Origin of the sequence: Ensifer sp. LC163, from assembly GCF_001695855.1 — a bacterium.
In the GTDB taxonomy this organism is placed as follows: Bacteria; Pseudomonadota; Alphaproteobacteria; order Rhizobiales; family Rhizobiaceae; genus Ensifer.
In genome coordinates this window covers 57,672-113,258 of sequence record NZ_MBSS01000004.1, presented here as the reverse complement: position 1 = coordinate 113,258, position 55,587 = coordinate 57,672, and the positions used below count along the sequence as shown (strand labels likewise).

General features: G+C 62.8%; 54 protein-coding genes and 1 pseudogene (2 of these 55 running past the window's edge). 27 read left to right on the top strand and 28 right to left on the bottom strand.

The genetic code is table 11. The annotated features are described in order from the left end of the window. On the bottom strand, nucleotides 1-296 hold the start of the coding sequence (locus BC360_RS04765; RefSeq protein WP_065794467.1) for a TraB/GumN family protein. Its footprint begins 784 nt before the window's first position; the window shows 296 of its 1,080 coding nt (coding positions 1-296); it begins with the start codon at nucleotides 294-296; its stop codon lies beyond the left edge, outside the window. A gap of 97 nt (nucleotides 297-393) precedes the next feature. After that, nucleotides 394-1,329 (bottom strand): tyrosine recombinase XerC, encoded by a 936-nt coding sequence (locus tag BC360_RS04760; protein ID WP_065794466.1) that lies wholly within the window; start codon nucleotides 1,327-1,329, stop codon nucleotides 394-396. 134 nt (nucleotides 1,330-1,463) lie between these two features. Between BC360_RS04760 and BC360_RS04755 the strand changes: the two genes are divergently transcribed. Then, nucleotides 1,464-2,387 carry a GNAT family N-acetyltransferase gene (locus tag BC360_RS04755; RefSeq protein WP_065780732.1) on the top strand — a complete coding sequence of 308 codons (924 nt, stop codon included), beginning with the start codon at nucleotides 1,464-1,466 and terminating at the stop codon, nucleotides 2,385-2,387. Nucleotides 2,388-2,426: 39 nt separating this feature from the next. Continuing rightward, entirely contained in the window at nucleotides 2,427-3,563 is a 1,137-nt protein-coding gene (locus BC360_RS04750) for an AAA family ATPase (protein WP_065794465.1), read from the top strand. Nucleotides 3,564-3,612: 49 nt separating this feature from the next. On the opposite strand, the gene fsa is transcribed toward BC360_RS04750, so the two are convergent. Next, nucleotides 3,613-4,266 (bottom strand): fructose-6-phosphate aldolase, encoded by a 654-nt coding sequence (gene fsa, locus BC360_RS04745; RefSeq protein WP_025425070.1) that lies wholly within the window; start codon nucleotides 4,264-4,266, stop codon nucleotides 3,613-3,615. A gap of 178 nt (nucleotides 4,267-4,444) precedes the next feature. Between fsa and BC360_RS04740 the strand changes: the two genes are divergently transcribed. The 8 genes from BC360_RS04740 (at nucleotide 4,445) to BC360_RS04705 (ending at nucleotide 14,230) form a co-directional block, all read left to right on the top strand. Beyond that, nucleotides 4,445-6,649: a primosomal protein N' gene (locus BC360_RS04740; RefSeq protein WP_065794464.1), complete on the top strand. Its 2,205-nt coding sequence runs from the start codon at nucleotides 4,445-4,447 to the stop codon at nucleotides 6,647-6,649. Nucleotides 6,650-6,796: 147 nt separating this feature from the next. Further along, nucleotides 6,797-7,183 carry a DUF4345 domain-containing protein gene (locus BC360_RS04735; RefSeq protein ID WP_065794463.1) on the top strand — a complete coding sequence of 129 codons (387 nt, stop codon included), beginning with the start codon at nucleotides 6,797-6,799 and terminating at the stop codon, nucleotides 7,181-7,183. 257 nt (nucleotides 7,184-7,440) lie between these two features. Beyond that, nucleotides 7,441-8,007, top strand: coding sequence for a F0F1 ATP synthase subunit delta (locus BC360_RS04730; protein WP_065780744.1), 567 nt, complete (start codon nucleotides 7,441-7,443; stop codon nucleotides 8,005-8,007). After that, nucleotides 8,007-9,536 carry a F0F1 ATP synthase subunit alpha gene (atpA, locus tag BC360_RS04725; protein ID WP_065794462.1) on the top strand — a complete coding sequence of 510 codons (1,530 nt, stop codon included), beginning with the start codon at nucleotides 8,007-8,009 and terminating at the stop codon, nucleotides 9,534-9,536. The genes BC360_RS04730 and atpA overlap by 1 nt, the downstream gene beginning before the upstream one ends. Before the next feature lie 27 nt (nucleotides 9,537-9,563). Then, nucleotides 9,564-10,445: a F0F1 ATP synthase subunit gamma gene (locus BC360_RS04720; RefSeq protein ID WP_065794461.1), complete on the top strand. Its 882-nt coding sequence runs from the start codon at nucleotides 9,564-9,566 to the stop codon at nucleotides 10,443-10,445. Between the two features lie 24 nt (nucleotides 10,446-10,469). Beyond that, the gene (atpD, locus tag BC360_RS04715; protein ID WP_065780748.1) at nucleotides 10,470-11,984 is read left to right on the top strand and encodes a F0F1 ATP synthase subunit beta; all 1,515 of its coding nucleotides are present in this window, start codon (nucleotides 10,470-10,472) and stop codon (nucleotides 11,982-11,984) included. 125 nt (nucleotides 11,985-12,109) lie between these two features. Beyond that, nucleotides 12,110-12,514: a F0F1 ATP synthase subunit epsilon gene (locus BC360_RS04710; RefSeq protein WP_065780824.1), complete on the top strand. Its 405-nt coding sequence runs from the start codon at nucleotides 12,110-12,112 to the stop codon at nucleotides 12,512-12,514. A 288-nt stretch (nucleotides 12,515-12,802) separates the two neighbouring features. Further along, a complete protein-coding gene (locus tag BC360_RS04705; protein WP_065794460.1) occupies nucleotides 12,803-14,230 on the top strand; it encodes a mannose-1-phosphate guanylyltransferase/mannose-6-phosphate isomerase in 1,428 nt (475 codons plus the stop codon). 149 nt (nucleotides 14,231-14,379) lie between these two features. Here BC360_RS04705 and BC360_RS04700 read toward each other — a convergent pair whose 3' ends face one another. Then, entirely contained in the window at nucleotides 14,380-15,483 is a 1,104-nt protein-coding gene (locus BC360_RS04700; protein WP_065780754.1) for a saccharopine dehydrogenase family protein, read from the bottom strand. Nucleotides 15,484-15,609: 126 nt separating this feature from the next. Here BC360_RS04700 and BC360_RS04695 point away from each other — a divergent pair, with 126 nt between their 5' ends. Further along, nucleotides 15,610-16,041, top strand: coding sequence for an Lrp/AsnC family transcriptional regulator (locus BC360_RS04695; protein ID WP_065780755.1), 432 nt, complete (start codon nucleotides 15,610-15,612; stop codon nucleotides 16,039-16,041). Nucleotides 16,042-16,149: 108 nt separating this feature from the next. Here BC360_RS04695 and BC360_RS04690 read toward each other — a convergent pair whose 3' ends face one another. The 7 genes from BC360_RS04690 to BC360_RS04665 form a co-directional block, all read right to left on the bottom strand. Then, nucleotides 16,150-17,094 carry a DUF6030 family protein gene (locus BC360_RS04690; protein WP_065794459.1) on the bottom strand — a complete coding sequence of 315 codons (945 nt, stop codon included), beginning with the start codon at nucleotides 17,092-17,094 and terminating at the stop codon, nucleotides 16,150-16,152. Then, on the bottom strand, nucleotides 17,091-17,243 hold the full coding sequence (locus BC360_RS32500) for a hypothetical protein (RefSeq protein WP_202618632.1): 153 nt from the start codon (nucleotides 17,241-17,243) through the stop codon (nucleotides 17,091-17,093). The genes BC360_RS04690 and BC360_RS32500 overlap by 4 nt, the downstream gene beginning before the upstream one ends. Beyond that, entirely contained in the window at nucleotides 17,243-17,458 is a 216-nt protein-coding gene (locus BC360_RS32495; protein ID WP_065780757.1) for a LysR family transcriptional regulator, read from the bottom strand. Before BC360_RS32495 ends, BC360_RS32500 begins: the two co-directional genes overlap by 1 nt. 373 nt (nucleotides 17,459-17,831) lie before the next feature. Beyond that, nucleotides 17,832-18,683, bottom strand: a complete 852-nt coding sequence (locus BC360_RS04680; RefSeq protein WP_065794458.1) for a metal ABC transporter permease — start codon at nucleotides 18,681-18,683, stop codon at nucleotides 17,832-17,834. Further along, a complete protein-coding gene (locus BC360_RS04675) occupies nucleotides 18,680-19,540 on the bottom strand; it encodes a metal ABC transporter permease (RefSeq protein WP_065794457.1) in 861 nt (286 codons plus the stop codon). Before BC360_RS04675 ends, BC360_RS04680 begins: the two co-directional genes overlap by 4 nt. Then, a complete protein-coding gene (locus BC360_RS04670) occupies nucleotides 19,537-20,472 on the bottom strand; it encodes a manganese/iron ABC transporter ATP-binding protein (RefSeq protein WP_065794456.1) in 936 nt (311 codons plus the stop codon). The genes BC360_RS04675 and BC360_RS04670 overlap by 4 nt, the downstream gene beginning before the upstream one ends. Next, nucleotides 20,469-21,374: a metal ABC transporter substrate-binding protein gene (locus tag BC360_RS04665; RefSeq protein WP_065794455.1), complete on the bottom strand. Its 906-nt coding sequence runs from the start codon at nucleotides 21,372-21,374 to the stop codon at nucleotides 20,469-20,471. Before BC360_RS04665 ends, BC360_RS04670 begins: the two co-directional genes overlap by 4 nt. Nucleotides 21,375-21,495: 121 nt before the next feature. On the opposite strand from BC360_RS04665, the gene BC360_RS04660 reads away from it, so the two are divergent. After that, on the top strand, nucleotides 21,496-21,924 hold the full coding sequence (locus tag BC360_RS04660; RefSeq protein ID WP_053249270.1) for a Fur family transcriptional regulator: 429 nt from the start codon (nucleotides 21,496-21,498) through the stop codon (nucleotides 21,922-21,924). A 71-nt stretch (nucleotides 21,925-21,995) separates the two neighbouring features. On the opposite strand, the gene BC360_RS04655 is transcribed toward BC360_RS04660, so the two are convergent. Next, complete coding sequence (locus BC360_RS04655) at nucleotides 21,996-22,907, bottom strand: DMT family transporter (protein WP_065794454.1); 912 nt, start codon at nucleotides 22,905-22,907, stop codon at nucleotides 21,996-21,998. Nucleotides 22,908-23,067: 160 nt separating this feature from the next. Then, complete coding sequence (locus BC360_RS04650) at nucleotides 23,068-24,552, bottom strand: nucleobase:cation symporter-2 family protein (protein ID WP_065794453.1); 1,485 nt, start codon at nucleotides 24,550-24,552, stop codon at nucleotides 23,068-23,070. A gap of 377 nt (nucleotides 24,553-24,929) precedes the next feature. Between BC360_RS04650 and BC360_RS04645 the strand changes: the two genes are divergently transcribed. After that, nucleotides 24,930-25,391 (top strand): hypothetical protein, encoded by a 462-nt coding sequence (locus tag BC360_RS04645; protein ID WP_208858154.1) that lies wholly within the window; start codon nucleotides 24,930-24,932, stop codon nucleotides 25,389-25,391. 54 nt (nucleotides 25,392-25,445) lie between these two features. Here the strand turns inward: BC360_RS04645 and BC360_RS04640 are convergent, their stop codons facing one another. Then, on the bottom strand, nucleotides 25,446-26,357 hold the full coding sequence (locus BC360_RS04640; protein ID WP_065794451.1) for a LysR substrate-binding domain-containing protein: 912 nt from the start codon (nucleotides 26,355-26,357) through the stop codon (nucleotides 25,446-25,448). 160 nt (nucleotides 26,358-26,517) lie between these two features. Here BC360_RS04640 and BC360_RS04635 point away from each other — a divergent pair, with 160 nt between their 5' ends. Both BC360_RS04635 and BC360_RS04630 read left to right on the top strand, forming a co-directional pair. After that, nucleotides 26,518-26,883 (top strand): antibiotic biosynthesis monooxygenase, encoded by a 366-nt coding sequence (locus tag BC360_RS04635; RefSeq protein WP_065794450.1) that lies wholly within the window; start codon nucleotides 26,518-26,520, stop codon nucleotides 26,881-26,883. A 110-nt stretch (nucleotides 26,884-26,993) separates the two neighbouring features. Beyond that, complete coding sequence (locus BC360_RS04630) at nucleotides 26,994-28,214, top strand: MFS transporter (RefSeq protein WP_244512670.1); 1,221 nt, start codon at nucleotides 26,994-26,996, stop codon at nucleotides 28,212-28,214. A 104-nt stretch (nucleotides 28,215-28,318) separates the two neighbouring features. On the opposite strand, the gene BC360_RS04625 is transcribed toward BC360_RS04630, so the two are convergent. The 8 genes from BC360_RS04625 to BC360_RS04590 all read right to left on the bottom strand — a co-directional run bounded on the left by BC360_RS04625 (nucleotide 28,319) and on the right by BC360_RS04590 (nucleotide 36,755). Continuing rightward, complete coding sequence (locus tag BC360_RS04625) at nucleotides 28,319-30,040, bottom strand: ABC transporter substrate-binding protein (RefSeq protein ID WP_065780768.1); 1,722 nt, start codon at nucleotides 30,038-30,040, stop codon at nucleotides 28,319-28,321. Between the two features lie 79 nt (nucleotides 30,041-30,119). Then, nucleotides 30,120-30,401 carry a DUF2160 domain-containing protein gene (locus BC360_RS04620; protein WP_065780769.1) on the bottom strand — a complete coding sequence of 94 codons (282 nt, stop codon included), beginning with the start codon at nucleotides 30,399-30,401 and terminating at the stop codon, nucleotides 30,120-30,122. A gap of 12 nt (nucleotides 30,402-30,413) precedes the next feature. Continuing rightward, nucleotides 30,414-31,238 (bottom strand): carbohydrate ABC transporter permease, encoded by an 825-nt coding sequence (locus BC360_RS04615; protein ID WP_065794449.1) that lies wholly within the window; start codon nucleotides 31,236-31,238, stop codon nucleotides 30,414-30,416. A gap of 21 nt (nucleotides 31,239-31,259) precedes the next feature. Continuing rightward, a complete protein-coding gene (locus BC360_RS04610; protein ID WP_065794448.1) occupies nucleotides 31,260-32,126 on the bottom strand; it encodes a carbohydrate ABC transporter permease in 867 nt (288 codons plus the stop codon). 2 nt (nucleotides 32,127-32,128) lie between these two features. Further along, nucleotides 32,129-33,199: an ABC transporter ATP-binding protein gene (locus BC360_RS04605; protein WP_065780771.1), complete on the bottom strand. Its 1,071-nt coding sequence runs from the start codon at nucleotides 33,197-33,199 to the stop codon at nucleotides 32,129-32,131. A gap of 21 nt (nucleotides 33,200-33,220) precedes the next feature. Further along, a complete protein-coding gene (locus BC360_RS04600; protein WP_065780772.1) occupies nucleotides 33,221-34,291 on the bottom strand; it encodes an ABC transporter ATP-binding protein in 1,071 nt (356 codons plus the stop codon). Nucleotides 34,292-34,342: 51 nt separating this feature from the next. Further along, nucleotides 34,343-35,860: a glycerol-3-phosphate dehydrogenase gene (glpD, locus tag BC360_RS04595; RefSeq protein ID WP_065794447.1), complete on the bottom strand. Its 1,518-nt coding sequence runs from the start codon at nucleotides 35,858-35,860 to the stop codon at nucleotides 34,343-34,345. A gap of 130 nt (nucleotides 35,861-35,990) precedes the next feature. Then, entirely contained in the window at nucleotides 35,991-36,755 is a 765-nt protein-coding gene (locus tag BC360_RS04590; protein WP_065780774.1) for a DeoR/GlpR family DNA-binding transcription regulator, read from the bottom strand. A gap of 174 nt (nucleotides 36,756-36,929) precedes the next feature. Here BC360_RS04590 and BC360_RS04585 point away from each other — a divergent pair, with 174 nt between their 5' ends. From BC360_RS04585 to BC360_RS04555, 7 genes are all read left to right on the top strand, one after another. After that, nucleotides 36,930-37,697, top strand: a complete 768-nt coding sequence (locus BC360_RS04585; protein WP_065780775.1) for an SDR family NAD(P)-dependent oxidoreductase — start codon at nucleotides 36,930-36,932, stop codon at nucleotides 37,695-37,697. 10 nt (nucleotides 37,698-37,707) lie between these two features. After that, entirely contained in the window at nucleotides 37,708-38,604 is an 897-nt protein-coding gene (locus tag BC360_RS04580; RefSeq protein WP_065780776.1) for a LysR family transcriptional regulator, read from the top strand. 169 nt (nucleotides 38,605-38,773) lie between these two features. Continuing rightward, complete coding sequence (locus BC360_RS04575) at nucleotides 38,774-39,253, top strand: formate dehydrogenase subunit gamma (protein WP_065780777.1); 480 nt, start codon at nucleotides 38,774-38,776, stop codon at nucleotides 39,251-39,253. 5 nt (nucleotides 39,254-39,258) lie between these two features. Continuing rightward, nucleotides 39,259-40,815, top strand: coding sequence for a formate dehydrogenase beta subunit (locus BC360_RS04570; RefSeq protein ID WP_065794499.1), 1,557 nt, complete (start codon nucleotides 39,259-39,261; stop codon nucleotides 40,813-40,815). A gap of 11 nt (nucleotides 40,816-40,826) precedes the next feature. Beyond that, nucleotides 40,827-43,706, top strand: coding sequence for a formate dehydrogenase subunit alpha (gene fdhF / locus BC360_RS04565; protein ID WP_065780778.1), 2,880 nt, complete (start codon nucleotides 40,827-40,829; stop codon nucleotides 43,704-43,706). Between the two features lie 5 nt (nucleotides 43,707-43,711). After that, the gene (gene fdhD, locus BC360_RS04560) at nucleotides 43,712-44,566 is read left to right on the top strand and encodes a formate dehydrogenase accessory sulfurtransferase FdhD (RefSeq protein ID WP_065780779.1); all 855 of its coding nucleotides are present in this window, start codon (nucleotides 43,712-43,714) and stop codon (nucleotides 44,564-44,566) included. Next, a complete protein-coding gene (locus tag BC360_RS04555; RefSeq protein ID WP_065780780.1) occupies nucleotides 44,556-44,786 on the top strand; it encodes a formate dehydrogenase subunit delta in 231 nt (76 codons plus the stop codon). Before fdhD ends, BC360_RS04555 begins: the two co-directional genes overlap by 11 nt. A 347-nt stretch (nucleotides 44,787-45,133) precedes the next feature. On the opposite strand, the gene BC360_RS04550 is transcribed toward BC360_RS04555, so the two are convergent. The 4 genes from BC360_RS04550 to rocF form a co-directional block, all read right to left on the bottom strand. Then, entirely contained in the window at nucleotides 45,134-46,918 is a 1,785-nt protein-coding gene (locus BC360_RS04550; RefSeq protein ID WP_065794446.1) for a methyl-accepting chemotaxis protein, read from the bottom strand. 447 nt (nucleotides 46,919-47,365) lie between these two features. Next, the gene (locus tag BC360_RS04545; RefSeq protein ID WP_025425030.1) at nucleotides 47,366-47,845 is read right to left on the bottom strand and encodes a chemotaxis protein CheW; all 480 of its coding nucleotides are present in this window, start codon (nucleotides 47,843-47,845) and stop codon (nucleotides 47,366-47,368) included. Nucleotides 47,846-48,144: 299 nt separating this feature from the next. Beyond that, nucleotides 48,145-49,350, bottom strand: a complete 1,206-nt coding sequence (gene rocD / locus BC360_RS04540) for an ornithine--oxo-acid transaminase (protein ID WP_065780782.1) — start codon at nucleotides 49,348-49,350, stop codon at nucleotides 48,145-48,147. 25 nt (nucleotides 49,351-49,375) lie between these two features. Beyond that, on the bottom strand, nucleotides 49,376-50,299 hold the full coding sequence (gene rocF, locus BC360_RS04535; RefSeq protein ID WP_065794445.1) for an arginase: 924 nt from the start codon (nucleotides 50,297-50,299) through the stop codon (nucleotides 49,376-49,378). Nucleotides 50,300-50,439: 140 nt separating this feature from the next. Here rocF and BC360_RS04530 point away from each other — a divergent pair, with 140 nt between their 5' ends. Beyond that, nucleotides 50,440-50,874, top strand: a complete 435-nt coding sequence (locus BC360_RS04530; RefSeq protein ID WP_065780784.1) for an Lrp/AsnC family transcriptional regulator — start codon at nucleotides 50,440-50,442, stop codon at nucleotides 50,872-50,874. A 113-nt stretch (nucleotides 50,875-50,987) separates the two neighbouring features. Then, nucleotides 50,988-51,485 (top strand): VOC family protein, encoded by a 498-nt coding sequence (locus tag BC360_RS04525; RefSeq protein WP_065780785.1) that lies wholly within the window; start codon nucleotides 50,988-50,990, stop codon nucleotides 51,483-51,485. Between the two features lie 37 nt (nucleotides 51,486-51,522). On the opposite strand, the gene BC360_RS04520 is transcribed toward BC360_RS04525, so the two are convergent. Further along, nucleotides 51,523-52,314 carry an APH(3') family aminoglycoside O-phosphotransferase gene (locus BC360_RS04520; protein ID WP_065780827.1) on the bottom strand — a complete coding sequence of 264 codons (792 nt, stop codon included), beginning with the start codon at nucleotides 52,312-52,314 and terminating at the stop codon, nucleotides 51,523-51,525. A gap of 198 nt (nucleotides 52,315-52,512) precedes the next feature. Here BC360_RS04520 and BC360_RS04515 point away from each other — a divergent pair, with 198 nt between their 5' ends. The 3 genes from BC360_RS04515 (at nucleotide 52,513) to BC360_RS04505 (ending at nucleotide 53,736) form a co-directional block, all read left to right on the top strand. Then, the gene (locus BC360_RS04515) at nucleotides 52,513-52,977 is read left to right on the top strand and encodes a MerR family transcriptional regulator (protein ID WP_065794444.1); all 465 of its coding nucleotides are present in this window, start codon (nucleotides 52,513-52,515) and stop codon (nucleotides 52,975-52,977) included. 140 nt (nucleotides 52,978-53,117) lie between these two features. Further along, nucleotides 53,118-53,327 carry a hypothetical protein gene (locus BC360_RS04510; protein WP_139109913.1) on the top strand — a complete coding sequence of 70 codons (210 nt, stop codon included), beginning with the start codon at nucleotides 53,118-53,120 and terminating at the stop codon, nucleotides 53,325-53,327. After that, the gene (locus tag BC360_RS04505) at nucleotides 53,290-53,736 is read left to right on the top strand and encodes a hypothetical protein (RefSeq protein WP_139109912.1); all 447 of its coding nucleotides are present in this window, start codon (nucleotides 53,290-53,292) and stop codon (nucleotides 53,734-53,736) included. The genes BC360_RS04510 and BC360_RS04505 overlap by 38 nt, the downstream gene beginning before the upstream one ends. Nucleotides 53,737-53,878: 142 nt before the next feature. Here the strand turns inward: BC360_RS04505 and BC360_RS04500 are convergent. Beyond that, nucleotides 53,879-55,587 (bottom strand): annotated as a pseudogene (locus tag BC360_RS04500) (translocation/assembly module TamB domain-containing protein) (its annotated part continues 1,123 nt past the right edge of the window); the annotation flags it as partial.

Below are 55,587 nucleotides of genomic sequence, written 5' to 3'. Positions count from 1 at the left end.
AGAAAGGAGGGGGCGATGCCGTCCTTCTCGATCTTCCAGAAAATGCCCTTGCCGTTCGGTATGGCGTCGGCTTCCGCTTTCAGCCTGGCGAGTTTGGCGGGGTCGGTTTTTTCGAGACCGGCGATGATGTTCGTGCCGCCACAGACGGCTTCGGTCGCGGCGTGCGCCTGCGAGATCGAGACGATGGCCGGTATGAGGCTTGCCGCGAGCAGCAGATGGATGAGCGCGATCAGCCACAGGGCCATATCGGCGGCCCTGGCCGCGAGGTTACGGGCGGGCTTGGCGATCGAATACATGATCACTTCCTAATGTTCTGCCGAGTTTAGCGGACCCTACGCTTTGTCGGTCACGGCTTCCTTAATGCATATGGTTAACCCGACCCTTCGCCCAAATTCAGGCGCGCGGGTGCGCCCGGTCGTAGATCTCCAAGAGCCGCGTGGAGTCGACGCCGGTATAGACCTGGGTCGTCGACAGGCTGGCATGGCCGAGCAGTTCCTGGATGGTTCTGAGATCGCCGCCGCCGGCAAGCAGATGCGTGGCGAAGGAGTGGCGCAGCGCATGCGGCGTGGCGGTATCGGGCAGGCCGAGGGCGCCGCGCAGCTTCTGCATCTCGCGCTGGATGATGGCCGGCTGAAGCTTCGCCCCGCGAGTGCCGCGGAACATCGGCTCGTCGGCGCCGGGATGGTAGGGGCAGAGCTTGAGATAGGTGGCGACCGCGTCGCGCGCCACGGCCATCAGCGGCACGATGCGGGTCTTGCCGCCCTTGCCGGTGATCCGCAACGAGGTTGGAGCGCCGGCGAAATCGCCTGGCGTCAGGTCCAGCGCTTCGGAAATGCGCAGGCCGCAGCCGTAGAGCAGCGTCAGCACGGCCGCGTTGCGCGCAGCCACCCACGGCTCTTCGGCAAGCTGCGCATCCGTGGTGACGACGTTGAGCGCCTCACGGTCCGTCAGCGGCTTCGGCAAGGATTTCGGCTGTTTCGGCGAACGGACGGCGGCGGCTCCGGCAGCGTTGGCAAGCCCGCTGCGCTCGAGATAGCGCAGGAACGAGCGCAGGCCGGCAAGGCCCCGGCCGAGCGTGCGCGCACCCGCGCCGCCCTTGCGACGCTGGGCGAGAAAGCCGCGAAGGTCGGCGGGCCGCAAGGTGCTGATATCGGAAAGGCGCGGCGGGCCGGCGAGATGGCCGGTGAGGAATGTCAGGAATTGCCGCGTGTCGCGCTCATAGGCGTCGACGGTGTTGTCGGACAGGCGGCGCTCCCGCATGAGCCCCTGCAGCCAGCGCTGGCGCTCTGCAAGCAGGTCCGGATGGCCGATGACGAGCAGCTCGTTCATTGTCGCTTTCCAAGGTGGTCGGTCATCGACAATGCCCTGACGCCTCTTATGTATTTGCTAACGTGCCCTTGGAATTTGTCATCCTTCGATCATATTGAATTGCGATGTTCAGCCGTAAAGAATCGGATGAGGCCATGGCGGGACGGGATTCGGTGAACGGATTCGCGCATTTTGCTGAAGTGATCGCCCTGGTCTCGCAAGGGCAGCCCGGCCACATCGTCGATACACTCATTGCCGAGCGCGGCCAGCGGATCGTCAGGAGCCCGATGTGGCCCGTTATCCGGCCCTTTCTCTACACACTTCTGAACTATCGCAAGGCGCTGGAATTCGCCGATGCGGTGGCCAACGTGCCGGGCTTCCAGGCTTTCGAGCACCTGAGTTCGCTTCTGTCGCTCGACGTGCGCGTCGATAGGGTCGAGCGTATTCCTGATAAGGGCGGATTCCTGCTGGTGAGCAATCACCCGACCGGGATTGCCGACGGCATCGCCGTCTTCGATCTCCTGAAGACTCGGCGGCCAGACATGATGTTCTTCGCCAACCGCGACGCGATCCGCGTCAACCCGCGCTTCGTCGAGATGGTCATTCCGGTCGAGTGGCGCGAGGAGCACAAGAGCAAGCTCAAGGCCCGCGAAACGCTGCAGGTCACCAACCGGGCGATCGGCGAGGGCAAGGCGACGGTTCTTTTTCCTTCCGGCCGCATCGCCTACTGGGCGGATGGTCGTCTCAACGAGCGGCCATGGAAAACATCGGCTGTCGGTTTTGCGCGCAAGTACGGCCTGCCGATCCTGCCGGTGCATATGAGCGCGCGCAACTCAGGCCTGTTCTACTGGTTTGCCAAGTGGTCGACCGAGCTGCGCGACATGACGGTGTTCCACGAGCTGCTCAACAAAAAGGGCGACCTCTTCGATTTCCGCATCGGCAATCTCATTGCGCCGGAGGCTCTGGAGGGTGACGCCGCCGACGTGACGAAGGCATTGGAACGCCACACGGTGTTCGACCTGGCGCGCGACGCCGATGCGATGTTCCGTCCCGTGGCGCGCGCTTCCGTGGCCTGCTGATCGCTTCATGTGATGACGGGAATGAGCTAAAGCAGAGCGATGCTGCTTCGCTCGATGTTTGCCGAAAACTACCGTTCCCTGAAGTCGATCCGCATGGATCTGACCGGTGTCAACCTGTTCATCGGCGAGAACGGGGTGGGCAAATCCAACCTCTATCGCGCGCTGCAATTGGTGCAGGCTGCCGTGCGCGGCAGCCTTGCCTATGAGATCGCCAGGGAAGGCGGCATGTCCTCGGCGCTCTGGAGCGGCCGGCGACGTGCCGACAAGCCTGTGCGCATCCGGCTCGAGACCGAGCTGATGGACGAGGAGCGCGCCATCACATTCCACTACCGGATAGAGGCCGGGCTGCGTCCGCCAAAAGCGGCAGCGGGCTTCGCCTATGAGCCGCAGGTCAAGGAAGAGGAACTGAGCGTCGAGACCGGACGGCGTCCGGTGACGATGATGAAACGCGCCGGTCCCGGCATTTTCGTGCGCGGCGACCGCGGACGGATGGAGGACTACCCCGAGCAGGCGCTGCAATCGGAGACGGCGATCGCGCTCTTGGGTGATGCCGGACACTATCCCGAGATCGGCACCTTTCGCAGGGCCGTCGATCAATGGCGGTTCTTTCACGGCTTCCGCACCGATCGCGATTCGCCGTTGCGTCTGCCGTGCCTTGCGGTGACGGCGCCGATGCTCGACGAGGACGGCACCAACATGGCGGCTGTCTTCGCGACGCTGCGGCACACGCGGCAAGACACCGTCGATCTCGACCGCGCCATCGCCGATGCCTTCGGCGGCGCCTATCTGGAGGTGCCGGATCCCGGCCAGTTCGCCGAATTCTCGCTCGTCTTTCCCGATTTTCCGCAACGACCGTTTTCGACGCGCGAGTTGTCCGACGGGCAGATACGCTTCCTGGCGCTGGCCGCCGCGCTGCTTTCCTACCGCCGCCCGCCGTTCATCGCGCTCAACGAGCCGGAAACCAGCCTGCATCCGGATATGCTGCCGGCGCTTGCCGACATGATCGCCAGTGCGGCGCGCGACAGCCAGATCTGGATCGTCACCCATTCGGAGCGGTTGGCGGATGCCATCCGCGAGCGCTGCGGCGTGCGCGCGCGCCGGGTGATCCGCAAGGACAGCGCCACCTGGATCGACGGCATGCGCCTGACCGGCCTGATGGACGACGATGACGAATAAAAAAGGCTCCGCATCGCTGCGGAGCCCTCGAATGTCTATTCCGAAAAGATCAGGCGATCTTCTGGCCGGTCTTTGCCCAATCGGCGAGGAAGGTTTCGAGACCCTTGTCGGTCAGCGGGTGCTTGACCAGTGCCTTCAGCGTTGCCGGCGGCGCGGTGACGACGTCGGCGCCGATGAGGGCGGCTTCCTTGACGTGGTTCACGGTGCGGATCGAGGCGGCGAGAATTTCGGTCTCGTAGCCGTAATTGTCGAAGATGTGGCGGATTTCGCGGATCAGGTCCATGCCGTCGAAGGCGATGTCGTCGAGGCGGCCGACGAAGGGCGAAACGAAGGTCGCGCCAGCCTTGGCGGCAAGCAGCGCCTGGTTGGCCGAGAAGCACAGCGTCACGTTGGTCTGGTGACCGTCCGAGGTCAGCGCCTTGCAGGCCTTGAGGCCGTCAAGCGTCAGCGGCAGCTTGATGCAGATGTTGTCGGCGATCTTCGAAAGAACGGCCGCTTCCTTCATCATCTCGGCGTATTCGGTCGCGGTCACTTCGGCCGAAACCGGGCCTTCGACGATGCCGCAGATTTCCTTGGTAACTTCGGTGATGTCACGGCCCGACTTGAGGATCAGCGAAGGGTTGGTGGTGACGCCGTCGAGGAGGCCGAGATCGTTCAGCTCGCGGATTTCCTTGACGTCGGCGGTATCAACGAAAAATTTCATGGGGTCACTCCCTTGGGGCACGATTGCCGTTCGGGCGCATATCTACCGGGAGGAATTCCTTTGGCAGAGATCGCGCGCGTTGAAACTCTGGTGGAACCGTGAGAAACCCTGCGCCGGCAAGGCTGCGGTTCGCAGCGCAGTTTTCTTTAACCGAAACACGTGGCAAGGTCACGGCAAAATGACTCGCGATTCAACCGATTTATTCGGGCCTGTTTCCGACCGTCGCGTGGTGCCAGTTCTGGTGCCGATGCCGGCGCCGAAGGCCTATTCCTACGCGGTGCCGGACGGCATGGCGGTCGAGCCCGGCTCGATCGTCCAGGTGCCGCTCGGCCCGCGTCTGGTCGTGGGCGTCGTCTGGGACGGCGACGATGATGGCCGCGTCGATCCGAAGAAGCTCAAAGCCATCGAGAAGGTCTTCGACTGCCCGCCGTTGACGCCTGACATGCGCGCATTTCTCGACTGGGTGGCGACCTATACGGTGACGCCGCCGGGGCTGGTGGCCCGCATGGCGCTGCGCGCGCCTGCCGCCTTCGACCCGGAGCCGATGGTGGAGGCCCTGCGGCTGACCGACATGCGCCCGGAGCGCATGACGACGGCGCGCGAGCGCGTCATCGCCGCTGCCGGCGACGGCTTTGCCTGGACGCGTTCAGGCCTTGCGCACGCGGCCGGCGCGTCGTCGAGCGTCATCGACGGTCTCGCCCAGCAGGGCGTGTTCGAGACCGTCTTCATGGCGCCGCCGCCCGTGGTGGCCGCCCCCGACCCCGAATTCGCCGCACCCCGGCTCGAAGGCCCGCAGAAGGATGCGGCCGCTGATCTTCTGGCCGCCGTCGAACAGGGTGGGTTTTCGGTGTCGCTGATCGACGGCATCACCGGCTCGGGTAAGACCGAGGTTTACTTCGAGGCGATCGCCGCGACGCTCCGTGCCGGCAAGCAGGTGCTGATCCTACTACCGGAAATCGCGCTTACGGCGAGCTTCCTCGAACGCTTCCAGGATCGCTTCGGCTCGAAGCCGGCCGAGTGGCATTCGGACCTCGCGCCGCGAACGCGCGAAAAAGTCTGGCGGCAGGTGACGACGGGCACGGTGCGCGTCGTTGCCGGTGCCCGCTCGGCGCTGTTCCTGCCGTTCGAAGAATTGGGACTCATCGTCGTCGATGAAGAACATGACCCGGCCTACAAGCAGGAGGACCGGGTGTTCTACAATGCCCGGGACATGGCCGTCGTGCGCGGGCGCATCACCGGCTTTCCCGTGGTGCTGGTTTCCGCGACACCGTCGGTCGAAAGCCGGGTCAATGGCGAGGTCGGCCGCTATAAGCCGATCCATCTGCCGACCCGCTTCGGCGATGCGGCGCTGCCGCGGCTCGGCGTCGTCGACATGCGCCAGCATCCGCCGGCCCGCGGCGGGTTCCTGTCGCCGGTTCTCGTCAACCAGATCGGCAAGGCGGTCGAGCGCGGCGAGCAGGCGCTGTTGTTTCTCAATCGGCGCGGTTATGCGCCGCTGACGCTTTGCCGCGTCTGCGGCCATCGCTTCCAGTGCCCGGACTGCGCGAGCTGGCTCGTCGAGCATCGGTTCCGCGGGCAGATCCAGTGCCACCACTGCGGCTATGCGGAAAAGACGCCCGAGGCCTGCCCGGAATGCGGCACCTTCGATCACCTCGTTGCCTGCGGTCCTGGCGTCGAGCGCATCGCCGAGGAGGTCGAGCGCCATTTTCCAGAGGCGCGCACCATCGTGCTCTCCTCCGACCTGATGGGCGTCAAGCGGTTGCGGCTGGAACTGGAGGCCATTGCGCGGGGCGAAGCGGATATCGTCATCGGCACGCAGCTTGTCGCCAAGGGCCACAATTTTCCGATGATGACGCTGGTCGGCATCATCGATGCCGATCTCGGACTTGCCAACGGCGATCCGCGGGCGGCGGAGCGCACCTTCCAGCTGCTGTCGCAGGTGACCGGCCGCGCTGGACGAACCGGTCTGAAGAGCCTTGGCCTGCTGCAGACCTACCAGCCGCAGCACCCGGTGATGCAGGCGATCGTCTCGGGCGACGCCGATGCCTTCTACGAGCGCGAGATCGCCGAGCGGGAAAAGGCGCTGCTGCCGCCGTTCGGCAGGCTGGCGTCGCTGATCGTATCGGCCGATACGCGCCAGGATGCCGAGACCCATGCCCGTGGACTTCGAAGTGCAGCACCCCGCACCGACGGCATTTCGATCCTCGGTCCGGCCGAGGCGCCGCTGGCGCTGATCCGCGGCCGTCATCGGTTTCGGCTTTTGGTGCACGGGCGCCGCAACAGCGACATGCAGGCCTTCGTCAAGGCGATGATCGCCGCCGGACCAAAGGAGCGCGGCTCGATCAGTGTCCAGCTCGACATCGATCCCCAGAGCTTCCTGTGATCGCAAGTTTCTTGTGATCGCGGCCGTGATCGGGCCTTGGGCGATTCACAACCGCTGCGACATGCGCTAGAGGTCAGCAACGCGTCGCACCCAGGCATGGCCTAAAGGCGATGTGATCGAGATCGGCGCTCATCTGCGGGAACGGGCATGGAGTTCTACATTCCGACGGAAACCGGCGAGTTCCTCGCCTTCTGTGCGGCGGCGGTAGCGGCGCTGATCGGTGTCGTCATGCTGTTTGCGCCGCGGCTTACCTTTCGCGCCGCCGGCATCGGCGTTGCCGAAGGTCGCCGTGGCGGTCTGGCCGAGGCGCGCTCGACCATGGGCGGCATGCATGCCGGCCTTGGCCTCGCCGCCATCCTCCTGGCACAGCCGATGGTCTATCTTGCCGTCGGGGCCGCTTTTGCGCTCGCCGCCTTCGGTCGCATCCTGTCGATGACGAGCGACAACGGCGCCACGCTCTACAACTGGGTTGCGCTGCTGGTGCAGGCAGCACTTGCCATTCTTCCGCTCGCCTATGTCTTCGGAATGATCTGATCGCCGCCCGCGCGTTTTCGCGATTCACATCCTCAGAAACCAATTTACGGCAAAATTCGGCCAATCCGGGTCGACTTATGCCGCATTCCTGCCGTTCGCGTGTTGCGAGTCCAAACATCCTATGCTAGACGAACCGCGAATTGCGGGGGAAGTGGGTCGCCAGGCCTCGATATCCTGCAAATTATTGCAGCAAATTCAAGACGTTAAATTGACGGCTCGCCGCCACCACCGTTCTTGGATGAAATTGAGAGAAGCTTGTGCCCGTGGCAGACACATCCCAGCTTATTTCCGGTGTTGCAGAAAGGTATGCGTCCTCGCTTTTTGACCTCGCTCTTGAAGCGGGTTCCGTCGAGGCGGTCGGTGCGGATCTTACCCGCGTCCAGGCCCTGATCGACGGCAGCGACGACCTGAAGCGGCTGATCGTAAGCCCCGTCTTTTCTGCCGACGACCAGTTCAAGGCCATTTCGGCGATCGTCGCCAAGGCCGGTATCTCTGGTATCGTCGGTAACTTCCTCAAGGTTGTTGCGCGCAATCGCCGCCTCTTTGCGCTGCCGGGCATGATCAAGGCGTTTCGCCTGATCGCCGCGCGCCACCGGGGTGAAATCTCCGCCGACGTAACGTCGGCCCATGCGCTCACCGCAGCGCAGGAAACTGAATTGAAGGCGACGCTCAAGGGCGTCACCGGCAAAGACGTGGCGGTCAACGTCACCGTCGACCCGTCTATTCTTGGAGGTCTGATCGTCAAGGTCGGGTCTCGCCAGATTGACACTTCCCTTCGCACCAAACTCTCTACCCTTAAGCTTGCACTGAAAGAGGTCGGCTGATGGATATCCGCGCCGCGGAAATTTCCGCAATTCTTAAAGATCAGATCAAAAATTTCGGCCAGGAAGCAGAAGTCTCCGAAGTCGGCCAGGTGCTTTCCGTCGGTGACGGTATCGCCCGCGTCTACGGCCTCGACAATGTTCAGGCAGGCGAGATGGTCGAATTCCCGGGTGGAATTCGCGGCATGGCGCTGAACCTCGAAGCCGACAACGTCGGTGTCGTTATTTTCGGTTCGGACCGTGACATCAAGGAAGGCGACACCGTTAAGCGGACCGGCGCCATCGTGGACGTTCCGGTTGGTCCGGAACTGCTCGGCCGCGTCGTCGACGCGCTCGGCAACCCGATCGACGGCAAGGGCCCGATCAACGCCAAGCAGCGCTCGCGCGTTGACGTCAAGGCTCCCGGCATCATTCCGCGCAAGTCGGTGCATGAGCCGATGTCGACCGGCCTCAAGGCCATCGACGCCCTCATCCCGGTTGGCCGTGGCCAGCGCGAGCTCGTCATCGGCGACCGCCAGACCGGCAAGACCGCGATCATCCTCGACACGATCCTCAACCAGAAGGCCATTCACGACAATGGTCCGGAAGGCGACAAGCTGTATTGCGTCTACGTCGCAATCGGCCAGAAGCGTTCGACGGTTGCCCAGTTCGTGAAGGTTCTGGAAGAGCGTGGCGCTCTTCAGTACTCGATCATCGTTGCGGCGACCGCATCCGACCCGGCTCCGATGCAGTACCTCGCTCCGTTCGCGGGTTGCGCGATGGGCGAATACTTCCGCGACAACGGCAAGCATGCCCTGATCGGCTACGACGACCTGTCCAAGCAGGCCGTTTCCTACCGTCAGATGTCGCTCCTGCTGCGCCGCCCGCCGGGCCGCGAAGCTTACCCGGGCGACGTTTTCTACCTGCACTCCCGCCTGCTCGAGCGCGCTGCAAAGCTCTCGGACGAGAACGGTGGCGGTTCGCTGACGGCTCTGCCGGTCATCGAAACGCAGGGCAACGACGTTTCCGCGTTCATTCCGACCAACGTGATCTCGATCACCGACGGCCAGATCTTCCTTGAAACCGACCTGTTCTACCAGGGCATCCGCCCGGCCGTTAACGTCGGTCTGTCGGTTTCGCGCGTCGGTTCCGCCGCGCAGATCAAGGCGATGAAGCAGGTTGCCGGCTCGATCAAGGGCGAACTCGCTCAGTACCGCGAAATGGCGGCCTTTGCGCAGTTCGGTTCGGACCTCGATGCCGCTACGCAGCGTCTGTTGAACCGCGGTGCACGCCTGACCGAACTCCTGAAGCAGCCGCAGTTCTCGCCGCTGAAGACGGAAGAGCAGGTCGCTGTCATCTTCGCAGGCGTCAACGGTTACCTCGACAAGCTGCCGGTCAACCAGGTCGGCAAGTTCGAGCAGGGCCTGCTTTCGTACATGCGTTCGGAAGGCAAGGACATCCTGGAAACCATCCGCAAGGACAAGGCGATCTCCGACGACGTCAAGGGCAAGCTGAAGGCTGCAATCGACAGCTTCGCCAAGTCTTTCGCCTGAGCGGATTTCATTTAGGACGGATAACGGATGCCTTCACTTAAGGATCTGAAGAACCGGATCGCCTCCGTCAAGGCGACGCAGAAGATCACCAAGGCGATGAAAATGGTCGCCGCGGCGAAGCTTCGGCGTGCGCAGGAGGCGGCCGAGGCCGCCCGGCCTTACTCGCAGCGCATGGCTGCCGTTCTCGCCAACATCGCCCAGGCGGTTGGCGCGGACGACGGTGCGCCGCAGCTGATGACGGGCACCGGCAAGGACGACACGCATCTTCTGGTCGTCTGCACGGCCGAACGCGGTCTTTGCGGCGGCTTCAACTCGCAGATCGCCCGCCACGCTCGCGACCACGTTCGCAAGCTGCTTGCCGCCGGCAAGACGGTGAAGATCATCTGCGTCGGCAAGAAGGGCTTCGATATTCTGCGTCGCGAATACGCGTCGCTGATCATCGATCGTGTCGACCTGCGTGAGGTCAAGAAGATCGGCTTTGAAAACGCCGACCAGATTGGCCACAAGGTCATCGCGCTCTTCGAAAAGGGCGAGTTCGATGCCTGCACGCTGTTCTATTCTGAGTTCAAGTCCGTTATCGCCCAGATTCCGACGGCACAGCAGCTGATCCCCGCTTCGGCCGGCCCGGTCGCAGTGGAAGCATCGGATGCTTCGGCCGTCTACGAATATGAGCCGGACGCGGGTGCGATCCTGAGCGACCTCATTCCGCGCAACATTTCGGTGCAGATCTTCCGGGCCCTGCTCGAGAATGTCGCCGGCGAAATGGGCGCAAAGATGAGCGCGATGGACAATGCGACGCGCAATGCTGGTGAGATGATCAACAAGCTGACGTTGAACTACAACCGTCAGCGCCAGGCTCAGATCACCAAGGAACTCATTGAAATCATCTCGGGCGCGGAAGCGCTCTAAGGTTACGAGAAGAGGGTAAGGATAATGGCTAAGGCAGCTACCCCGAAAGAAACCGCAGCGGCGAAGAAGCCGGCTGCACCGAGGAAGGCAGCTTCCGCCAAGACCGCCGTTGCGGCAGCCGGCGCTGTCGGTCGCGTAACGCAGGTCATCGGCGCCGTCGTCGACGTTGCGTTCGACGAAGGCCAGCTTCCGCAGATCCTGAACGCACTGGAAACCGACAACAACGGTAACCGCCTCGTTCTCGAAGTCGCGCAGCACCTCGGCGAAAACGCCGTCCGCACGATCGCGATGGACTCGACCGAAGGTCTCGTCCGCGGCCAGCCGGTCACCGATACCGGTGCACCGATCACGGTTCCGGTTGGCGACGAAACGCTCGGCCGCATCATGAACGTCATCGGCGAGCCGGTCGACGAAGCCGGTCCGCTCGTCACGTCGGGCAAGCGCGCCATCCACCAGGACGCGCCGTCCTACGTCGAGCAGTCGACGGAAGCGCAGATCCTCGTCACCGGCATCAAGGTCGTCGACCTTCTCGCGCCTTACGCAAAGGGCGGCAAGATCGGCCTCTTCGGCGGCGCAGGCGTCGGCAAGACCGTTCTCATCATGGAACTGATCAACAACGTCGCCAAGGCGCACGGCGGTTACTCGGTGTTTGCTGGCGTGGGTGAACGTACCCGCGAAGGCAACGACCTCTACCACGAAATGATCGAGTCCGGCGTTAACAAGCACGGCGGCGGCGAAGGCTCCAAGGCGGCCCTCGTTTACGGCCAGATGAACGAACCGCCGGGCGCCCGCGCTCGCGTCGCTCTGACTGGTCTGACGATCGCTGAAGACTTCCGCGACAAGGGCCAGGACGTTCTGTTCTTCGTCGACAACATCTTCCGCTTCACCCAGGCAGGTTCGGAAGTGTCGGCTCTGCTCGGCCGTATTCCTTCGGCCGTGGGTTACCAGCCGACGCTGGCGACCGACATGGGTCAGATGCAGGAACGCATCACCACGACGACCAAGGGTTCGATCACCTCGGTTCAGGCCATCTACGTTCCGGCCGACGACTTGACCGACCCGGCGCCGGCCACCTCGTTCGCCCACCTGGACGCAACGACGGTTCTGTCGCGCTCGATCGCTGAAAAGGGCATCTACCCGGCCGTTGACCCGCTCGACTCCACGTCGCGCATGCTCGACCCGATGATTGTTGGCGAAGAGCACTACGAGATCTCGCGCAAGGTCCAGACGACCCTGCAGCGTTACAAGGCTCTCCAGGACATCATCGCCATCCTGGGCATGGACGAACTGTCGGAAGAGGACAAGCTGGCCGTCGCGCGCGCTCGCAAGATCGAACGCTTCCTGTCGCAGCCGTTCTTCGTCGCCGAAGTCTTCACCGGTTCGCCGGGCAAGCTCGTCGCTCTCGAAGACACGATCAAGGGCTTCAAGGGCCTGGTCAACGGCGACTACGACCATCTTCCGGAAGCCGCCTTCTACATGGTCGGCTCGATCGAAGAAGCGGTCGAAAAGGCCAAGAAGCTGGCTGCAGAAGCCGCTTGATAGCATCGTAAGCCTCGGCGCAGAGATGCGCCGAGGCTTTCATCCTGCGTTCCGCCCCTGGCGGAGCAGGGAAGACATGCACAGCCTGCCACCTCAGGTGGCGCGCCCACGAGAAGTGAATGGTCATGGCCGACAGTTTCAATTTTGAGCTTGTTTCCCCCGAGCGCCTGCTCCTCTCCGAGAAGGTGACGGAAGTCGTCATCCCGGCGACCGAGGGCGAGATGACCGTGATGGCCAATCATGCCCCGACAATGACGACGGTCAAGCCCGGCGTCGTCACCGTGAAGACGGCTGACGGCAAGGCCGAGCGGTTCGCCGTCTTCGGCGGCTTTGCCGACATCCTGCCGACCGGCTGCACCTTGCTTGCCGAATCCGCCGTGCATGTCGACGAACTCGACCGCACTGCGCTTGAAAAGCGCATCGAGGCGGTTCGTGCCGAACTGGAAGGCGCCGGCGACGAGAAGAAGACGCGCGTCGAACAGTTCATCGCCGAACTGACGAAGCTCGGGGAAATCGTGATCCCGGCCTGAAAGGGACATCCCGACGGGAAGAACCAATGAAAAAGCCCCGCCTTCGAGCGGGGTTTTTTTGTCGGCTGCGGGCGCCTGCGATAGGGGCGGCATCGCCAGGTTCACCGGCACCTCCCCACGGGGAAAACGATGCCCAGGCTTCAAACGCTGCAGCGTCGTTCGTGCGTCAGATCTGACGCGTTGCGCTCGAACCTTCGAAGGCCGTTTGAGCGCGCCGACTGTTTCAGGCATTCTTTAGCATCCGTCCTGTATTGAGGGACTATCGTTCGATGCGCGCAGAGGCTTGCTATGACGTCTAAGATCGTTCCCGTGATCATGGCGGGTGGAAAAGGTACACGCCTGTGGCCGCTGTCGCGCTCGGGTGCGCCGAAACAGTTCCTGCAGATCCTGTCGGACCGGTCGCTGTTCCAGCAGACGCTCGAACGGGTGCGGGATGAGCGCCTCTACGAGCCGGCGATCATCGTCACCAACAGCGATTTCCGCTTCATCGTTGCCGAACAGGCGCGGGCCGTCGATGCTCCGCTAAGCGACATCCTGCTTGAGCCGGTCGCCCGCAACACGGCGCCTGCATTGGCCGCCGCGGCCTTCGTCGTGCTCGCCCGATACGGCGAAGCGGCGATCATGCAGGTGCTCGCCTCCGATCACGAGATCGATGCCGGAGCGGTCTACATCGATTGCATGCTGCGTGCGCAGCAGGCCGCCGAAGCGGGCGAGCTGGTGACCTTCGGCATCACGCCGACGGAGCCGGCGACCGGCTATGGCTATATCGAGCTTGGCGAGCCGTTGCCGGCGGGCGCCAACAAGGTTGCCCGTTTCGTCGAGAAGCCGGATCGGGCCAAGGCGGAAGCAATGCTGGCCACGGAGCGTTATCTCTGGAACTCCGGCATGTTCATGCTGCCCGTTAAAGTGTTCCTCGATGAGATGCAGCTCCATGCGCCTGAGGTCTATGCCGCGACCGAGGCGGCCGTCGAGGGCGCCAGCAAAGATCTTGATTTCAGCCGGCTGGAGGCAAAAGCCTTCTCCAAGGCCCCGGATATTTCGGTCGACTATGCGGTCTTCGAGAAGACGGCCCGGGCAGCCGTCGTTCCATCCTCATTCGCCTGGTCGGACTTGGGCAGTTGGGATGCGGTTTGGAAGACCGGCCGCAAGGACGGTGACGGCAATGTCGTGACCGACCGGGCGACGGTGTCGAACACACGCAATTCGCTGGTGCTCTCCCGTGATATTCACCTCGCCGTCCAGGGGCTTGAGGATATCGCCGTGATTGCCAGCGAGGATGCCGTTTATGTCGGGCGGCTGGAAGACAGCCAGAGCGTCGGAAACATCGTCAAGGTGCTCGCACGCTCGCAGGTAACCTCCGGGCTTACGCAGGAGCACCCGACGTCCTACAGGCCCTGGGGAGCGGTGTCCTCGGTCTCCAGCGGCGAGCGTTACGAAGTCAAGCGGCTGAAGGTTAGCCCCGGCAAGAAGATCTCGCTGCAGAAGCATCACCACCGCGCCGAGCACTGGATCGTCGTGCGTGGCACGGCCGAGATCACCATGGCCGGCGAAACGCGGCTGCTGCACGAAAACGAGTCGGTCTACATCCCGCAAGGAACCGTTCACCGGCTGCACAATCCCGGCAAGATCCCGCTGGAGCTGATCGAAGTTCAAACCGGCTCCTACCTCGGCGAGGACGACATCATCCGCATCGAGGATGAATTCGGCCGGACGTAAAGCCCACCGCGGCGGTCGGAGCGTTATGGCGTGGCTACATCATGGCCGACGCGCCACCGAGGGCCCGATCGTCACCATGACGCCCACCGCATAAAAAATGCCCGGGCGGAACCCGGGCATTAAAGTCAGCGCAATCGAACCGAGTGGTCTCAGCCGGCGACGCGCTCTGCCTCGCCCTTCTGGGCGTAGTAGTGACCGAAGCGGTTTGCGAGGAAGGTATCGAGAGCGATGTCTTCCTGGCGAACGAAGCCCTTGGATGCGATCTTGCCATTGGCCAGCAGATCGAGCACGGCGCAGATGCTGCCGGCGGTGGTGATCTGGATACCGCTCTGCATGCGGCCGGCGACAACGCCGCTATAGACCTTGTTGGCGTAGGTTTCCTGGATCAGGCGACCTTCGCGGAAGCCCGAAACCGTCACGAAGATCACGACGACGTCCTGGGTGGTGGTCGGCAGCGCGTTTTCGAAGATGTCCTTGAGGACTTCGCGACGGTGACGCAGGCCGAGGTCGTTCAAGAGCGCCTTCATGATGGCGGCATGGCCGGGGTAGCGGATCGTCTTGTAGTTGAGGGTACGGACCTTGCCCTTCAGCGATTCGCAGAGCGTACCGAGACCGCCGGAGGTGTTGAAGGCTTCGTAGGTCACGCCGTCGAGCGAGAATTCCTCGCGCTCTTCCATCGCCGGCACTTCGATCAGGCTGCCTTCGACGATCGCTTCGCAGGGCTCGATGTACTCGTTGATGACGCCGTCGGTGCTCCAGGTCAGGTTGTAGTTGAGAGCGTTCGACGGGTACTGCGGCAGTGCACCAACGCGCATGCGCACGCTTTCGAGCGTTTCGAAGCGGCTGGCGAGATCATTGGCGACAATCGAGATGAAGCCCGGTGCAAGACCGCATTGCGGGATGAAGGCGGTGTTGGCCTTGGCAGCGATCGCCTTGACCTGGCGGGTGGATTCGACGTCTTCGGTCAGGTCAAGGTAGTGGATGCCGGCTTCGGCGGCGGCTTCTGCAATGGCAACCGTCAGGTGGAATGGTGCGGCGCTGAGAACGGCGAACTTGCCGGAGAGAAGGGCGACGAGCGCCTTCTTGTCGCCGATATCGACGGTCGCCGTCGTGATGGCGGCGTGCTTCTCGATTTGGCCCAGCTGCTCGGCGCTGCGGTCGGCAACACAGACGCTGTAATCGCCGGTGTGCGCGAGCATGCGAGCAATGGTGGAGCCGATCTTGCCTGCTCCGATGACGACGATGTCCTTCATGACTTTCCCCCAGGGTATGAAATGTGTTTCAGGCCCCATTGTCCGGCGGGACGCTGTTGATTTGAAGCGCTAATATGACTAAATCGCCTATAGATATTCGGCAGATTGCCCATATGGACCGACGAAATGCAGATTACCGACAAGGATCGTGAGCTTCTCGCAGTGCTGAGCGAAAACGCCCGCATGCCGACCGCAACGATCGCCCGCAGGCTCGGCCTGTCGCGAACGACGGTGCAGGCGCGCATCGAGCGGCTGGAACGCGAGGGGGTGATCGCCGGCTATGGCGTCCGGCTGTCGGAGAGCTACGAGAAGGGTCTGGTCAAGGCGCATGTGCTCATCACCATCGCGCCAAGGGCGCTCAGCCGCGTGACCCCGGAGCTTGCCGCCATCCGCGAGATCCGCAGCCTGCATTCGGTCAGCGGCAGCTTCGATCTGATTGCCGTCGTCGCGGCCGCCTCGATCAGCGAACTCGATCTGCTGATCGATCGCATCGGCGAGATCGATGGCGTCGACCGCACGCTGTCATCGATCATCCTCTCGACCCGGATCGATCGCTGAACCTACTGCATAATTCCTTAAATCGGATCCGATTTAAGGAACAAATTATGCAGCAGTTTCATAGTGCTACAGCGCCGCGCGTCATATTTGACGCGCGGCGCTGTAGGGTCACGGTTTTGCGTCAGTGTCTGCTTTCGCCGGGCCGGCACCCTCGGACGATGCCGGGCCCGCTTCAGGATCGCGGTCTTCGGGGATCTTCGCCGGCCCATTCCAAGCCGTCGGTCCGAGGACGAAGTTGCGCGTGTCGACCTGGCCGTAGGCGAGCCATTTATCCCTGTCGAAGTAGAGTTCTGCGATGCTCTTCGGGCGCGCGCGTGCAGGCTGGTTGGCGAGGAAATTGTAGCGGGCCGTCGTCTCGTCCGTTTCGCGCTTGAACTGCACGCGGCTGCCGAAGCGCTTTACGTCGAATTCCTTCAGCGCCTGGATCTGGAGCGCAATGCTGCCGCCATCGGCCCAGCGGACGTGATCGAGGAAAACCGACGCGGCCCGCGCGGCGCTGGTGGTGACCGCCTGCGCATCTTCCGGGCGCTCGATGTTGAGCTTGACGCGAAACGAGGTGATCTCCTCCTCGCCGCTGCCTTTGATGAAAATGAAGATCGACGAGGTCTTGTCGACCCCTGGGCGCGGAAAGGACACCAGCGAGGAGCATTCCCATTGGCCACGTTCGCCGGCGCTCGACTTCCATTCGAGTTCGCGGAAGCCGGCCGCGCGCAGCTCATCGCAGAGCGCGCGGGGATCGCTGCGGATCACCCGCAGGAACTGCTGTTCCGGCGTCTGCAGATCCTGGAAGGTCCAGACCGGCAGGGCGACGTGGGGCGGCTGTCGCTTGACGCGAACCTCCGGTGCCTGCTCCGGCGGCTTTCCGGCTTTGAGGAACGTAGTCGGAAGATCGAGCGCCCTCAGCAACTGCTTCAGGTTCCTCTGCCCGTTGGCAAGCAGAACGGTTGCCAGGATAGCCATCACAATCAACGCAAAGGCGACGAGAAAGAAGACGATGCCCGTGCGGCTCGGTTGTTTCGGCGGTGTCGTCGCCTTGACCCGTCCGCCGCTCATGTCGATTTTTCGAGTGCAGCATGCAGGCGCCGCACCGCGTCCCTCGATGGCTTTTTGCGGGGCAGGCCGAGATAGGTCAGCGCTTCCGCCTCGAGGCCGCGCGAAGCGAGATAGTCGGGCGATGCGACCGGCGACAGTTCCTCTGCCATCAGCGGCGACAGGTGCCAGTGGGGATGGTCGCCCGTACGCGCTGAAACAGCCGCTCGCCCTGCTGCGTCAATTCCAGGTTCTTGCCGCGGTGGCTGCCGGCGGCCCGGGTGATGTTGAGCTCGCGACCGGCACGGGAAAAATTCATATGCCGGCTGGCCGCGTCGAAAACGCGAAAAGCCTCCAGCGGTATGCGGTCGAGCAGCCGGTGTTCCATGATCTCAGGTTATCAAAAAAGCCGAAAATTCCGTGGATCTGAAAATATCAGATTGTGATGCAGGGTAAAGCGATCATCCCGCGGTGACAGGAAGACGACTTGTCCTTCTCCATTTCCTTCATTCCCGAAATCCGCCTGGCAGACAATATCCATACGACCATCGGCGCGGCGGCCAAAGTACCGGGCCTGCTCGTCCTAATACCAACCTGCGCTGATATTGACCTCTTGCGTGGGACCGTATGCGGTCATCCGGCGAGGAGCGGACCTGAGAGCGATGCCTTGGCATCGGTCGAGGATTGCGACGCTGCCGGTGGCCGACACACGCCCACCCGGAGGGCCCGGCGCAAGAGGTCAATATCAGCGCAGGTTGGTATTACTCGACCGTCGTTCGCTGCGCCTCGATGCGGGCCGTCCGCCAGGACGACCAGAGGAACGCTGCGAGGAAGATCACGGTCATCAAAAGCACGATGGTCGGCGCCGGGGCGCTGTCGATGAAGAACGAGAGATAGACGCCTGAGAACGAGGCGACGGTTGCGACCAGCACCGCCACGATGAGCATGCTGCCCATGGTGCGGGTGATGAGAAACGCGATGGCGCCGGGGGCGATCAGCATGGCGATGGCAAGGATCAGGCCAACGGCCTTCAGCGCGCCGACGATCGTCAACGACAGGATCGCCAGCAGCCCGTAGTGCAGCCAGTTGACGCGCAGGCCGACAGCTTTGGCCTGTGCCGGGTCGAAGGCATGCAGCAGGAAATCCCGCCATTTCACCGCCAGGATGCCGGTCGCCACCAGCGCGATCAGGCCGGTTTCGACGATGTCGGGCCAGCCGATGCCGAGCATGTCCCCGAAGAGGATATGGTCGAGGTGCACATCGCTCTGGATCTTGGTGTAGAGCACCAGGCCGAAGCCGAACATGCCGGAGAACACCACGCCCATCACCGTGTCCTGCTTGATGCGGCTGTTTTCCTTGAGGTAGCCGGTCAGAAGCGCGCAGGACATGCCGGCGGCAAAGGCGCCAACGGCGAGCGGCAGACCGACGATGTAGGAAATGACGACGCCGGGGAAGACTGCGTGCGAGATGGCGTCGCCCATCAGCGACCAGCCCTTGAGCACGAGGAAGCAGGAGAGCAAGGCTGTCGGGATCGCGACCAGAACCGAGATCAACAGCGCGTTGCGCATGAACTCGAACTCGAGGACGGCAAGCAGCAGGTCGAGCGAGATCATTGCGTGACCTCCAGGGCTTCGGCGCTGCGCCTGCGGGCAGCCAGCAATCCGTGCTTCGGCGCAAAGACGAAGGCAAAGAGGAAGATCAGCGTCTGCAGCACGATGATGATGCCGCCGGTGGCGCCATCGAGGAAGTAGCTGAAATAGGCGCCGAAGAAGCTGGTGAGCGCGCCGATCGCGACGCTGATGACGATCAGCCGCGGAAAGCGGTCGGTAAGCAGATAGGCCGTGGCGCCCGGTGTCACCACCATGGCGATGACGAGGAAGGCGCCGACCGTCTGCAGGGCTGCGACCGTGCAGGCGGACAGAAGCGTGAAGAACAGCGCCTTCAGGAAGGTCGTCGGGATACCGATCGAGCGGGCGTGGCTCTCGTCGAAGAAGGTGACCATCAGGTCCTTCCACTTGGCCGTCAGGATGACCAGCGAGATCATGCCGATCAGCGCGAGCTGCAGCGTGTCGGCAGGCGTGATCGCGAGAATGTTGCCGAGCACGATCGTCTGGATGTTCACCGAGGTCGGCGACAGCGACACCATGAACAGGCCGAGGCCGAAGAACGAAGTGAAGATCAGTCCGATGATGGTATCTTCCTTCAGCCGGGTGCGCTGGTTGAGAAACAGCATCACACCGGCGGCAAGTCCGCCGGAGAAGAAGGCGCCGAGCGAGAAGGGCAGGCCGAGCATATAGGCGCCGGCAACGCCCGGAACGATCGCGTGCGAGAGCGCGTCGCCGATCAGCGACCAGCCTTTCAGCATCAGATAGGACGACAGGAAGGCGCAGACGGCACCGACCAGTGCGCTTACCCACATGGCGTTCAGCATGTAACTGTAGGTGAAGGGCTCGAAGAGCGTGGCGATCATTGGCCGTTCGCCTCCGGATCGGTCTCGAGCTTGGCCGGCTGCGGCACCATGTGGTTCTTGTCGCCGTACATCACCAGCGGCCGTTCGTCGTCGCTGATGACGGACAGTTGCCGCGGGTCCGCGTCGTCGTGCAGGCTATCACCGCCGAGCACGAAGTGGCGCAGCACGCCGCCGAAGGCGAGTTCGAGGTTTTCTCGAGTGAAGGTCGTTTCCGTCGGGCCGTAGGCCAGCACAGTGTTCTTCAACAGCACCGTGCGGTCACAGAATTCCGGCACGCTGCCGAGATTGTGGGTCGAGACCAGCATGACGCGACCCTCGTCGCGCAAGCCGATCAACAGCCGGATGATGGCGTCCTCGGTCTTGACGTCGACGCCGGTGAAGGGCTCGTCAAGCAGGATCACGCGGCCATCCTGGGCAAGGGCGCGGGCGAGAAAGACGCGTTTCTTCTGACCGCCGGAGAGTTCGCCGATCTGGCGTTTGCGGAAGTCGCTCATGCCGACACGGGCAAGCGCTGCCTCCACCGCCTCATGGTCGGCCTTCTTCGGGATGCGCAGCATGTTCATATGGCCGTAGCGGCCCATCATCACCACGTCTTCGACCAGAACCGGAAAGTTCCAGTCGACCTCCTCGGCCTGCGGCACATAGGCGACGAGGTTCTTTTTCAGCGCCTCCTGGACGGAAAGGCCGAGGATGGAGATCTCCCCGCGGGCCAGCCGGGCAAAGCCCATGACCGCCTTGAAGAGGGTCGACTTGCCGCTGCCGTTGACGCCGACAAGTGCTGTGATCGTGCCGGTCGGGATCTCGAAGGAGGCATTGCGAAGCGCGCGGTGGCCGTTGCGATAGGTCACGGTCGCGCCGGAGACGCGGATGCCGCTGCCTGCATCCCCGGAGGCGGGCTGCGGGGCGGAGCGGGGCTTCACCTGAAGGTTCATTGCGAAAGGCCTTTCGCGATGGTTTCGGACGTCACGCGCAAGAGGTCGATATAGGTCGGTACCGGACCGTCCGCTTCGCTCAAGGAATCAACATAGAGCACGCCGCCGTATTTTGCGCCGGTTTCCCGCGCCACCTGCTGCGCCGGGTCGGGCGAAATCGTGCTTTCTGAAAAGACGACGGGGATGTTGTTGGCACGTACGGCGTCGATGACCTTGCGCACCTGCTGCGGCGTGCCCTGCTGGTCCGCGTTGATCGGCCAGAGATAGAGTTCCTTCAGGCCGAAGTCGCGGGTGAGGTAGCTGAAGGCGCCTTCGCTCGAAACCAGCCAGCGCTTGTCCTCGGGGATCTTGCCGATCTCGGCGCGGATCGGGGCGATCGCCGCCTCGATCTTCTGCTTGTAGGCTTCTGCGTTGGCCTTGTAGGTCTCTGCATTACCAGGATCGTATTTGACGAATGCGTCGCGGATGTTGTCGACATAGATCAGCGCCGCCGAGGGCGACATCCAGGCATGCGGGTTCGGCTTGCCGCTATAGGGGCCTTCCGCGATCCCCATGGGCTCGACGCCTTGCGAAACGACGACGCCTGGCACGTCGTCGAAATTCTGGAAGAATTTTTCGAACCAGAGCTCGAGGTTGAGGCCGTTCCAGAGGATCAGCTTGGCATCATGCGCCTTCAGGATATCGCGGGGCGTCGGCTGGTAGTTGTGGATCTCGGCACCGGGCTTGGTGATGGATTCGACGACTGCCGCGTCACCTGCGACGTTCTTGGCCATGTCGGCGATCACCGTGAACGTCGTAACGGCCTTGAACTTTTCCTGTGCGTAGGCGGCACCCGGAACGAGCGCGAAGGCTGCCAATGTCGTTGCCGCAACCAGGATCGCGCGTCTCGTCTGATCGATCATTCCATTCTCCCCGATAGTGTCGTTCACAGGACTAGGGGAATGATTTGCATAAGTCAATGCACATGAGAAGCATTCGCAACTGGCTATTTTCAAACTTATCGCCCTTGGCTAGTGTAGCACCATGAAACAGAACAAGAATCGCGTTGAAGAGCTGGAGGGCGTCCTGAGGGACGGTGGTGTACGTGTGACGCGGCAGCGTGCGGCAATCCTCAAGATTCTCGCGACCGCCGAAGACCACCCGGATGCGAGCGAATTGCACCGGCGCGCCAAGGAGATCGATGCAACCGTTTCGCTGTCGACCGTCTACAGAACGCTGTCGGCGCTGGAGCAGCAGGGCGTCATCCATCGCCACGCCTTCGAAAGCGCCACCGCCCGTTTCGAGACAGCCGACGCTCCGCATCACGATCACCTGATCGACATCGACACCGGCGCGGTGATCGAGTTTCGCTCCGACAAGATCGAGCAGCTGCAGGCGGAGATCGCCGCCGAGCTCGGTTACGACCTGGTTCGCCACCGGCTGGAGCTCTATTGCCGCAAGCGCAAGGACTGATCGCCACTGCCCCTGCTTATGCTGAAGGCGCAGCGGTCCATCGCTGCGCCTCTTCGGTTCCGGCCTTGAGGTTAGCCGCGATCGACGAGGGCAGGCCCGGCCCGGCGCGCCGGGATGGTCATGGCGGCAACGCCGATGACGACGCAGGCAAGGCCGATCCAGATCGTGTCCGACAATCTTTCGCCGAGGAAGAGCACGCCGATGGTCACCCCGACCGGGACGCGCAGGTAGGCCTGCGCCGTGGCGCCGACGGAACCGAGTGTCTGGATCAGACGGAAGTAGATGGCGAAGGCCAGCGCCGTCGAGAACACGGCTAGGCAGACTAGCGCGATCATGGAATGAGCGGAAGGGGCAAGCGTCCATGGCTGGTCGATCACGAGGCTTGCGGGGATGAGGAGCACTGCGCCGGCAAGAAGCGAGCCCGCGGCTGGAACCATCGGGTCCAGACCCCTGAAGCTCTTGCCGAAGATGGCGGCGCCGGCATAGCAGACGGTCGCGAAGACCACGGCAAGCTGCGCCAGCAGCTGGTCGCCGAGACCGCCGAAGGCCTCCACGCCGATGATCAGGCTGATGCCGGCCATGCCTGCCACCACGCCAATCAGCTTCCTTGCCGATGCCGCCTCGTGGCGGGTGATCAGCGCCGTCAGCAGAAAGGCGAAGATGGGGGTCGCCGCATTGAGGATCGCGGCGATACCGGCATCGATCGTCTGCTCTGCCCAGGCGATCAGGGTGAAGGGGAAAACGCTGTTGAGGCAGGCCTGGAACAGGAAGCGTCTCCATGTGGCCGCGTCGCGCGGCAGCTTGACGCCGCGCCAGCGAAGGACGGCGAGCAGAATGGTGCCGGCAATCAGCGTGCGGGCGGCGATCAGCGTTACCGGCGGAATGGTTTCGACGCCGATCTTGATGAAGGTGTAGGACGCGCCCCAGAGGGTTGCGAGCAGGGCGAGCAGCAGAAGCTCGAGGGTGAGGTTGGGCCTGGCCATGGTGGTCGGATCCTTCGGGGCGTGTTCGTTGCCCTGTTTCTACCGTGCCGCTACCGGCCGATGCTTCGCTGGCGATCGAAGTGTCCGGGTTTTCGGAATGGCCCAAAGGCAAAGCCCCGGCCCGCTTGCAAAGGCCGGGGCTTGATCGTCTTGAGCCGGCTCAGTGGCTGTCGGCGAGCCGTGCCGCGTTGATCGAGGCGGAACGCTCGACGCTCAATCCGTTGAAGAAAGCGTTGAGCACGACCGCCGAGATCGAGGCGAGCACGATGCCCGATTCGATGATCGGGTGGATCGCATGCGGCATCCACATCAGGAAGTTCGGCGCAATCAGCGGGATCAGGCCGAAGCCGACCGAGACGGCAACGACGAACAGGTTGTTGCGCGACGACTTGAAATCGACGGTCGACAGGATGCGCACGCCGGTGGCTGCCACCATGCCGAACATCACCAGGCCGGCACCGCCGAGCACGAAGGTCGGGACCGCCTCGACCAGCGCGCCCATCTTCGGGATCAGACCGAGCACGATCATGATCACGCCGCCCATGACGCAGACATAGCGGCTCTTGACGCCGGTGACGCCGACAAGCCCGACATTCTGCGAGAAGCTGGTGTAGGGGAAGGTGTTGAACAGGCCGCCGATCATCGTGCCGATGCCATCGACGCGAAGGCCGGCGGTCAGCTGCTGTTGCGACACTTCCTTGTTGGTGATCTCGCCGAGCGCCAGGAACATGCCGGTCGATTCGATCATGACCACGATCATCACCAGCGACATGGTGGCGATCAGCACCGGGTCGAAGATCGGCATGCCGAAGCGCAGTGGCGTGACGACGGCAAACCAACCGGCATCCGCCACCCGATCGAAATGCATCATGCCGAGTCCGGCGGCAAAGACGCAGCCGATGACGATGCCGGTGAGGACCGCGATGTTGCTGATCAGCCCACGGCCGAAACGCGCGACGACCAGAATGGAGATGAGCACGAAGGCGGCAAGCGCCACATGGCTTGGTTCGGCATAGATCGGGTTGGGAACCGTGGCGCCAAGCACGACGCCGTCGGGAACGGCCGGGCCGCCGGTGGCGGCGAGCTTCTTCAGCTCGGCAAGCCATTCGGCATGGGTCGGATCGACCAGCTTCGGTGCCGTCGGGCCGAAGGGATTGCCGAAGATCCAGTTGACGCCGACGCGCATCAGCGTCACGCCGATCACCAGAATGATGGTGCCGGTGACGATCGGCGGGAAGAACCGCAACAAGCGCCCCATCAGCGGGGCGAGCAGCAGCGCGACCAGGCCGGCGCCGATGATGGCGCCGAAGATCAATCGGGCGCCCTCCTGACCCGGCGTCATCGTTGCCATCGACACCATCGGGCCGACGGAAGCGAAGGTGACCCCCATCATGACGGGAAGGCGGATGCCGACGCTGCGGGTAATGCCGAGCGACTGGATGATGGTGACGAGACCACAGACGAAGAGATCGGCGGAAATCAGGAAAGCGACGTCCTGGGGGCTGAGCTGCAGCGCCCGGCCAACGATCAGCGGAACCGCGACGGCGCCGCCATACATGACAAGTACATGCTGGATCCCGAGGGTCGCGAGCTTGCCGACGGGCAGCTTCTCGTCCACCGGGTGTATGCTGGATGCGTCGCTCATGGTTACTCCTCCCATCACGTCGACCAGTCCGTTTCCCCCGTCCTCCAACAGGGGAAAGGGCATCTTTGGTGCCGAGACAGAATGCCGCAAGCGCAACCAGGGAGTAAACACTTTCGGGAATCCGGGGGGAATGGATGTCAGCAAAGGGAATGCTGCGGCACAATCCCACTGCATAATTCCTTAAATCGGATCCGATTTAAGGACAAAATTATGCAGCAAGTTTAAAGCGTTACAGCGTCCTTAGCGCGTCATATTTGACGCGCGGCGCTGTAGCGGAAAAAGGCGCGGCCGGATGCAACGTTGCCGCAATGAAGCAGTGTGCACCGGTATCGAGGCGAACACTCGCCTCCGCACGAGTGTCCACGGGATTGCGCTATATGAGATTTTCGTTGCCTGCTGGCAGGTTTGGCCGTCTGGTCGGCGCACTGATTGCCGTTGTTGTTGTTCTATGGCCGCTCGGCGCCCGCGCTGAGGCGGAAGACTTTCCGGGGCAGTGGCGACAAACGGTGTCGAACGCCGGCACCTGCGAGAGCTGCTGGCTGGCGATCAAGCGGCACGGGTCCATCCTCAAGGTGTCTTCCAACAATGGCTGGTTTGCCTTTGCCCATGCGGACCTGAAGACTGGTTCCACGACTGCGACCGGCATCGGCCGCTGGAGCGAGGATGTCAGCGGTCACTATGGCGGCAAGCCATTCGACGTCCGCTTCGTCATCGTCGACAAGCAGCTCTACCTCGACATGATCGTGCTGATGGACGATGGCACGAAACAGGCGATCAGGGCGATTTTCGACAAGGATCGACCGGGCAAAACCGCTCGTCGGGTGATGGCGAAATCGTAGAATGTCGCGGCGGTTCCGCGGCCGCTTCCCGTCGAAACCAGCCGTCGCTTCCGGTCAAACCGGTTCCGATGCCCCTCCATTGGCCGGGAAGAGATTGGCGGCCATGAAGTCGACGAAGACACGCAGTTTCGGCGAGAGATGTCGGCTGGACGGCCACAGGATCCTGTAGGTGCCGCAACGGCGCAGCCGGTTTTCCAGAACCGATACAAGCGCGCCCTCGCGCATCTGCCGTCTGACCGTGAAATCCGGAAGGCAGGCGATGCCGAGCCCTTCCTCCGCCATGTGGATCAACGGCTCCAGGGCGTTGGAGACGGCCGTTACCGGCACAACGACGTTCAATGCGGCGCCATCCTGCACCAGCGGCCATGGTTCGAGCTTGCCTGTCGAGGGAAAGCGATGGTGCAGGCAGTGATGGTGGTCGAGATCCTGTGGCGTCGCCGGCATGCCGTGTTTCGCGAAATAGGCAGGTGACGCGACCAGATAGGGGTGAAAGGTGCCGAGCTGACGGGTCATCAGCCTGGAATCGCCGATCTCGCCGCTGCGCACCACCGCATCGAAGCCTTCCTCGATGACGTCGACCATGCGGTCGGAGAAATCGAGATCGATCTCGACCTCCGGATAGGCGCGCATGAAGGCCGTCAGCGTCGGCATCAGCAGCATGCCGGCCATCGGCAGGCTGACGCGCAGCTTGCCGCGCGGGGCCTCCTGGCTCTGCACCAGCTCGGCCTCGGCCGCTTCAATCTCGCCAAAAATCCGCCGGCAGCGTTCGAGAAACAGTGTGCCTTCCGGTGTCAGCGTGATGCTGCGCGTGCTGCGATGAAAGAGACGAACGCTTAGGCGCTCCTCCAGCCGAGCAATCGCCTTGCCGACGGCGGAGGGGGAAACGCCGAGCTGGGTCGCAGCCTCCGTAAAGCTGCGGGCGTCTGCCGCCTGCACGAAAGCATTGAGTGCACCAAGGCTGTCCATTCGTCGTCCTCGTCCGTCGTTTGGGATTATAGATATTTCTGTCCGATATCTTCGGAGCTGTAGCGCATTTTTCTCCGATTGGAAGCTGGCCATAGTCCGCCTGCCCGACACACCGCGTTCGTGACGCGCGAAAACACCGTCGGCGAAAGAAGGAGAAAACATGCAGCAGCCACTTTTGGCCGGTTTCCGCGCGGGTCCGGAACCGACCGTCTTCATCGTCAATGTCATCCACGCCCACCCGGGCAAGCAGGAGGAGGCGTTTCGCCTGATCCAGGACGTCGTGAACTATGTCGCCGAGCGCAAGGAGGGCTTTCTCTGGAGCAACCTGTCCAAGAGCACCGACGGCAAGACGGTGGTCAATATCGAAGCGATAGCCGGCGAAGGAAATGTCGAGGAGTTCTTCTCCGATGCGGTGTTCCTCGAAAAATTCAGGGCGCTGAATTCGGTCTCGACCTGTGAGTTTCACACCTATCGCGTCGATGACCTCGTGCTGCCCAAGCGCGCTGCGCTCGCAGCATCGGCCTAGATGAGATCGCCGCCCGCCTTAGCCGGCGGCGAACTGCTTGCACGTGCCGCCATCCCGCCATTGCCGTCAAGACAGGCGTCCTTGGCGAGCCATCCTGAAAGATAGATTCCATGCAATCCAACGACTGCGCGCTTCCGGTTCCGCAGGAAGCGGCACAGATGCCCGTCGCCGCCGCCGGGGCCAGGCTGCCGCTTTCGGCACTGCTCGCGCTTGCGACCGCCGGGTTCATCACCATCCTCACGGAGGCGCTGCCGGCCGGCCTGTTGCTGCAGATCAGCGCCGATCTCGGCGTCTCGCAATCCCTGGCCGGCCAGATGGTGACGATCTACGCGATCGGTTCGCTGGTCGCCGCCATCCCGCTCGTGGCGCTGACGAGGACCTGGCGCCGGCGGCCGCTGCTGATCGCGGCGATCTCCGGATTTGCCGTGGTCAATACGGTGACCGCGCTCTCAAACGACTATGCCGTGACGATGGTGGCGCGCTTCCTTGCCGGCGTCTTTGCCGGGCTGCTCTGGGCGCTTGCAGCCGGTTATGCGAGCCGCATGGTGCCGCCACACCAGCAGGGACGGGCGATCGCCATCGCCATGCTCGGGGCGCCGGTGGCGCTCTCTATCGGCATTCCCGCAGGCACCCTGCTTGGAGCCATGACCGGCTGGCGCCTGACCTTCGCTCTCCTGAGCGTCATGACCGTCCTGCTTGTCGGCTGGGCCCTATGGGCGCTTCCCGACTTTCCGGGGCAGCGTGCAGAACGACGTCTGGCGCTCGCATCGGTGTTTCGATTGCCTGGGATCCGACCGGTGCTGTTCGTGATGTTTGCCGTCGTTTTCGCCCACAATATCCTCTACACCTACATCGTGCCGTTCCTGGAGCCATCGGGCTTGGGTGGGCGAGCGGACTGGATCCTGCTTGTTTTCGGCATCGCGTCGCTGGTCGTCATTCCTGTCATTGGGGCACTCGTCGACAGGCATCTGCGTTCGTTGGTGCTGACGAGCATGACGCTGTTTGCGGCAGCCTCGCTGTTGCTTGCCTTCTTCGGCGAGCAGCCAGCGGCGGTCTGTCTCGGTGTTGTCGCCTGGGGCCTCGCCTTCGGCGGCGCGCCGACCCTGTTCCAGACCGCTTCGGCAAAGGCCGCCGGCGCGGAAGCGGATGCGGCACAGTCGATGATCGTCACGGCCTGGAATGCGGCGATGGCCGGTGGCGGTTTGGCTGGCGGTCTGCTGCTCGACAGCGTCGGCGCGACGATCTTTCCGACGGCCCTGCTGGCGATCCTGCTCCCGGCCTTGATCGTGGCGTGGGCTGGCCGGCATGGATTTCCGCCTCACTCTCGGTGATTTGCCTTTCTGGCAATAAAAAACCGAGGCCGTTGCCGACCTCGGTGCCGCATCTCCTGTAATCGGCCGCCCGTTCGCACGGGCGGCCGTCGTCTTGGGCTTTTTTACTTCTGCCAGCTCTTGACCAGTTCGTCGTAGTTGACGGTCTGGGGCTGGTCCTTCTCGTTCTCGACCTTCAGCTGCGGAGCGAGGTTGCCCTTGGAAACGGCATCCTTGTTCCAGTATTCGAGGTCGTGTTCCTCGGCCAGCTTCGGACCGATATCGCCCTGGATACCCGCGCGTTCCAGGCGCTGCAGCACCTTTTCCTGCTCGCCGCAAAGCGAGTCCATGGCTTCCTGGGCGGTTTTCGCGCCGGAAGAGGCATCGCCGATCGCCTGCCACCAAAGCTGTGCGAGCTTCGGATAGTCAGGAACGTTCGTTCCGGTCGGCGACCATTGCAGGCGGGCCGGCGAACGGTAGAACTCGATCAAACCGCCGAGCTTCGGAGCACGGTCCGTGAAGCTCTTGTGGTCGAGCGTCGACTGACGAATGAAGGTCAGGCCGACATGGCTCTTCTTCACGTCGACGGTCTTCGAGGTCACGAACTGCGCGTAGAGCCATGCGGCCTTGGCGCGGTCGTCGGGCGTCGACTTCAGAAGGGTCCAGGAACCGGCGTCCTGGTAACCGAGCTTCATGCCGTCCTTCCAGTAGACGCCGTGCGGGCTCGGCGCAAAACGCCACTTCGGCGTGCCGTCCGCGTTCACGACCGGCAGACCTTCCTTGACGAAGTCGGCGGTGAAGGCGGTGTAGGTGAACATCTGCTGGGCGACTTCGCCCTGCGAGGGGACCGGACCGGATTCCGAGAAGGTCATGCCCTGGGCCGGCGCCGGCGCATAGGCCTTCATCCAGTCGAGGTACTTCTGGATGGCGTAGACCGCGGCCGGGGCGTTGGTGTCGCCGCCGCGTGCAACGCAGGAGCCGACCGGGCGGGAATTCTCGTCGACCTTGATGCCCCACTCGTCGACCGGCCTGCCGTTGGGGATGCCCTTGTCGCCGTTGCCGGCCATCGACAGCCACGCGTCGGTGAAGCGCCAGCCGAGCGAGGGATCCTTCTTGCCGTAGTCCATGTGACCAAAGACCTTCTTGCCCTCGATCTCACGGCCGGTGAAGAATTCGGCAATGTCCTCATAGGCCGACCAGTTGACCGGAACGCCGAGATCGTAGCCGTACTTCGCCTTGAAGTCCGCCTTGTTCTTCTCATCGTTGAACCAGTCGTAGCGGAACCAGTAGAGGTTCGCGAACTGCTGGTCGGGAAGCTGGTAGAGCTTGCCGTCCGGCGCGGTCGTGAAGGACTTGCCGATGAAGTCGTCGATATCGAGGTTGGGGTTGGTGACGTCCTTGCCTTCATTTGCCATGAAGTCGGTCAGGCTGCGGGCCTGCTGGTAGCGCCAATGGGTGCCGATCAGGTCCGAGTCGTTGATGTAGGCGTCATAGACGTTTTCGCCCGACTGCATCTGCGTCTGCAGTTTTTCGACGACGTCGCCTTCGCCGATCAGATCGTGGGTGACCTTGATGCCGGTGATGTCGGCGAAGGCCTTGGCCAGCGTCTTCGATTCGTATTCATGGGTGGTGATCGTTTCCGAAACGACCTTGATGTCCATGCCGGCAAAGGGCTTTGCCGCATCGACGAACCACTGCATTTCCGCTTCCTGAGCGGCGCGGTCGAGCGCGGACATGTCGCCGATCTCGCTGTCGAGGAACTGTTTTGCCTCGTCCATGCCGGCAAAGGCCGAGCCGGTAAAGGCCAGCAGCATTGCCGCCGTCGTTGTCAAAAGGTGCCGTCGCATAATTTCCTCCCTTTGGGTTTTGCGATTGCGTTCCATTGCAGTTTCGAGGGACCCTTCCCGATCCCTCAGTCCGTTCACATCACACGTAGCGGAAGACGCCGACGGCATAGACCACCGAGAGGGCGAGAGCCCACCAGAGGTTCGGTCCGCCGAGGCCGAGCCACGCGAGGTGAATGAAGGCGCTGCCGAGCAGCGATACGAAAAGCCTGTCACCACGCGTCGTCTCGAAGCGCAGGATACCGACGCGCGGGTTGCCGCCCGGCGAGACATATTCCCAGACGGCCATGCTGACGAGCAGCAGGGCGATGGTGATGAAGAACAGCGCCGTCGGCAGCGTCCATGCCATCCATGAGAAATTCATGACGAAGCTCCTTTAGACGCGGCCGAGGGCGAAGCCCTTGGCGATGTAGTTGCGCACGAAATAGATCACGAGCGCGCCAGGGATGATGGTGAGCACGCCGGCCGCAGCCAGCACGCCCCAGTCGAGGCCGGAGGCGGAGACGGTGCGGGTCATGATCGCGGCGATCGGCTTGGCGGCCGTGGTCGTCAGCGTGCGGGCGAGCAGCAGTTCGACCCAGGAGAACATGAAGCAGAAGAAGGCCGCGACGCCGATGCCCGAAGCGATCAGCGGCGTGAAGATCTTCACGAAGAACCGCGGGAACGAGTAGCCGTCGATATAGGCGGTCTCGTCGATCTCCTTCGGCACGCCGGACATGAAGCCTTCAAGGATCCAGACCGCCAGTGGCACGTTGAACAGGCAGTGGGCGAGCGCCACGGCGATGTGCGTATCGATCAGGCCGAAGGCCGAATAGAGCTGGAAGAACGGCAGGGCGAAGACCGCCGGCGGCGCCATGCGGTTGGTGAGCAGCCAGAAGAACAGGTGCTTGTCGCCGAGGAAGCGATAGCGCGAGAAGGCGTAGGCTGCCGGCAGAGCTGCCGCAACCGAGATCACCGTGTTCATGACGACGTAGATGATCGAGTTGATATAGCCCTTGTACCAGGACGGGTCGGTGAAGATCACCATGTAGTTGCGCAGCGTCGGATTTTGCGGCCAGAGCGAAAACGTGCTGAGGATCTCGCTCGTTTCCTTGAAGCTCATGTTGACGAGCCAGTAGATCGGCAGCAGCAGGAAGACGATGTAGATCGTCGGAACCAGCCAGGACAGGCGTTGCAAAAGCGGTGTTTTGTGCGTGGTCATTTGTCTCTCCTCCCTCCCGGCTCAGCTCTGCGCGTCGCTCGTGGTCATCACGGTGTAGAAGATCCACGAGAGCAGCAGGATGATGAGGAAGTAGATGATCGATAGGGCTGCCGCCGGACCGAGGTCGAACTGGCCGATGGCCATCTTGACGAGGTCGATCGACAGGAAGGTGGTCGAGTTGCCGGGGCCGCCGCCGGTGACGACGAAGGGCTCGGTGTAGATCATGAATGAGTCCATGAAGCGCAGCAGGAAGGCGATCAGGAGCACGCGCTTCATCTTTGGCAGCTGGATGTAGCGGAAGACGGACCAGCGCGACGCGCCGTCGATCTTGGCCGCCTGATAATAGGCGTCGGGGATCGAGACGAGACCGGCATAGCACAAGAGCACGACGAGGCTCGTCCAGTGCCAGACGTCCATGACGATCAGCGTGACCCAGGCATCGATCGGGTTCTGCACGTAGTTGTAGTTGATCCCCAGCGCTTCCAGCGTGCGACCGAGCAGGCCGATGTCGACGCGGCCGAAGACCTGCCAGATGGTGCCGACGACGTTCCACGGGATTAGTAGCGGCAGCGCCATCAGGACGAGGCAGACCGGCACGCCGAGGCCCTTCTTGGGCATGTTGAGCGCAATGATGATGCCGAGCGGGATTTCGATCGCAAGGATGATCGCCGAGAAGATCAGGTTGCGGGTGAGCGCATCCCAGAACCGGTCGGAGGTCAGCACGTCGACATACCAGTCGGTGCCGGCCCAGAAGAACTCGTTGTTGCCGAAGGTGTCCTGAACCGAATAGTTGACCACCGTCATCAGCGGAATCACCGCCGAGAAGGCGACGAGCACCAGAACCGGCAGAACCATGAACCAGGCTTTGTTGTTCCAGGTCTTTTCCATGATCAGGCCTCCCCGCCGACGCGCCAGGAATCGGCGTAGATGTTGATGGCCTTCTGATCGAAGGCGATGCGCGGTTCGGCCGGAATTTCACCGTCCTCGTCGAGGATGATCGAGATCGGCTGGTCGGCGAAGCGGGCGCGCACGATCTTGTGGCGGCCGATATCCTCGACCTTGCTGATCGCAACCGGCATGCCCTCGCGGCCGATCGACACGAATTCCGGGCGGATGCCGAGTTCGGTCTTGGCGCCGGACTTGATCTCGGGCCGGAAATTGAGTGCGATGGTCTCGCCGCCGATCGTCGCCGTGCTGCCGTCGATCTTGGCCGGCAGCACATTCATGCCCGGCGAGCCGATGAAATAGCCGACGAAGGTGTGGCGCGGCCGCTCGAAGAGCTCGGCCGGCGTGCCGATCTGCACGATCTGGCCGTCATACATGACGACGACCTTGTCGGCGAAGGTGAGCGCCTCGGTCTGATCATGGGTGACATAGACCATGGTGAAGCCGAATTGCTTGTGCAGGCGTTTGATCTGCGAGCGCAGCACCCATTTCATTTCCGGATCGATGACGGTCAGCGGCTCGTCGAACAGGATGGCGCTGACGTCGGAGCGCACGAGGCCGCGGCCAAGCGAGATCTTCTGTTTCTGGTCGGCCGTCAGGCCTTGCGCCTTTTTGCCCGCCCAGCCACCGAGACCGATCATCTCGATGATTTCCTTGACGCGGCGATCGACCTCGGTCTCCGGCACATGCCGGTTGCGCAAGGGGAAGGCGAGATTGTCGTAGACGGTCATCGTGTCGTAGATGACAGGGAACTGGAACACCTGGGCGATGTTGCGGTCCTGGGTGGACAGATGCGTCACGTCCTTGCCGTCGAAGAGAATGCGTCCTTCCGACGGATTGATCAGGCCTGAAATGATGTTGAGCAGTGTGGTCTTGCCGCAGCCGGACGGGCCGAGCAGCGCGTAGGCGCCGCCGTCGTTCCATTCATGATGGACTTCCTTGAGCGCGTAGTCGTTTTCCGACTTCGGCTTGGCGCCATAGGCGTGGCGGATATGTTCGAGATCGATGCGTGCCATGTCTTTCCTCCCAGCGCCCCCTCAGGCCGTTTCGCCGATCGCGCGCCCGTCCGGCCCGAAGGCCATCAGGTGGCGGATATCGACGAAGACCTCGAGGGTCGCGTCCGGTTCGATGTCGTGAATGCCCGACGCCAGCATGACCCAGCGCGCGCCGGAAAAGCCGACGTGGATGAAGCTTTCGGAGCCTGCGATTTCCGAGATTGCCGTCGTTACCGTCAGTGGCGTCGCGCCGTCGAAGGGGTTGTCGAACGACAGGTGATGCGGCTGGAAGGCGACCGTGCAGGGGCCGTCCGCCAACGCCGAGAGGTGAGCGGGGACCGAAAGCACGCGCTTGCCGTCGAGCACGAAGATCGAGCCTGACTTGACGAGTTCGATCGTGTTCAGCGGCGGATCGGCGAAGGTGCGTGCCGTCACCAGGTCGACCGGGCGGCGGTAGACGTCGATGGTCTTGCCGAACTGGGTGATGCGGCCCTGGCTCAGCGCAGCGGTATTGCCGCCGAGAAGCAGCGCTTCGGAAGGTTCGGTGGTCGCATAAACGAAGATCGCGCCGGAGGCTGAGAAGATCTTCGGCAGTTCCTCGCGCAGTTCCTCGCGCAGCTTGTAGTCGAGGTTGGCGAGCGGTTCGTCGAGCAGCACGAGATCGGCATTCTTGACAATGGCGCGCGCCAGCGCGGTGCGCTGCTGCTGGCCGCCGGAAAGGCTGAGCGGCGTGCGGTCGAGATAGGGCGTCAGCTTCAGCAGTTCGGCGGCCTTGCGCACTTCACGATCGATCGTGGCGGCGTCCGAACCCTTGATGCGCATCGGCGAGGCGATATTGTCGTAGACGGTCATCGACGGGTAGTTGATGAACTGCTGGTAGACCATTGCCACAGAGCGCTTCTGTACGGGCAGGCCGGTGACGTCGGTGCCGTCGAAGATCAGCGAACCGGAGGCCGGCTTGTCGAGGCCGGCCATCAGCCGCATCAGCGACGTCTTGCCCGAGAGGGTCGGGCCGAGCAGCACATTGAGCGACCCCCTCTGCAGCACAAGATCGGTCGGGTGGATATGCGTCTCCCCACCCACGACCTTGGATATCTTCTTCATTTCAAGCATTGAATTCTCCGGTGTTCCACCCAGCCATCGGCATTCCAGTATGCGGGGTCCTCAGGCGGCTGCGTTCGCCGCGCCCCGCATGTATTCCTCCAGCGCCGCCGCCTCGCCGGGCGTCAGCTTCAATCCCAGTTTGGTGCGCCGCCACAGCACGTCCTCGGCGTGCCGGGCCCATTCCTCAGCGATCAGCCACTTCACTTCCGCTTCATAGAGGTCGGCGCCGAAACGGTGGCCAAGGGCTGCCTCGTTCGACGCAGACCCAAGTAGCGCGGAAGCGCGCGTGCCATAGAGGCGTACCAGTCGGCGCACATGGCCGGCGGCAAGGAAGGGGTAATTCTTGTGAAGCCTGGCGACTTCGTCGGCATAGCCCTTGGCCGGAAAGTCCCCGCCCGGCAGTGTCGAGCCGGCAGTCCACTTCGCGCCCTTGACGCCGATGGCCTCGCCGATCTTTTCGAGCGCGGATTCGCTCAGGCGACGATAGGTCGTCAGCTTGCCGCCGAAGACGTTGAGCAGCGGTGCCGCCGTCTTGTCGCCTTCGACGCGAAGAACGTAGTCGCGGGTCGCTTCCTGCGCCTTGCTGGCGCCATCGTCGAACAGTGGGCGGACGGCGGAATAGGTCCAGACGATGTCGTCCTTCGCCACCGGCTCGAGAAAATATTCGCTCGCCGCCCTGCAGAGATAATCGACTTCGGCGTCGCTGATGCGGACTTCGGCCGGATTGCCGGTATAATCGCGGTCGGTGGTGCCGATCAGCGTGAAATCGTCCTCGTAGGGGATGGCAAACATGATCCGGCCGTCCGGATTCTGGAAGAAATAGGCGCGCGGATCGTTGAACTTCTTGCGCACGACGATGTGGCTGCCCTGGACCAGGCGAACGTTGTGGACGTCGTTCTTGCCGAGCGCGCCTGCGAGCACCGCATCGACCCAGGGGCCTGCGGCATTGATCAGCATGCGCGCCCTGATCTGCCGGCGCTCGCCGGTCGCTGCGTTTTCCGTTTCGATCGCCCAGTTGCCGTTGTCGCGCTTTGCCGAGACGACGCGGGTGCGCGCCATGATCTGGGCGCCGCGATCGGCGGCATCACGGGCATTGAGCACGACCAGTCGGGCGTCGTTGACCCAGCCGTCGGAATATTCGAAAGCCTTGGCGAACAGCCGCTTGAGCGGCTTTCCGGCCGGGTCACGCGTCATGTCGAGCGTGGCCGTCGCCGGCAGCAGCTTGCGGCCGCCGATATGGTCGTAGAGGAACAGCCCGAGGCGGATGAGCCAGGCCGGGCGGGGCCCACCCTTGTGATAGGGCAGAACGAAGCGCATCGGCCAGATCACGTGCGGGGCCATCGCCCACAGCACTTCGCGCTCCATCAGCGCTTCGCGCACCAGGCGGAACTCGTAGTGTTCGAGATAACGCAGGCCGCCGTGAATGAGTTTGGTGGAGCCGGAAGACGTGCCGGAAGCAAAGTCTTTCATTTCCGCAAGGGCGACGGAGTATCCGCGGCCGGCTGCATCACGCGCGATACCGCATCCGTTGATGCCGCCGCCGATAACGAAGACGTCGAAGATTGCCTGCTCTGCCACTGCTGTTTCCCCTCCACATTTCGCAATGCACAAATTGGTGCGATCGCGAAAGCGAAATCAGTTAAAGCGAAAACAGATCGAATGTCAAACGAATGTTGCTCGAATCTCAGAACAGTCTAAAACGCCGCCTTCAAGCCTCGGTTTCGATCAGCCGAACATCGTGCTCGGCGCAGATTTTCCGTACATTATCAATCAGACAGCGGTCGGTGATGAAGGTCTGAACCTGGGAGATATGGCCGATGCGAACCGGCGCCGTTCTTTCGAATTTGGTCGAGTCGGAAACGAGGATGACATGGCGGGCATTGGCGATGATCGCCTGGGCGACTTTCACTTCGCGAAAATCGAAATCGAGCAATGCTCCGTCATGGTCGATGGCCGAGGCGCCGATGACCGCGAAGTCCACCTTGAACTGCTTGATGAAGTCGACCGCCGCCTCGCCGACAATGCCGCCGTCGGAGCCGCGAACGACGCCGCCGGTGATGACCACCTCGATCGAGGGGAAGACGCGCAAGTGGTTGGCGACGTTGATGTTGTTGGTGATGACCATCAATTCCTTGTGGTCGAGAAGCGCTTCGCCGACGGCTTCCGTGGTGGTGCCGATGTTGATGAACAGCGAGGCGTTGTCGGGGATGAGGGCAGCGGCGGCCCTGCCGATCGCCTGCTTCTCCGGTGCGGCGATCTGCCGGCGAGCATCGTATTTGACGTTTTCCTTGCCGCTCGGGAAGATCGCGCCGCCGTGGATCCGGTTCAGGATCTTGGCGTCGCAGAGGTCGTTCAGATCCTTGCGGATGGTTTGCGGCGTCACCGAAAAGCGCTGCGCCAGTTCCTCGACGAGCACGCGTCCTTCGTTCTTCGCCAGTTCCAGGATCTCCGCCTGTCGGGCCGTCAGATACATTCCGAAACCTCCCCGTTTTCGTTTTTTTTCATAATATGCAAAAACGAAAGCTGTGCAATTTCAGAAATCGGCGTTTGTCGCGAATCTGCTTTCGTCGTCGGCTATGTCGATTGCGCACGTTGCAATCGCCCCGGCGATAGGCGACTTTGACAACTACGGGAAGAGGGAAAAGACATGTTTCATCCGGCCTTGTTCAGAGGCATGAATGTGGTGGTGACCGGTGGCGGACGCGGCATCGGCCTTGAGGTGGCGCGCCAGTTCCTCGACTGCGGCGCCCATGTGTTCGTCCATGCCGGCCGATCGGTCGGCGACCTGCCGGATTTTCTGGAGACGGCGGTGATGGAGGGCAGGGCGCATGTGGCCGCTGCCGACTTTCTGGCGCCCGGCGGTGTAGATGGTCTGGCGGAAGAGATCTGCAGCCGGTTCGAGCACGTCGATATCCTCATCAACAATGCCGGCACGATGGTCGGCCGCTTTCCAGCCGCGGAGCTGACGGACGAGCAGTACCGCACCGTCGTTCAGCTCAATCAGACCTCGGTGGTCGAGATGACGCGCGCCCTGCTGCCGCACTTGCGCAAGGGCACCCATCCGGCGATCGTCAACACCGTGTCGATTTCGGCGCTGACCGGTGGCAGCGCCGGCTCTTCGATCTACTCGGCAACCAAGGCGTTCGTCTCCACTTATTCCAAGGCGCTGGCGCGCGAACTGGCGCCGGAAGGCATAAGGGTCAATTGCGTTTCGCCCGGCACCATCACCACCGAATTTCACGAGCGTTACTCGTCGCCGGAGAAACTGGAGGCGACGCGCAAGACGATCCCGATCGGCAGGCTTGGAACCGCTGAAGACTGCGCGCCGGCCTATCTCTTCCTCGCCTCCCATGCGCTCGCCGGCTACATCACCGGACAGGTGCTGGAGGTCAACGGCGGCCAACTGATCACGTGAGATCCCGGCGATGATCGACAAGCTCGAGATGTTCCTTGTTCTGGCGCGCGAAAGACACTTCGGCCGGGCCGCGCTCGAATGCGGCGTGACGCAGCCGACGCTGTCGGCGGCGATCCGCCAGCTTGAAGAACAGCTCGGAGTCATGCTTGTCAGCCGCGGTTCGCGCTTCCAGGGGCTGACCCCGGAGGGGCAGCGGGTTCTGGAATGGGCGCGGCGCATCGTCGGCGATGCTCGCACGATGCGCGAAGAAATGCGCGCGGCGCGCAAGGGCCTCTCCGGCCATATCCGGCTTGCGGCGATCCCGACGACGCTTGCCATGGTGCCGATGATCACCGCGCCGTTCCAGGAGAAGCATCCGGATGTGACGTTCTCGGTGCTGTCGACCACGTCGCTGCAGATCCTGGCACTGCTCGAAAACCTCGAGATCGATGCCGGACTGACCTATCTCGAGAACGAGCCCCTGGGCCGGGTTACCAGTGTTCCCCTGCAGATCGAGCGATATCACCTCGTAACAGCCGCCGGAACGCCGCTTTCCGATCGCGAAACCGTGACATGGAAGGAGGTTAGCAACATTCGGCTTTGTCTATTGACCGCCGATATGCAGAACCGCCGCATCATCAACCAGCATCTTTCCGAGGCCGGCGTCATCGCTCGGCCGACCCTCGAATCGAATTCGATGATCGTGCTTTTCTCCCATGTGCGTACGGGTCGCTGGGCGAGCATCATGCCGTTTAACGTCGCGAAATCATTCGGCTTTCACGAAGATATCAGGATGATCCCGATCGTCGAGCCGGATGCCCACCACACGGTTGGCCTGGTTGCGACGCATCGTGAACCATTCACGCCGCTGGTGTCAGCGCTTTTGCACGAAGCGCGCATTCTCGGCGAGCGGAATCAGGTTCAATAGGTTTTTTCTATCGACCAACGAAACAGCCTTATTGACCCTCTCGGCCAGACGGGCGAAGCTTTTCACTCATGGGCGAGGGCGTGGAGGAAACGACCTGCCCAGGCGATGCCAATTCGACTGGGCGATCCGCACAAGGGCCGCCGCAGCCGCGAGCCGGGAGGGCTCCCGTGTGAACATTCACCAGCCGCGTGCCGACGTCACCGGGCGCACGCTTGCGATCGTCGGGGAACTGAAGGGGCTCGAAGGGCCGCTGCTGCCGATCCTGCACGAGATCCAGCACGAGTTCGGATACGTGCCGCAGGACTGTCTGCCTGTGATCGCGCGGGAACTCAACCTGTCGCGCGCCGAAGTCTATGGCGTCTTTTCCTTCTATCATGACTTTCGCGAGCATCCGGCCGGTCGCCATGTGCTGAAGCTCTGTCGCGCCGAGGCCTGCCAGTCGATGGGCGGCGATCAGCTGGCCGAGCGCGCCAAACGCCTGCTCGGCATCGACTTTCACGAGACGACGCCGGATGGCGCGGTGACGCTGGAACCGGTCTACTGTCTCGGGCTCTGTTCCTGCGCACCCTCAGCGATGCTCGACGGGGAGGTGCATGCCAGGGTCGATGCCGACGATCTCGAAGCTCTCGTCGCGGAGGCCCGCCGATGACGACGATGACGACGAAGATCTACATTCCCCGGGATGCCGCAGCACTGGCGCTCGGCGCCGACAAGGTGGCAAAGGCGATGGAGGAGGCGACCGCCGCGCGCGGCCTTGACGCGACCATCGTGCGCAACGGTTCGCGCGGGCTGCACTGGCTGGAGCCACTGGTCGAGGTGGAAACCCCTGAGGGCCGCGTCGCCTATGGACCGGTCAAGGCGCGCGATGTCGCCTCGTTGCTTGACGCCGGGCTTGTTACGGGCGGCAACCATGCGCTCTGTCTCGGGAAGACCGAGGATATTCCGTTCCTGAAACAGCAGACGCGGCTGACCTTTGCGCGCTGCGGCGTCATCGATCCGCTGTCACTCGACGATTACCGCGCGCATGGCGGCCTTCGCGGACTTCAGAACGCCATTGCCATGGAGCCGATGGCAATCGTCGCCCAGGTGACGGATAGCGGTCTTCGCGGCCGTGGCGGTGCCGGCTTTCCGACCGGCATCAAGTGGAAGACCGTGCTGGAAGCGGCGGGCACACGCAAATACATCGTCTGCAACGCCGATGAGGGCGACAGCGGCACCTTTGCCGACCGGATGATCATGGAGGGCGATCCCTTCGTGCTGATCGAAGGCATGGCGATATCAGGCATCGCGACAGGCGCCACGAAGGGCTTCATCTACACCCGATCCGAATATCCGCATGCGATCGCGACGATGGCCGAGGCGATCGAGATCGCGCGCGCCGCCGGCGTGCTCGGGCCATCGGTGCTCGGTTCGGGACGCGCCTTCGACATGGAGGTGCGTACCGGTGCCGGCGCCTATGTCTGCGGCGAGGAAACGGCGCTCCTGAACAGCCTTGAGGGCAAGCGCGGCATCGTGCGGGCCAAGCCGCCGCTTCCCGCCCACAAGGGCCTGTTCGACTGTCCGACCGTGATCAACAACGTCATCTCGCTCGCCTCGGTTCCCATTATCATGGACAGGGGCGCCGCCTTCTACCGCGACTTCGGCATGGGTCGCTCGCGCGGCACGATCCCGATCCAGATCGCCGGCAACGTCAAGCACTCCGGCCTGTTCGAAACCGCCTTCGGCCTGGCCCTCGGCGAGACCATCGATCATATCGGCGGCGGAACGGCAAGCGGTCGGCCGGTCAAGGCGGTGCAGGTCGGCGGTCCGCTCGGCGCCTATTTCCCGCGCGCGCTGTTCGACACGCCGTTCGACTATGAAGCGTTTGCCGCGAGGGACGGGTTGATCGGCCATGCCGGCATCGTCGTCTTCGACGACACCGCCGACATGCTGAAGCAGGCTCGCTTTGCCATGGAATTCTGCGCGATCGAGAGCTGCGGCAAGTGCACGCCCTGCCGCATCGGCTCGACCCGCGGCGTCGAGGTGGCGGACAAGATCGCCGCCGGCATCGAGCCGGAGAAGAACCGCGAGTTGCTCGCCGACCTCTGCAACACCATGAAGTTCGGTTCGCTCTGCGCGCTCGGCGGGTTCACGCCCTATCCCGTCGTCAGCGCCATGACGCATTTTCCGGATGATTTCAAACCGGCTCCGCTTGTCGAAGCGGCGGAGTGAAGAGGAAGACCATGTCTCTCATTCATGAAATCGACTATGGCACCCCGGCCTCCCGCTCCGAAACCATGGTGACGCTGACGATCGACGGCCGCGAGGTCACGGTGCCCGAGGGTACGTCGATCATGCGCGCGGCGATGGATGCCGGCATCGAGGTGCCGAAGCTCTGCGCCTCCGACATGATGGACGCCTTCGGGTCATGCCGGCTCTGTCTCGTCGAGATCAAGGGCCGGGGCGGCATGCCGGCCTCCTGCACCACGCCGGTGGCACCAGGGCTCGAAGTTTCGACGCAGACCCCACGCCTGAAGGACGTGCGCCGCGGGGTGATGGAACTCTATATTTCCGACCACCCGCTCGACTGTCTGACCTGTGCGGCCAACGGCGACTGCGAGCTGCAGGACATGGCCGGTGCTGTCGGCCTTCGCGACGTTCGTTACGGCTATGAAGGCGACAATCACGTCAAGGCGCGAAACAACGGCGAGATCAACGCCAAATGGCTGCCGAAGGACGAATCCAACCCCTATTTCACCTATGATCCGGCCAAATGCATCGTCTGCTCGCGCTGTGTGCGCGCCTGCGAGGAAGTGCAGGGCACCTTCGCGCTGACGATCGGCGGCCGTGGTTTCGACAGCCGCGTTTCCGCCGGCATGGCCGAAGACTTCATGTCGTCCGAATGCGTCTCCTGCGGCGCCTGCGTCCAGGCCTGCCCGACGGCGACGCTGACGGAAAAGTCGGTGATCGAGATCGGCCAGCCGGAGCATTCCGTCGTCACCACCTGCGCCTATTGCGGCGTCGGCTGTTCCTTCAAGGCGGAGATGCGCGGCGAAGAACTGGTGCGCATGGTGCCATGGAAGGACGGCCAGGCCAACCGCGGCCATTCCTGCGTCAAGGGCCGGTTTGCCTATGGCTACTCGAACCATGGGGATCGCATCCTCAACCCGATGATCCGCGAAAAGATCTCCGATCCCTGGCGCGAAGTGACCTGGGACGAGGCCTATGCGCATGTCGCCGCCGAGTTCCGGCGTCTCCAGTACCAGTATGGCCGCGATTCCGTCGGTGGCATCACCTCGTCGCGCTGCACCAATGAAGAGACCTATCTGGTGCAGAAGCTGGTGCGCGCCGGCTTCGGCAACAACAATGTCGATACTTGCGCCCGCGTCTGCCACTCGCCGACCGGCTATGGCCTCGGTCAGGCCTTCGGTACATCGGCCGGCACGCAGAATTTCGATTCGGTCGAGTTCACCGACGTTGCCGTGATCATCGGCGCCAACCCGACGGATGGCCATCCGGTCTTCGCTTCGCGGCTGAAGAAGCGCCTGCGTGAGGGTGCCAAGCTGATCGTCATCGATCCGCGCCGCACCGATATCGTGCGCTCGCCGCATATCGAAGCATCCTATCACCTGCCTCTGCAGCCCGGCACCAACGTCGCCATTCTGACGTCGCTGGCGCATGTGATTGTCACCGAAGGGCTTGCCAACGAAGCCTTCATTCGCGAGCGGTGCGACTGGTCGGAATACGAGGACTGGGCAGCCTTCGTTGCCGAGCCCTATCACAGTCCGGAAGCGACCGAAGCCTATACCGGCGTCCCGGCCGATCTGGTGCGTGGAGCGGCACGGCTCTATGCCACCGGCGGCAACGGCGCGATCTACTACGGCCTTGGGGTGACCGAACACAGCCAGGGCTCGACCACCGTCATGGCGATCGCCAACCTCGCCATGGTCACCGGCAATATCGGCCGCCCGGGCGTCGGCGTGAACCCGCTGCGCGGCCAGAACAACGTGCAAGGCTCCTGCGACATGGGTTCCTTCCCGCACGAGCTGCCGGGCTATCGGCACATTTCCGACGATGCGACGCGCGAGACTTTCGAGAAGCTCTGGGGTGTGCAGATCTCCAACGAACCGGGCCTGCGCATCCCGAACATGCTCGATGCCGCCGTCGACGGCACGTTCAAGGGCATCTATATCCAGGGCGAGGACATCCTGCAGTCCGATCCGGATACCAAGCACGTGGCCGCCGGCCTTGCGGCGATGGAGTGCGTCGTCGTGCACGACCTCTTCCTCAACGAGACCGCCAACTACGCCCATGTGTTCCTGCCGGGTTCGACCTTCCTCGAAAAGGACGGCACCTTCACCAATGCCGAGCGCCGCATCAACCGTGTGCGCAAGGTGATGACGCCGAAGAACGGCTATGCCGACTGGGAGGTTACCCAGAAACTGGCGCAGGCGATGGGCCTCAACTGGAACTATCGCCATCCCTCCGAAATCATGGATGAGATTGCCGCGACGACACCGAGCTTTGCGCTCGTCTCCTACGACTATCTGGATAAGATGGGCTCCGTGCAGTGGCCCTGCAACGAGCAGCATCCCGAGGGTTCGCCGATCATGCACGTCGACGGCTTCGTGCGCGGCAAGGGCAAGTTCATCCGCACCGAATATGTCGCGACGGACGAGCGCACAGGTCCGCGCTTCCCGCTGCTTCTGACCACCGGCCGTATTCTCAGCCAGTACAATGTCGGCGCCCAGACGCGGCGCACCGACAATGTCGTCTGGCATGCGGAGGACCAGCTGGAAATCCACCCGCACGATGCCGAGCAGCGCGGCATCCGCGATGGCGACTGGATCAGGCTTGCCAGCCGCGCCGGCGAGACGACCTTGCGCACGCTGATCACCGACCGGGTGGCGCCGGGCGTCGTCTACACCACCTTCCACCACCCGACGACGCAGGCGAACGTCATCACCACCGACTTCTCCGACTGGGCGACCAATTGCCCGGAATACAAGGTGACGGCGGTTCAGGTGATGCCGTCCAACGGACCGTCGGACTGGCAGCAGGATTATGACGAACAGGCGCGGCAGTCGCGCCGGATCGCCGGCAAGCTGGAGGCGGCGGAGTAGCCTCCATGTCCGGGCCATCAACGCCGAAATTCTCAACGTCGAAAACCGTGCCCGAAGCCGCCCGTCGCAATGGGGCTTTAAGGGACGGCTCTCGTGTTGTCCCGGAGGAGACGCCGGTGGCTTTCACCTTTGGCGGCTCGACCCATGCGGTGATGATGGCGACACCCGGAGACCTCGAGGACTTTGCCGTCGGCTTCAGCCTGACCGAGGGCATCATTACCGATCCGGGCCAGATCGAAGCGATCGAGCCTTTTGCCGACGAGGTTGCGGACAATCTCGGCATCGACCTGCAGATCACGCTCAGGGACGAGCAGAACGACATGCTGCGCCTGCGCCGCCGCCACATGGCAGGCCCCGTCGGATGCGGACTTTGCGGCATCGAATCGATCGAGCAGGCCGTGCGGCCGACGCCCGACGTTTCGGCATCGACGCTTCGTCTTTCGCAGGATGATGTGGTCAAGGCGGTCGCGCTCCTGAACGGCCAGCAGCCGTTGCACTTCGAAACGCGCGCCGTGCACGGCGCCGCATTCTATGTGCCGGGCAAGGGATTGATCGCCGTGCGCGAGGACGTCGGCCGCCACAATGCGCTGGACAAGCTCGTCGGTGCGGCAGCGCGTGCCGGTTTCCGCGGATGCGACGGCGCCGTCGTCGTCACCAGCCGCGTTTCCGTCGAGATGGTCCAGAAGACCGCCGTTGTCGGCAGCCCTGTCATCATCGCCATCTCGGCGCCGACGGCGCTTGCGATCCGCACGGCGGAGGCAGCGGGCATGACGTTGATCGCGCTGGTGCGCGGCGACGAATTCGAGATCTTCACCCATGCCGAACGCATCAAGTCCGGAGCCGTCGCCGATGTCGCATGACACCAATGCCAAGCTGATCTACATGGCGAACCAGATTGCCACCTTCTTCAAGAGCCAGCCGCAGGATGAAGCCGCCCAGGGCGTTGCGACGCATATCAACAAGTATTGGGAGCCGCGCATGCGGCGAAAGCTGTTCCAGCATATCGACAGCGGCGGCGAGGGCCTGAGCCCACTGGTGCTTGAAGCGGCTTCGAAGATCAAGCGCCCGGAAGCGGCTTGAGGACTGCGTCGATCGCAGCCGGCGTCGCGGCGGGACTGCCGCACTTTACCTCGTGCCATACTGCATAATTCCTTAAATCGGAATCGATTTAAGGGCAAAATTATGCAGCAACTCAAAGTGTTACAGCGACCTTTGCGTGTCTAAATAGACGCGCGGCGCTGTAGGTTCCAGATCGCTGGATAAGAAGCTGGTCGCGACTGGCGCTGCTCGCACTTCCAGATGCATTGATGACGTGTGTTGTCGAAGTGCGATCTTGGTGCTCGGCCTGATGCCAGAAAGATTTAGGGGAAGGCGGCGACCGGTCGCCGCCTTCCCCCATTCCTGAGCGCGGGGTGCAGGGATTGCGCTCAGAAATTCTGCCATCCATCGTTTGATGGTGCGACGGCAAGGGCCTGTCGTTGTCCGCCGCGCATGGCGCGGGCGGTGGCGTGAAGTCGTGTTGTCTGCTGGCGGTCGTCAGCGTGACGCTGCGTCTCGATCGTCGCCGGTTCCTGCCCGATGCGGAACTGTCTGAGCAGGGTGTGCAGGGCTTCCGCCTCGCGCGACATGTTGTGGCTTGCGGCGGTGCTTTCCTCGACCATCGCGGCATTCTGCTGGGTCGCCTGATCCATGGAATTGACCGCCTGGTTGATCTCCTTCAACCCCGTCGATTGCTCGCGTGCGGCCTCGACGATGGCCGAGACGTTGAGATTGATCTCCTGGACCTGGACCAGGATTTCCTCGAGTGCCGCTCCCGTCTGCCCAACGAGCGAGACGCCGTTCTTGACGTGGTCGCTGGAGGTGGTGATCAGCGCCTTGATCTCCTTGGCGGCATTGGCCGAGCGCTGGGCGAGTTCTCGCACTTCCTGGGCGACGACGGCAAAGCCCTTGCCGGCTTCACCGGCGCGTGCCGCCTCGACGCCGGCGTTCAGTGCCAAGAGGTTGGTCTGGAAGGCGATGTCGTCGATGACGCCGATGATGTTGGAGATCTCGCGTGACGATTGCTCGATCTGGTCCATCGCGCCGATCGCGTTCTTAACGACATTGCCGGAGCGTTCGGCGCCCGCCTTGGTCTTGGCCACCAGCCCGCCCGCTTCCTCGGCGCGTCGGCTGGAGTCGGCGACGGTCGTGGTGATCTCATCGAGAGCCGCTGCGGTTTCCTCCACCGAGGCGGCCTGCTGCTCGGTGCGCTTGGAAAGATCGTCGGCGGACGAGCGGATCTCGCGGGCTCCAGCGGCGATAGCGCTGGCATTGTCTCCGACGGTCTGCATCGCCCGGCGGAGCCGATCGATCGCGCCGTTGAAGTCGGTGCGCACCGATTCCATGCTGGGAACGAACGGTGTCGGCAGGCCATGGGTGAGGTCGCCTTCCGCCAGCGCCTGCAAGCCGATGCCAAGTGCCTTGATTGCGCCCATGCGCTCACTGACGTCGGTTGCGAACTTGACGACCTTGTAGACCTTGCCGCTCGGATCGCGGATCGGATTGTAGGCCGCCTGGATCCAGATTTCCTTGCCGCCCTTGCCGTAGCGCACGAACTCGTTGGAGATGAATTCGCCGGCGGCCAGCTTCTTCCAGAACTCGGCATACTCGGTGCCGCGCACATAGTTCGGTTCGCAGAACATGCTGTGATGCCTGCCCTGAATTTCCTGGAGGCTGTAGCCGAGAGCATTGCAGAAGTTCTCGTTGGCCGTGAGGATTTCGCCGGCGGGAGTGAACTCGATCACCGCCTGCGATCTCGATATGGCATCGAGCTTGCCGCCATCCTCGTTCGCCTTGATCTTGGCGGCGGTGATGTCGCTGGCGAATTTCACGACCTTGTAGGGCTTGCCATTATGAAGGACAGGATTGTAGGTCGCCTGGATCCAGATTTCGCGGCCGTCCTTGGCGATGCGCTTGTAGGCGTTGGCGTCGAACTCGCCACGTCCAAGCCGCGCCCAGAAATCGCGATATTCCTGCGTCTGCACATAATCCGGCGCGCAGAACATGCGATGGTGCTGACCGACGATTTCCTGCAGGTTGTAGCCGAGCGCCTGGCAGAAGTTTTCGTTGGCCGTCAGAATTTTTCCCGTGAGATCGAACTGGATCATGGCCTGCGACTTTGAAAGCGCGGAGACGATCTGTCGTGATTCCAGGCTCTGCCCGAATGAGAACATGATTACCCTCTGGTTTGGTTTTTGTTGCTTTAAACCGGAAAGCCGGGTCTTCGTTCTTGTGCTGTCGACAGGGCGTGCGGGGCCAAGAGCGGCGCAGGCTCCGGGGACAAGGACAAATGCCGGCTTGCCGAAAATTGTCTGGTCCGTCGTCCGCCGGCCCGATCGGGGTCAGCGTTTTCTTGCTTCGAGGGGGAGTTCGAACTCGTGGGCCTTCATGCCCATGACGTCTTGCTTATGCAATCTAGATTAGTATCATGATTGTTAAGCGTGTGTTAAAATAGCAATTATCAAATCTTAGTTGTGAAAACTCGTATTCTGTTTCTAGGTTGAATTAGCAATTCATCGTTTAGGAATCGACGGCTGCGCCCGGAAACCGCATTGTCCGGACGTGAAAAGGCCGCCTTGCCCGACGGCAAAGCGGCCTTGATGCGACCCAGGATTTGTTGTTTAGGCGGCCATTTCTTCGACTTCGCGTTCCTTGAACATCCGGGCGAGGTTGAGGAAGCAGATCATGCCGTTCTCGTTGGCGATGATGCCTTCGGCAAAGCTCTTGTCGAAGGAGGCAGTCACTTCCGGAACCGGTTGCACCTGGTTGCCCTGGACGGTGAGGATGTCGGAGACACGGTCGACGACCAGGCCGATCACCATGTTGTGCACCTCGGCGACGACAATGGCGCTGCGCTCATTGGCCGTGGTCGATTTCATCCCGAGCTTGTGGGCAAGGTCGATGATCGGGATCACGGTGCCGCGCAGGTTCATCACGCCGATGACCTCGGGCGGCGAATGCGGAATGGGGGTCGAGGGGGCCCAGCCGCGGATCTCACGGATCGTGGTGGTCTTGACGCAGAATTCCTGATCGTGGAGGCGGAACGCGATGATTTCCAGCGTCTCGCCGTCGAAACCAGCCGTCCTGAGTGTGCTTGTCATCGAAGGTCCTTCCAGCTTTCCGGTCGACGCCACCAAAGGCGCGACACCGCCAAACTCGTTGCATCTCCGTGCGGTGCGGTCGCGGCAGGCGCGGCCATTGAGCCGATGGGGAGAGTTTTCAAAAGTCCGCCGACGACATCCGGCGGGGCGCAGCTGCATCATGCGCGGAGGAACCGCTTTGCGCTTTGGGAAAGGACTATAGGCCGGGATTCGTTAAGACTTGCTTTTGCAAGTGCTTAAAGACCCTGCGCCCCGGCTGATGCCCGGGCGCAAGGAAAAGCGGAATCGATCCGAGAGGATCAGGCGGAGGCGAGAACCTTGGCGAACTGTTCCACCGCCCAATCGACCTGTTCGGCGGTGATGACCAGCGGCGGCGCGATGCGGATCGTGTCGCCATGGGTATCCTTGGCAAGGATACCGAGCTGCTTCAGCGCCTCGCAGTACTTGCGGGCGCCGCCGGCTTCCGGCACCAGCTCGACCGCCAGCATCAGGCCACGACCGCGAACTTCCTTGATGATGTTCGAACGGATGTCGGTCAGGCCCTTCTGGAAGCGTTCGCCCATGCGCGCCGAGTTCTCGATCATGCCTTCCTCGGTGAGTGCCTTCAGCGCCGCGCGGGCGATGGCGCAGGCAAGCGGATTGCCGCCGAAGGTCGAACCATGCTGGCCGGGCTTGAGGACGCCGAGCACTTCCGAGTTCGAAAGCACGGCCGAGACCGGGTAGAAACCGCCGGAGAGCGCCTTGCCGATCAGCGTCACGTCGGCTTCGATGCCCTCATGTTCTTCGGCAAGCAGCTTGCCGGTGCGGCCGAGACCGGTCTGGATCTCGTCAAGGATCAGCGTAATGCCATGCTTGGTGCAGAGTTCGCGGACGGTCGAGAAATAGCCGACCGGCGGCACGATGACGCCGGCTTCGCCCTGGATCGGCTCGACCAGGAAGGCAACGGTGTTTTCGGTGATCGCGGCGCGGAAGGCGTCGATGTCGCCGAAGGGGACGATTTCGAAGCCCGGCGCAAACGGGCCGAAGCCGGTGCGGGCGTCCGGGTCGGTCGAGAAGCCGACGATGCCCATGGTGCGGCCATGGAAGTTGTTGGAGCAGACGATGATCTCGGCCTTGTTATCGGCGACGCCCTTGACCTCGTAACCCCACTTGCGCACCGCCTTGACGGCGGTCTCCACGGCTTCCGCGCCCGAGTTCATCGGCAGCACCTTGTGCGAGCCGGTGAGTGCCGCGATCTCTTCATAGAAATGTGCGAGCTGGTCGTTGCGGAAGGCGCGCGAGGTCAGCGTCAGCTTCTGCGCCTGCTCCATCATCGCCTGGAAGATCTTCGGGTGGCAGTGGCCCTGGTTGACGGCGGAATAGGCCGACAGGCAGTCGAGGTAGCGATTGCCTTCCATGTCCCAGACATAGACGCCTTCGCCGCGCGAAAGCACGACGTCGAGCGGTTTATAGTTGTGCGCGCCGAGCCGGTATTCGGTTTCGATCAGGTCTGCCGTGGTGTTCATCCGTCGTCCTCCGTTGTTTTCTATCTCAGGCGCTTCGGGTCGGGCGGTCAAGGACGCGGCGGCCGAAAAGGCTCGCGGTCAGCTCGACCAGGACACGCGCGCTCTTGCCGCGATCGTCGAGGAAGGGGTTCAGTTCGACGACGTCGAGGGAGGAGACGAGATCGCTTTCCCAGAGCATTTCCATGATCAGGTGCGCTTCGCGGAAGGTGGCGCCGCCCGGAACCGTGGTGCCGACGCCTGGTGCCAGCTCCGGATCCATGAAGTCGACGTCGAGGCTGACATGCAGCAGGCCGTTGGCCGAGCGCACTTCGTCGAGGATCTGACGCATGATGTGCGCCATGCCGAGCTCATCGACTGCACGCATGTCGTAGACGCGCACGCCATGTTCGGCGATCTCTTCGCGTTCGCGGTCGTCCACCGAACGGATGCCGACCTGGAAGACCCTGGTCGGATCGACCATCGGCCGGTCCGCGGGCAGGATCGGGGTGAACTCGGCCTTGCCGCAGAAGAAGGCGACCGGCATGCCGTGCATGTTGCCCGACGGCGAGGTCGCCGGCGAATTGAAGTCGGCATGGGCGTCGAGCCAGAGCACGAACAGCGGGCGGCCGACTTCGGCGGCGTAGCGCGCCATGCCGGAAACGCTGCCCATCGACAGGGCGTGGTCGCCACCCAGAATGATCGGGAAATGGCCCTTGCGCACGGTGTCGTGGACCGAATCGTGCAGCGCGCGGGCGAAGGCGGCGACGATCTGCAGGTTGTTGGCGCCGGAGTGGTTGGCGAGGTCACGCGCCGGCAACGGCTTGACGTCGCCTTCGTCGTAAACCGTGTGACCGAGGTCGCGCAGAACCGTGTCGATACCGGCAATACGAAGCGCCGTCGGGCCCATGGCCGCGCCGCGTCGTCCAGAGCCTTCCTCGATGGGTGCGCCGATCAGCGTGATGGTCGTCATATCCGCCCTGTTCCTTCCTGATGATTCCCGTGAGTTGCGCGGATTATCGTCAAAAGGCGTGACAGCAAAAAGATGGAAAACTGTCGATTGGAAAGATAAGATCGACAGATTGCCAAGTCCAATTTTACAAAGTGAGAGCTATGGACGACCTCGATCAGGCGCTGATCAGTGCCTTGCGCCAGAATGCCCGCCTGCCTGTTTCGACGCTTTCGGCGCGCACCGGCGTATCTCGCGCAACCGTTGCCGCGCGCATCGACCGGCTGGTCGCTAACGGCACGATCGCCGCCTTTACCATTCGCACCGGATCGGAAATCCCGGCGTCCGGCGTGCGCGCCGTGGTGATGATCGAGGTTCACGGCAAGATGGCCGACCGGGTTGCCGAGCAGTTGCGCGGCTTGCCCCAGGTCAGGGCCTTGCACAGTACCAACGGCCGCTGGGACTTCATCGCCGAACTTGAGGACCGCGATTTGGTGTCGTTCGACGAGACCTTGCGGCGGATCCGGCTGATCGACGGCATCACCGTGACGGAGACGAACATCCTGTTGAAAACGAGCAAGCTGACGGGCGCATTTTAGCGACTTCTTTCCACGTCCCGGCAAGCGTGAAAAAGCGCGTTGCGAGCCAATTGTTCTTGATTTGTTCTCGTCTTTGTATATGATGTGCGCCTCACCCGAGATTGGAGGATGTCATGGTCATCAATGGCGGCAGGCTGGCCGATCGGCAGATCTGTGTGAAGCTTTTTGTCAGGCATGGCGATGAGGACCGCGCCATTGCCTTTTATCGCGATGTGCTGGGTGCCGAACTGGTGCAGCGGCACGAATGGCCGAGCGGTATCCTGACCAGCGCCGACCTCAGGATCGGCGAATCCGTCTTCCGGATCGCCGGCGCCAATCCGCGCCGGGACGCCGAGCCGAAGCTTGGCGGGCCGAGATCGCCGCATGCGCTTGGCACGACGGCGGTCATTCTCGAACTGCATGTGAAAGATGTCGACCGGGTCATCGGCCGGGCGATCGGTGCGGGTGCCGCGCTCAGAAACCCGGCCGAGACGCTGTCGACCGGAGACCGCGTCGGCGCCTTCATCGACCCGTTCGGCCATATCTGGGCGCTGTTCAACGCCATGGAAGACATCGACATGGGTGATGCGGATATCATCGATCTTGATATCGAGGCCCGCGACGCCGCATAAGGCGGCGCGGGCCACCTTGCGTTCGCTTTCCGCGACGTCAGAAAAATTCGTCGAGAAGGCAATAGAAGTCGAGTTTTTCGGGATCGGCGCGGCGGATGCCGTAGAGATCGAGAAACGGCTGTACCCATTCCTCCCCGAGATTGTAGGCAATGCTGCGGCAGGTCAGTGCGAGATCCTGATAGGGGTCGGCGACCCCCAGGCGGCTGCAGTCGATGAAGCCGGCGAAGCGACCATCCCTGACGATGATGTTTGGAAGGCAGGCGTCGCCATGGGTGACGACCAGCTTTCCCTCCCGCGGGATCCTGGCCTGAAGCTCGACGAACAGTTCTTCGGCGGTCTTGCCGAGACGCTCCGCGTCGAAGTCGGTCTCGTCGACTATTCCTGCGTCCGCCCTGAGCTTGGCGATCGCGATACGCGCGCCGATCCGGTGATCGAACGGACAGGCATCGACATCGAGCGCATGCATGCGGCGCAGCGCCTCGGCAATGAGGACAATCTGCTCCGAAGCAAGAAGGGTGCCGGAGGCAAGATCAACACCGTCGACAGCCTCCATCAGCAACCAGTTCTGTCGTGCATGCACCTCGCGGGCAACGATGCGCGGGCAGGGCATGCCGTGCCTGCCCAACCATTCGAGCCGTTCGGCCTCATCGACAAGTTCGTCAAAGGGGCCGGTCTCTTCGACCTTGAGCACCAGGGGCGGGCGGTCTTTGGCGTCGAACAGGAAGACGCTCGATTCCGACTGGCCAAGGCTATCCTTTCGCCAGTCATAACCTTTAAGCAGCGGTGCCAGTCCCGGCGGAAGATCGATATCGAGAAACTGAAGAGACAAAGATTCACCTGAAAATACGAGTTGTGCTGAAAATGCATCCTGTGCGCGAAAGAGCATGTAGGGACGGCATTGTGCAGAATCCATGTCAACCCGACCCAGGCGCGATCGCCCTGCGCGAAATCTTGATGCTACCCACACAAAATACCGCTTGAGCCGAACCTAAGGTCATACCTTAGAAGATAGTTCCAGGAGGCTTCCATGAGCGACAAGCGAAACCATGACCCCCTTTTGTCCGCTGCCGAATGCGCCGATCGTCTTGGCCTTACCGTGCGGGCGCTGCGCGTCTACGAGGATCGTGGCCTGATCGCGCCGCGCCGGACGGAAAAGAACTGGCGGCTCTATGGCGGCGCGGAAATCGCCCGGCTGACCGAAATCCTCGCATTGAAGCGTCTCGGCCTCAGCCTGACCAGGATCACCATCCTGCTTGCCGGGGCCGCACCGGACCTCGGTCAGACGCTGACGATACAGCAATCCGCGCTCGTCGATCTGCGCGACCGGGTCGAACACAGCCTGTCGCTGATCGGTGCGGCGCTGCAGAAGATATCGAGCGGTCAGGCCGTCTCGATCAATGAACTCATCACTCTCGCCAAGGAGACCAAGATGACCGACCTGTCGCCGGATACCGTCGCATGGCGACGCTACAGCGCCGCGCGTCAAATATGACGCGCAAAGGACGCTGTAACACTTTAAACTTGCTGCATAATTTTATCCTTAAATCGGATCCGATTTAAGGAATTATGCAGTATGAGCAGGCGCGGCCCCGAACGGAGGTTCGTTTCGATCCCGAAAGGCATGGCTCTGTGGTGGGCGATTTTCAATTCGACAGCGGCGACGTGCTCAGCATAACCCGTCGCGACGGCGGACTGATGGCTCAACTTACCGGACAGAGCGCCATCGAAATCTACCCGGAAACGGAGGGCGTCTTCTTCTACCGGATCGTTCAGGCGCAGCTGTCCTTCAGCCGCAACGAGCGTGGTGACGCAGCTGTCCTTCAGCCGCAACGAGCGTGGTGACGCGGAAAGTGTGGTTCTGCACCAGGGCGGCTACGAACAGGCGGCGAAGCGCATCGACGAGACGAAGGCGCGCGCCGTTGCCGACGACCCGGAGAGGCGGGTGAAGAACAAGATCCCGTTTCCGAACAGCGAGGCACTGCTTCGCCGCATCATTGCCGAGCACCAGCGCGGCGAGCCCGACTACGACGCAATGACGCCGCCGCTCGCTGCCCTGGCGCGCGCGCAGGCGCCCCTCGTCAAGTCGGAGTTCGACCGTCTGGGCTTGCTGCAGGGCGTGGCGTTCAAGGGCGTGCTGCAGGAAGGCTCGGATGTCTATGATGTGCGGTTCGACAAGGGGACGCTGGAATGCGGTCTGACGCTTGCCCCTGATGGCAAGCTCAGCGGGATCTATTTTCGCCCGGCGCTGTAACGAGCGGGCTGCGATGCGGCCCCGAGCGTTCGCAGACGGAAGCAATGACGAACAAGCCCACGGATCGTTTTCGATCCGCGGGCTTGTTCGTTGTCGCGAAATCAGCAGGGTCTGCCGGGGCAGGCATTGGTGGCGCGCCTCCTCAATATTCCTTTTCGAAGAAGATGCCGCCCGATGCCGAGCCGTCGCCGGCGGCCGAGCCCTTCAGCTTGACGCCCTTGCCGACATCGAGATTGATCACAGCCTTGCTGGAGCTTGAATCCGAGCCCTGCTGCAGTTCGATATAGGTGCGGTCGTTGAGATACTTGCCGGCACGCACCGAGGCGCCGCCGTTCTCGTCGGTGGTGACGTCGAGATCGTCGACGCCGAGCTTGTTGCGCAGGCCGTCGAGCAGCGAGGTCGAGCCGCCGCCTGCCAGCTGGCTGACGGCAGAGGCAAGCTGGGCAATCTGGAACGCCGAGAGGTTGGACAGCGAGCGGTTGAAGATCAGCTGCGCCAAAATTTCGTCCTGGGGCAAAGCGGGTGACGACGAGAAGGTGATCTGCGGGTTGTTGGCAAGACCGGCGACGTTGACGGTGATGGTCGTCGCGCCGGCGGTCGACGTCGCCTTGAGATCGAGCGTCGGGATCAGGTCGCCGCCAAAACCGATGGTGCCATCGGTAAAGGTCAGGCGCTTGCCGAGGATTTCCAGACGGCCGCGGCGCATCTCGAAACCGCCGGAGATGGTCGGCTGCACCGCCGTGCCGCGGATCGTCAGATCGCCGCCGAGCTCGGCATCGATGCCGCGCCCGCGCACGAAGACCTGGTTGGCGGTGACGCCGAGATCGAAGGCGATGACGCCGCTGGCATTGGCGCCTGCCGGCTTCTCGTCCTTGCGCAGGTCCTTGGCCATCTGCTGCACCTTGGCCGGCGCGTTCTTGTGCTTGATGTCGATGGCCGAAAGCGAGGTCGGCAGCTTCTCGGGAATGGTAATCGCTGCCTTGCGGATCGTCACCTTGCCGCCGAGCGTCGGCGTGGCAACCAGCGGGCCCGTCAAGGTCATCTCGCCGGCAAGCTGCGCGTTGAACAGCGTGCCGTCGACATAGCTGGCGTTGTTGAGCCGGATCGTCAGGTTGGCGGGGAAGCCGGAGCCGGGAACGGTGCCGACCGTGCCGGTGACCTCGACCGAGCCGCCGGTTGCAAGGTTGGCGGAAAGCTTGGAGATCGTCGCCTGCTTGCCGTCGAGCGCGACATTGGCCGTCAGGTTGTTGAGCGCGAGGTTGCGCCGGACGTCGACGAGGCGTCCGCCTGATGTGGTGATCGTGCCGGCAATCTGCGGCGCTTTTGCCGAACCCGATATCGACAGATCGACGGCAGCCTGCCCCGTGAGCGTGAAGCCCTGCTGGGCCATCAGATTGGCAACGAGCGCGAAGGGCACATTGCCGTTGAACTTCATGGCGATCGGCATGTTGCCGCCGATGTCGACGTTGCCGCCGCCCTTGAAGGCAAGGCCACCGGCGCCGGAGAGGGTGGTATCGAGCGTCACACGGTTGTTGACGAACTTGCCGGCGGCCGAAATGTCGAAGGCGCCGACGCCGGCGGTGCGCGCTGCGGCCAGCGAAGCGCCCGACCATTTGAGGTTATATGCGACCACCGGTGCTGCCGCCGTTCCGTCGATGTCGACGGTGCCGCCGATCGCTCCTTCCGCGCCGAGGCCCGGGGCGAAGGCGTTGACCAGGGCTGCCGGCAGGGCGTTGAGCTTCGCGGTGATATCAAGCTTTTGGCCGGCAGTACCGCTCACCGCGATCGTGCCCTTCGATGCCTGGATCGTGAGAGCATTCAGGCGCACGGTGCCCTTCTCGATCACGATCA

What these genes read in the sequence shown, in the direction of transcription:
- BC360_RS04760 (WP_065794466.1), bottom strand. Translation starts at nt 1,329, where the DNA reads ATGAACGAGCTGCTCGTCATCGGCCATCCGGACCTGCTTGCAGAGCGC.
- BC360_RS04755 (WP_065780732.1), top strand. Translation starts at nt 1,464, where the DNA reads ATGGCGGGACGGGATTCGGTGAACGGATTCGCGCATTTTGCTGAAGTG.
- BC360_RS04750 (WP_065794465.1), top strand. Translation starts at nt 2,427, where the DNA reads ATGCTGCTTCGCTCGATGTTTGCCGAAAACTACCGTTCCCTGAAGTCG.
- fsa (WP_025425070.1), bottom strand. Translation starts at nt 4,266, where the DNA reads ATGAAATTTTTCGTTGATACCGCCGACGTCAAGGAAATCCGCGAGCTG.
- BC360_RS04740 (WP_065794464.1), top strand. Translation starts at nt 4,445, where the DNA reads ATGACTCGCGATTCAACCGATTTATTCGGGCCTGTTTCCGACCGTCGC.
- BC360_RS04735 (WP_065794463.1), top strand. Translation starts at nt 6,797, where the DNA reads ATGGAGTTCTACATTCCGACGGAAACCGGCGAGTTCCTCGCCTTCTGT.
- atpA (WP_065794462.1), top strand. Translation starts at nt 8,007, where the DNA reads ATGGATATCCGCGCCGCGGAAATTTCCGCAATTCTTAAAGATCAGATC.
- BC360_RS04720 (WP_065794461.1), top strand. Translation starts at nt 9,564, where the DNA reads ATGCCTTCACTTAAGGATCTGAAGAACCGGATCGCCTCCGTCAAGGCG.
- atpD (WP_065780748.1), top strand. Translation starts at nt 10,470, where the DNA reads ATGGCTAAGGCAGCTACCCCGAAAGAAACCGCAGCGGCGAAGAAGCCG.
- BC360_RS04710 (WP_065780824.1), top strand. Translation starts at nt 12,110, where the DNA reads ATGGCCGACAGTTTCAATTTTGAGCTTGTTTCCCCCGAGCGCCTGCTC.
- BC360_RS04705 (WP_065794460.1), top strand. Translation starts at nt 12,803, where the DNA reads ATGACGTCTAAGATCGTTCCCGTGATCATGGCGGGTGGAAAAGGTACA.
- BC360_RS04700 (WP_065780754.1), bottom strand. Translation starts at nt 15,483, where the DNA reads ATGAAGGACATCGTCGTCATCGGAGCAGGCAAGATCGGCTCCACCATT.
- BC360_RS04695 (WP_065780755.1), top strand. Translation starts at nt 15,610, where the DNA reads ATGCAGATTACCGACAAGGATCGTGAGCTTCTCGCAGTGCTGAGCGAA.
- BC360_RS04690 (WP_065794459.1), bottom strand. Translation starts at nt 17,094, where the DNA reads ATGAGCGGCGGACGGGTCAAGGCGACGACACCGCCGAAACAACCGAGC.
- BC360_RS32500 (WP_202618632.1), bottom strand. Translation starts at nt 17,243, where the DNA reads ATGGCAGAGGAACTGTCGCCGGTCGCATCGCCCGACTATCTCGCTTCG.
- BC360_RS32495 (WP_065780757.1), bottom strand. Translation starts at nt 17,458, where the DNA reads ATGGAACACCGGCTGCTCGACCGCATACCGCTGGAGGCTTTTCGCGTT.
- BC360_RS04680 (WP_065794458.1), bottom strand. Translation starts at nt 18,683, where the DNA reads ATGATCTCGCTCGACCTGCTGCTTGCCGTCCTCGAGTTCGAGTTCATG.
- BC360_RS04675 (WP_065794457.1), bottom strand. Translation starts at nt 19,540, where the DNA reads ATGATCGCCACGCTCTTCGAGCCCTTCACCTACAGTTACATGCTGAAC.
- BC360_RS04670 (WP_065794456.1), bottom strand. Translation starts at nt 20,472, where the DNA reads ATGAACCTTCAGGTGAAGCCCCGCTCCGCCCCGCAGCCCGCCTCCGGG.
- BC360_RS04665 (WP_065794455.1), bottom strand. Translation starts at nt 21,374, where the DNA reads ATGATCGATCAGACGAGACGCGCGATCCTGGTTGCGGCAACGACATTG.
- BC360_RS04660 (WP_053249270.1), top strand. Translation starts at nt 21,496, where the DNA reads ATGAAACAGAACAAGAATCGCGTTGAAGAGCTGGAGGGCGTCCTGAGG.
- BC360_RS04655 (WP_065794454.1), bottom strand. Translation starts at nt 22,907, where the DNA reads ATGGCCAGGCCCAACCTCACCCTCGAGCTTCTGCTGCTCGCCCTGCTC.
- BC360_RS04650 (WP_065794453.1), bottom strand. Translation starts at nt 24,552, where the DNA reads ATGAGCGACGCATCCAGCATACACCCGGTGGACGAGAAGCTGCCCGTC.
- BC360_RS04645 (WP_208858154.1), top strand. Translation starts at nt 24,930, where the DNA reads ATGAGATTTTCGTTGCCTGCTGGCAGGTTTGGCCGTCTGGTCGGCGCA.
- BC360_RS04640 (WP_065794451.1), bottom strand. Translation starts at nt 26,357, where the DNA reads ATGGACAGCCTTGGTGCACTCAATGCTTTCGTGCAGGCGGCAGACGCC.
- BC360_RS04635 (WP_065794450.1), top strand. Translation starts at nt 26,518, where the DNA reads ATGCAGCAGCCACTTTTGGCCGGTTTCCGCGCGGGTCCGGAACCGACC.
- BC360_RS04630 (WP_244512670.1), top strand. Translation starts at nt 26,994, where the DNA reads ATGCAATCCAACGACTGCGCGCTTCCGGTTCCGCAGGAAGCGGCACAG.
- BC360_RS04625 (WP_065780768.1), bottom strand. Translation starts at nt 30,040, where the DNA reads ATGCGACGGCACCTTTTGACAACGACGGCGGCAATGCTGCTGGCCTTT.
- BC360_RS04620 (WP_065780769.1), bottom strand. Translation starts at nt 30,401, where the DNA reads ATGAATTTCTCATGGATGGCATGGACGCTGCCGACGGCGCTGTTCTTC.
- BC360_RS04615 (WP_065794449.1), bottom strand. Translation starts at nt 31,238, where the DNA reads ATGACCACGCACAAAACACCGCTTTTGCAACGCCTGTCCTGGCTGGTT.
- BC360_RS04610 (WP_065794448.1), bottom strand. Translation starts at nt 32,126, where the DNA reads ATGGAAAAGACCTGGAACAACAAAGCCTGGTTCATGGTTCTGCCGGTT.
- BC360_RS04605 (WP_065780771.1), bottom strand. Translation starts at nt 33,199, where the DNA reads ATGGCACGCATCGATCTCGAACATATCCGCCACGCCTATGGCGCCAAG.
- BC360_RS04600 (WP_065780772.1), bottom strand. Translation starts at nt 34,291, where the DNA reads ATGCTTGAAATGAAGAAGATATCCAAGGTCGTGGGTGGGGAGACGCAT.
- BC360_RS04590 (WP_065780774.1), bottom strand. Translation starts at nt 36,755, where the DNA reads ATGTATCTGACGGCCCGACAGGCGGAGATCCTGGAACTGGCGAAGAAC.
- BC360_RS04585 (WP_065780775.1), top strand. Translation starts at nt 36,930, where the DNA reads ATGTTTCATCCGGCCTTGTTCAGAGGCATGAATGTGGTGGTGACCGGT.
- BC360_RS04580 (WP_065780776.1), top strand. Translation starts at nt 37,708, where the DNA reads ATGATCGACAAGCTCGAGATGTTCCTTGTTCTGGCGCGCGAAAGACAC.
- BC360_RS04570 (WP_065794499.1), top strand. Translation starts at nt 39,259, where the DNA reads ATGACGACGAAGATCTACATTCCCCGGGATGCCGCAGCACTGGCGCTC.
- fdhF (WP_065780778.1), top strand. Translation starts at nt 40,827, where the DNA reads ATGTCTCTCATTCATGAAATCGACTATGGCACCCCGGCCTCCCGCTCC.
- fdhD (WP_065780779.1), top strand. Translation starts at nt 43,712, where the DNA reads ATGTCCGGGCCATCAACGCCGAAATTCTCAACGTCGAAAACCGTGCCC.
- BC360_RS04555 (WP_065780780.1), top strand. Translation starts at nt 44,556, where the DNA reads ATGTCGCATGACACCAATGCCAAGCTGATCTACATGGCGAACCAGATT.
- BC360_RS04550 (WP_065794446.1), bottom strand. Translation starts at nt 46,918, where the DNA reads ATGTTCTCATTCGGGCAGAGCCTGGAATCACGACAGATCGTCTCCGCG.
- BC360_RS04545 (WP_025425030.1), bottom strand. Translation starts at nt 47,845, where the DNA reads ATGACAAGCACACTCAGGACGGCTGGTTTCGACGGCGAGACGCTGGAA.
- rocD (WP_065780782.1), bottom strand. Translation starts at nt 49,350, where the DNA reads ATGAACACCACGGCAGACCTGATCGAAACCGAATACCGGCTCGGCGCG.
- rocF (WP_065794445.1), bottom strand. Translation starts at nt 50,299, where the DNA reads ATGACGACCATCACGCTGATCGGCGCACCCATCGAGGAAGGCTCTGGA.
- BC360_RS04530 (WP_065780784.1), top strand. Translation starts at nt 50,440, where the DNA reads ATGGACGACCTCGATCAGGCGCTGATCAGTGCCTTGCGCCAGAATGCC.
- BC360_RS04525 (WP_065780785.1), top strand. Translation starts at nt 50,988, where the DNA reads ATGGTCATCAATGGCGGCAGGCTGGCCGATCGGCAGATCTGTGTGAAG.
- BC360_RS04515 (WP_065794444.1), top strand. Translation starts at nt 52,513, where the DNA reads ATGAGCGACAAGCGAAACCATGACCCCCTTTTGTCCGCTGCCGAATGC.